We start from the raw sequence: 57,671 nt of genomic DNA, 5'->3' as shown, positions 1-57,671 counted from the left end.
CGTTGCGACGGAGGAAATTTTCGATGCGAGTCAGGCCTTCGTTGAGGAGCGCGGGGGCTTTGCTGATGTAGCCGTGGTCGCCGCCTTCGTGGGGGTAAAATTCGCAGGTATTGCCAGCAGCAAGCATGGCGTCGTGGAATTTCTGCGCACCGGCAAACGGCGCCGTCCGGTCGGCGGTGCCGTGAAAAAGAATGACAGGCGGGAGGCCGGAACGAACGTGGTCCACGGGGGAGAGTTCCTGCCAGCGGGCGCCGATCTTCTTGTTGCCGTAGCCGGCGCGGGAAGTGTCGATGACCGGGTTGAAGAGAACGAGCGCGTTGGCGGCGCAGGAGACGGAGGTGTCTTCGCCGGGTTCGTCGATGTCGGGGCCGGTGAAGAGCGTGGTGGCCGCGGTGAGGTGGCCGCCGGCGGAGCCTCCCGCCACGGCAATGCGATCGGGATCAATGCGGAGTTCGGCGGCATGGAGGCGGAGGTAGCGCATGGCGGAGCGCGCATCACGCACGCTGTCGAAAACAGTGTTTTCATCGGAGATAACGCCACCGTAAGCTTTCTTCTCGGCTTCACTTTGTTTCTCCATGTCCTTCCAGCCGGGGATGAGGCGATACTGGAGCGCAAAGGTAACGAGCCCCATGTCGGCAAACTTTTGGGCGAGTTGCACGACGCTTTTACGCAAGGGGCGTCCGTGGTCCCAGCCGCCGCCGTGGATGAAGAGGAGCGCGGGCCGGGCGCGGGTGGTGGCGGTGGAGGCCATCGTGGCCGCAGGTTCCCAAATGTAGAGATGCAGCGGCACGTCACCGGCCGTTTTGTAAACGACTTCGCGAGGAAGCGGCGTGACGGCGGAGGCCGCAGCGATGACGGGAGTGATCGTTGCAAAAAGAAGAAGGACGCGGGACCGGAGGCGAAGGTTCATGCAGGAATACAGTAGTAGAAAAACGGTGACGTCACGAACCGCGCGGGAGCACACTCCCGCGCGATCCCGAGACGCTGGTCAGTCCTGAAGCCAGGCTTCGACATTGGCGGCGGCAATGGAGCGGTCGGTGCCCTCGCTGGACCAACGGGCAACGAGAGGATAGAGCCAGTTGCGTTTCAGCGCGGAGGCGTCGGAGGGAGTGACGGTGAAGGTAATATCCGCAGCCTGTCCGGGAGCGAGTTCGCCGGTGGCGGCATCGGAAGGCGTCACCGTCCAGCCTTGCACGGCGGCGAGACGGAGGCGTCCGGCGGGAGCGGCGGCGGAGGTCGGATTTACGAGCCGGGTTTTGACCTGGAACGAGGCACCGGGACGCACGCGGGCGGCGTGGCCGTCGATGGCGCGGTCCGGAGTATCTATTTTCGGGATACTGATGAGCGGAGAATGGGTTTTGAGAAGATACAATATGCCGGCGGTTTCGATGGCGGGAAGTTTTACACGGTGGAGGTTTTGTGGTGCGCCGCCGGGGACAGGCCTGATTTCGACATAGCTCAGGCCGGCGTCTTCGGCGGAGCCCCAGAGGGCGCGGGTCCAAGGGCCGCCGGGAAGCGGAAGATCGAGTGTGGCGGAAGGGACGCGTTCGTCGGGATCGGCGGAGCCACGCACGGTGGCGACAACGGCGAGGTTGCCGAGCGAATCGGTGACGGGTTGCTCGACGCGAAGGATGGCGGCTTCGGCTGCGGTGATGCCGCGTGCAGTATAAGCGGGTGCGACTCCGGCGTCGCTCAGGAGGCCGGCCAGCCAGCGACTGACGGCGCCGCCGGGTTGCGGCGTGCCGGCATCTCCGGTGTCGGCGGTTTCATTGCCGTGCGAGGAGGTGAAAGTGGAGACTTCGACGGGGAGATTGACGTCCTCGCGGAGATCACCCGTCATGAAGGCGAGGTGAATGACCCGGCCTTTCCCGGCGGTGTTGGTGGTGACGAGGGGTCGGGCGTCGTCGGTGGCGAGGAGGGTTTTGGCTGTCGGGCTGGTGGTGCGGAGTTCGAGGCGACCGGTGGCACGCACACCGGTGAGCGGAGCCTGACGTTTGCCAAATGTGAAACGGGAGGAGGGAGTGTTGTCGTAACGACCGAGCGCTACGCCGAGGATGGGTTCGAGCTGGCGTTTTTCGCGGTGGAGTTCGTCGAAGTGACCGGGGCGTTCGTCGGCGAGGAGGACGCCGCCGTCGCGGACGTAGCGGGTGATGGCGTCAGCTTCGGAGGTGGCAAGGTGTTCGGCGCCGATGAGGACGAGGGCATTGTAGTTTTTTGACAGATACGCGGCGTCGAGCTTTGTCTCGGGGATGACGTCCACCCAGTAGCCCTGTTCGCGCAGCCAGCCATAAACCATGACGCGGTGATTCATGGGATAGGCCCATTTGGATACACGGCGGTCGGTGCGCTCGGCGAGAATGACGTCGCGGCGAGGAAGCAGCATGGCGATGCGAGGCATGTCCGGCGCGGGGCGGGCCGCAGTCCAGAGTGCCTCGGTGCGGTGAACCATGTGCGCCCAGCGGGCGGAATAAAACATTTTGGCGCGCGCAGTGCCGTCCGGCGCGAAATGCCCGAAGGTTGCATAGTCGCCTTTAGCACCTTCATAGCCGGTGGTAAAAAAGTTGGCGGCTTTGAGGCCGTTGGGAAGCACGCGCCAGAAAGTGGCTCCCCACTGATGACCGGGGCCGCTGTGGTTGTTGAGCTCGGGACACATGACACCGTGGTGCCCGTCGGAATTGAGTGCGTCGTCGAGGGGACGGATGATGTTGTAAATGTAGTTGGTTTCGTAAGCCTGGCGGTCTCCGGCTCCATATATGTTGACACCGATGTGGCCGCCACCAAAGGCGCGGGCACGTTCGCCAAAGAGGACTTGATCAAAGACTCTCGATCGTTTGACGAAGGGGTATTCGATGCTCTGTTGCGTGCTTTTATAGACAACCGGGCGGTGGTGCGGATCGTTTGTATGCAAGGCGTCCGCCATATCGGCGAGAAGCGAGGTGAAGGCTTCGCGATGGAAAGTGTGCCAGACGAGAAATTCGCCGGGGCGGGTGGCAAATTCGGCGGTTGTGGGCAGGGCGGAATCGCGAAGCTCGTCAAAGGAGCGGAATCGGGTGCCCCAAGTGTGATTGATGTCGTCGAGATCGCGGTAACGGGTTTTGAGCCACGCAATGTAGGCCTGGCGAGCTTCGGGAGCGTAATCGAGACGGCCTTCCCATTCGTTATCCATGCCCCAGAAAAGGGTCGGTTTGGCAACAGGCCCCTGTCCCCAAGAGGAGGTTGCGAGAGTTTTGGCGTAGTCGGTGAAGTAGGCGCGGGCAGTGTCGGTGAAGATGTTAATGAGGAGGTTTGAGGGAGCGGGTTTGCCGTCTTCCTGAACAAAGGGCGGAAAGTGGTAGGGGCCAATTTGACCGGGAGGGCGTGGCTTGCCGCGACGGAGAGCAAGGGCGGCGCGAGCTTGGGTGTAATAAAAATAGCCGTAACGTTCGTTGAGATTGTACTCGGGTTCGCCCGCATCACGGAAGGGCACTCCTTGTGCGAATTTGTTATTGTCGGGCTGCACTTGCCAGACGTTGAACCCGGAGTGGACAGTGAGGTGTGGTTGTCCGGCGGCACCTCCGCCTCTCAGGCCCATGCGAAAGTGGCCGGGCAGAGGAACACCATCAGAACCGATTTGCAGTGAATAAGCCGATACGTTGTCGAGCGGGTCAGCGGAGGCGGGCAACGCCGACAATATGGCAATACAGGCAGCGAGGCAAAAAGCAGCGCGAGCTGTTCGGGAGGAGGAGCGGGACATCATGGTTTGAAGAAAAAGGGTTCGCCTCCCTTGGCCCAGTTGATGCCACCGGAAGCGTAGTCGATGTGGGTGTCCGTTTTCGTTTCGTCGGAGTCGTAGTTGCCGCGCCGCGTGATGACAGCGCCGGAAACCATGAGGCAGTTCATTTTCCCGCGGTGGCGGTATTTGGGATGGAAGTATGATTCATTGGGGTAACCCGAATGGTCATCGCTACCGGCACCGACGCCTATCGATTCCCAGAGCAAAAGGGTTCGTGCCGGGTTGAGGATGGCGGAGAGCGGGACGGGAGGATATTTCACGGTCTTATCGACGTCCATGAAGGAATCCCGGTTCAGATAGCGATTGTACTGATACCCGCGACGATCTTCTTCGGTGCGATTCTCGCTGCCGGCAAAATACCACGCATATTCCGGAAACCGCGCCGCCAAACTCGGGCATGTGCCGGCACGCGCCGACATGATCCGACCAGGTTTGTTCGCAATGGCAGCCATGTATGGATTGAGCTGATCGAACCACCGAGGACTGCTACTGCCAGTGGGCAATATATCTCTGTTCTCAACAGCGAACATGTTGAACGCCACGCCGTACTGGCGGAGGACGGAGACGCAGGCGGCGGCGCGGGCAGATTCGCGGACCCGGCCGACCACGGGAATGATGATGCCGGCGAGAAGGCCGATGATGGCGATGACGACAAGGAGTTCGATCAGCGTGAAACCTCCTGCAAAGCGGCTTCTGGATAAGGCGGGGTGGTGCATGGCGGGGAAGATTCGGGAAATGTCCGGTTACGGTCGGAGAAAGACGACGACGAACACCGAACCGCACAAACGGATTGAACGCCAGCGACTGTTCTCTTTACGTAAAGTCCATGAAAAGCACCCCGATCCCTGCTTCCGGCTCCGCATCTGTTTCCCCGGGTTCCACCCCGTCCGGTTCGGGGGAATCGCCGTCAAAGCCCGTTCCGTTGCGCGTGATCGCGGAGAAGGCGAAGGTCACGCGCATGACGGTGTCGCTGGCGTTGCGCGGTCACCCTACGATCCCGCCGCAGACGCGCAAACGCATCGCGGGCATCGCGCAGAAACTGGGTTACCGGCCGGACCCGGAGATGTCGGCGCTGATGGCCCGGTTGCGCACCGTCGCGCGCACGCGCAGCGAATCTACCCTGGCAGTTGTAACCGATCCCGCGTGGGAACAATTTCCCACATATCGCGATTATTTCGACGGAGCCAAACGGCGGGCGGAGCAACTCGGCTACTTGCTGGCCGAATTCAGCCTCAACCGGAAGGACATGAGCGAAAAACGCCTGAGCCAGATCCTCTGGGCGCGCGGCATCGAAGGCGTGTTGATTTTTCCACTACTTTTCGACCCGGGAGAGTTCAGGCTGCAACTGGACTGGGAAAAATTCTCGGTGGCCACGATCGCGTTTTCCGTGGCGAAACCGGAAATCCACCGGAGCTCCTCGCACCACACCCAGGTGGTGCAGGAGGCATTCCGCCAGTTGCATGCGCTGGGTTATCGGCGGATCGGGCTGGCATTGCCGGCGCACCACGACGCGCGCACCGGGCACCATTGGCGGGCGGGGTTTTTGTGCGCGCAGCATCTGCTGGCGGACAAGGGAGCGCAACCCGTGCCTCCGCTGATCACGCCGCGCTGGGATTTCGAGACATTCGCCGCCTGGTTTCGCGAATATCATCCGGATGCCGTTCTGGGTATCGATCGTCCGGTGACGGACTGGATCGGACGTTGCGGCGCCCGGGTGCCGGACGATGTGGGTTACGCGAGTATCGATCTCACGGTGGCCGTTGGCAACAATGTCAGCGGCATGAACCAGAATTCGGTGGAAATCGGCGCGGCGGCGCTCGATTTGGTGGTGAGCGGCGTGCGCCAGCACGAACGAGGAGTCCCGAAGCACCCAAAGATCGTCATGATTGGAGGTTTTTGGCAGGCAGGCGGCACTACGCGCCGCAAGCGGCGGTAAGAGAATATGAAACGCGGATGCAACTGGCGGCCTGAAAACCGATGCCGCCGGCCTTGTCCGCCAGCCCGGCGACATCGAAACCATCGGCCATAGCCTCCGCTTCGCCTGTGGTAACCTGCAACGCATACGAAAAAGCCTCGTATTCGAAACAAAGTTCCGGTGTCGGGACACCCTCGGCCGCGCCGCGCACCCCGACAAACGATGTCGCTGCCGCGTGCGCCCAGCGGACAGACAGCATCAATGCCGCGCCCGACTGCAACGCAGCCAGCCAGCCGGTTTTTTCGAAGGTAACCGTGAGCACATCGGCGGTGCCGGCGAAAGCGACAGGGAAACGCACCGCCAACCTGCCAGTGCGGCTATTCGCCTCCGTCACCTCCGGCTCGCCGGTGAGCCGCAATTCGCACCCGTCGGCCAACCAGCGTCCCAGCGCACGGTCGTCCGCTGACGCCGACCACCCGAAACCGTCGAGCACCGGCAGCGTGTCGAACCGGGCCGCGTGCAGGTCGCAACGCGCCTCCAGATAACGTTCCGCATAACGTTCATCGAAAAGATGCAGGTCGCGCAGGTACAGCCGGTCACCTTCGACCAGCAGATTTATCCTGTAATGTCCTGAATGATACCAGACGGAGCGTCGTGTCCCGCCCAGTGTATCACGCAATGCCACGATCGCCTGCGGAGGCGTCCCGGTTACGTCCGCCGGAAATGTCCGTCGGAACCACCGCCCGGTGTCGCCCAGCGTTTCGAATTCCAGCCTCCCCTGCCCTGCCGCTGTCGCATCCCGCCGGCGCCCGAACTCCGCCACCTGCATCGCGTAGCCTTCCGCCATCACGGGCCAGCCGAAGCTGTTTTCCTGGCCGGCCTGCGCATGCGAAAAGGCCAGCGCCGGCGCGCAGGCAACGATGTCGAGAAACCGCCGCACCCACTCCGGGTTTTTACCGGCCTCCGCATAGATCGGTTCCATCGTGAGCACGCCCTGCCAGGAGGTGCCGAGGCCGGTATCGTACTGGTGGATCGGATCGGGACCGAGCAGCCGGAAAACCGGCGTGCCGATCTGTCCGGCCGGCGTTTGCGCGGGTGAAAGCGTATTGCGGCGCGACGGATAATAGCCGCCCGCGAACGGACCCCCCTGGAAGGTGTATCCATCCGTTCCGTACTGGTCGCGGCAGATGGCGAACGCCTCCACGCCGTGCTTTTCGGAAAGGCGGGCCAGCGTGCGGGCGTCGATATACCATGCCGCCACCGAACGCGGTCCGCGTTCGCTTCCGAAAATCTCGCGAAACGTCCGCACCGCCACATCGGCCAGCCGGTCGCGCTCCGCCGGCGTGTAGCCGACGGAAAACGCCGCCTGCACGTGATGATCCCAGTTCAGGCCGTCGGCGCCGCGGAACACCACGCCGGCGGCATCGCAGTGCATCCGGTTGATCTCGAACCAGAGCCCGACCTCGTGATTGTCGGGCAGATTCGCCTTCAGGAAATCGACATACGGACCGGCGACGAGCGCGTCGAATTGCAGCAGCCACGTACAGGGCAACCCGGCCTCGCGCAGGAGCTGCATCTGTCGCACGACCGGCTCCAGCAGATCGAGCGCCGGATCGCGCGGGTCGTCGTAGCGGATGAAGTTAACGATGTTGATGATGCGGCGCGGCGTCATGATTGAGGCGAAAGATGCCGCGTGCGGTATTCGGAGGCCGTGATACCGAAGTGGGCGCGGAACCGGCGCGCGAAGTAATTGGGGTCCGGCCAGCCCACATCCTCGGCGATGTCGGCGATCGGCATCGGGGTGCGCAGCAGCAGATGCGCCGCGCGCTTGGCCCGCGCCTGCGCGATGTATTGCATCGGTGATACGCCGAGCGCCGCCTGGAAAAGCCGGCCGAGATAGGACAGGTCGATGTTGAGCCGCCGCGCCAGTTCGGAGGCCGTCCAGGGTTCGGCGAGGTTTTCGTTCACCAGCGCCACGCTGCGCTTGACCGCCACGTGGACGACGCCGGAGGCCGCGGAAACATCCGCGCCGCGCCCGCTGCCGTTCCGGTCTTCGTCGCGAAGCGGTTCCATCCCCTGCGCAAGGCACGAAAGGATGAGGATGAGGTGTCCCAGGCGGTCGGGATTGGTTTCGGGATCTTCGCTTTCGCCGATGGCCACGAGCGCCTCGAAATGCGCGACGCAACGCGCCAGCGCAGGCGGGTCGAGGTGAATCGCCACGATGCCGTTGTGGTCCTGCGTGGAGGCGCGCCAGAGGAGCCGGTTGAGGCGCGGATTGTCGAGCGTCCAGAGCAGTTCGTGGTGGAGCAGGTCCTCGAGAAAACCGCACACGTAAGAATCCACGTCGTCGTTGTCGTGGTGGCGGTGCCACGCGCCCGGATGCAGGACAAAGGCGTCGCCTTCGCGAAACGGCCGGTCGCCGAGCGCGGATTCCTGCCAGCCGGTGCCGCCGGCGCAAAGCTGGATTTCGATGTAGTCGTGATCGTGGCGCGGCCCGCCGGCCCTCTCGTGCGGGAAATGATAGGCCGTGACCGGAATCTGGCGTTCGCGAAACCGCCGGCTCCAGCGCGTGTGGAAGTCGTCGAGATCATCGATGATTTTGAATTTGTACGATCCGGTCACGCCACGGAGTCCTGACGATTTCCGGGGAAAATGGAAGATGATGTCGAAATTGTCCTGGTTGAAAAACCGGGATTGTCCTAACGCAGGCAGACGAAGTTTTGCTACGGTTTGTAATGTCACAGCAATTCCGCCCCGCCTTGTTTTTCCCCGGCTACCGGCTGCTGGATGGCATACCAACTCAAACAAATTCGCCCATACCATGAAACAAACCGTTTTCCCTTCGCACAAGATTGTGCCGGCCTGTACCCTCGTGTCGGTTCTCGCCATCCTGGCGATTACCACCGCATCCGCAGCATTCTCTCCATTCTCGGACGATTTTTCAGGGACTGCGCTGAATACCGACAACTGGAATTCCAATGTCACCAGCACAGCGAGCGGCTCGATATCGGTCAGCGAAAGCAACCTGCTCGCTTCCGCAGGTGTGGCCAGCGGCAGCCAGCGTGCCACGATCATTTCCAGGCGCTCCGACTTTAATCCGTTCGAGCAGTCGCTGGCTCTTTCGTTTTCGGGTCTCTCGGTTGGCGGCACGCCGGGCACAGGAGCCAACGTATTCTATGCGATGATCGGAAATACCAGCGCTGCGGGCGATGGAACGGGAAACAGCTATTATCCCACCAAGTCGACCAGCGACGGCGCCGGTTATCTCGCCGTGCTCGTCACCCATCTCGACAGCGGTTGGCAGGTGTCCCTTCGCCGCTCGTCGGCTATTGTCGAGACCTTCGACATCACCGGCATTCCTGTCTCGCTTGAATGGACAGTGGACGCCACCGGCGACACTCCCTCCTGGTCGTTGACCCTCGGCGGTGATGCAAGGTTTTCAGATAATTCGGTCACAAAGACAGGCACGTATTCCAGCGTCACCGCGACCATGTTTACCACTGCGGGATCTTATCTCGCGCTTGGAGCTCTCAATCTCGGCAATGTCGATACGGGGACGAGCATCGGTCTCGGTTCGGTGGATGTCTCCGTAAAAGCCATTCCCGAGCCCGCCACGACAACCGCGCTGCTCGGTCTCGGATGCCTCGCGATTGTTCTGGGTTGCTGCCGCCGGCGTCGTCGTTAATCCCCCTTCCTCCTTGCCGCTTCGGGTAACAGATACTGCCTGTCGCCCGAAACGGCAGCCACCGGTTCCCCCCTTCCCGCTCCCGCCGGGTTCCCGATTTTCGCCCTTCAATTCCGCAATGAAAACGCCCCGTACTTCCGCCGCCTTCACCCTGATCGAACTGCTCACGGTCATCGCGATCATCGGCATCCTTGCCGCCATTATCATCCCCACCGTCGGCAAGGTCCGCGAAAGCGCGAAACGCTCGAAAAGCCTCAGCAATCTCCGGCAGATCGCCGTGGCGATAAATCTCCATGCCGGGGAAAACCGCGGAAAATATCCGCTTCAGGGCGGCGGCGCCGGATTCGACTCCCCGCTGTGGCCTGCCCGTCTGTTGCCTTACCTGTCGCCAAAGGTCGGCACCGGCAAAATCTATCACGACAGCACCACCGTCGATATGCAGAATCCCGTGCTGCTCGACCCGATGGTGGCCGACGGCAAACATCACTCGGCGTCCGACTACGGCGCCAACGCCAGTGTTATCCGCTCGGAAAATGACGGCGCCATCGATGCTTCCACCCTCGCCCAACCATCGCGCCTGGTTCTCGTCACCCCGACCGCTCCCAACGCCGATCTGACCAAGGCGACCTGGTATCTCGGAAGGGGATACGCCGGCGGCACGGCTTCCCAGTCACCCAGCGACCGGGGCAACCCCGGCACTATCATGTGCGGTTTTGCCGATGGCCATGTCGCCACGCTGAAGCTCGCCGACCTTGCCACCAACGAGGACAAGCGACAGTATTTCGTTCCCAATCCCTGACCCGTCGCCGCCCCATGTCCGTTTGCCTTTCCCGCATCGCGACCGTTCTGGCGATGCTCTTGCTGCTGCCTCCTCATCTTCATTCCCGCCCCGCGCCGTCCCCTTCTGCCGACGACCTCGCCCGAGAACAGGCCGCACAGCTCGATTTCACCCGGGCGCTCCGCACGCTGCGTGCCGCCGGACACCCTGACGAAGCCGGTCGCCCCAGCGGCGACACCACCGGCCCGGACAACGAGGCTCCCCTGCGCCGCCAGCTTGCCGTCGCCGCCGCCCTGCTGGGCGCGCAGCCGCGCACCGCATCCCATATCGGGGAGGCCCTTGCCATCGCCCGCGCGGTTTCTTCGGCCTCACCTTCCGCTTCCGGTCCCCTGTGCATCGCCGCCCGTTATCTCGAAGCCCGCATCCTGCAATCCCACCTCGAACCGCCCGATCCCGCCGGAGCCCGGGCGCTCTATGCCGATCTTCTCGCCACCGCTCCGGAAGCCCCGCTGGCCCAGCACGGCGGCGTGTGGCTCATCACGAGCCTCCTTTTCCAGCCGTTGCCCGCGCCGACCGCGGCCGCCTCCGCAACTCCGTCGATCTCGCGCGAGGCCCGCCTGGCCGAAGCGGAGGCGGTTCTCCCGCTCCTCACGCTGCCTGCCGCCGAACGCGATGCGCGCTACCTCATCGGCCGCGCGCGCCTCCGCTGGCGTCTCGATCCGCTGGCGGCCCGTCATCACCTCGAACGCGCCGCCGCCATCGGGTTCAGCCAGGTCCAGCGGCAAAATTCCCTGCTCGTCACCGTCGGCGAGCTCGCCTCCGAAACCGGTGATGCCGCCCTCGCCATCCGCTGTTATGAAACCTTCCTGCAATCCGCCTCGCGCGATACCCGCGCCTTCACCCTCCGCCAGCGGCTGGCCGCCCTGAAACAGGCCGGGGCTCCGAAAAAAGCCGAGGGCTGAGACCGGACCCTCCCGGTCGCCCCTCGCCTGCACCCGCGCCCGCCTTCAGCCCATCCGCCGTTCAGACTTTTCGTGAAACGCCTCGTTCCTCTCCTTGGCCTCGCCCTTCTGGTCGCCGCCTTCGCCACGGCGGCGCTCCGCATCGCCGCCCGCCATCGCGCCGCCGCCGATTCCGGCGTGCGTGTCCTGCGCATCGGCCACTGGCTGATCCACGCCGGCATGCCCGAGGCCTTTGCCGAAGCCATTGCCGACTACGAAAAGCTCCATCCCGGCGTGCGCATCGAACAAAATGCCGTCCCGATAAAAACCTGGTTTGCCTGGCAGCGCGCCCAGTGGACCGGCGGCACCACGCCCGACATCATGCAGCTCGGCAAAGGCACCGGCCTGCCCGAAGTCGGCCGTTACTACACCCCGCTCTCCCCGCACCTCGACGAACCCAACCCGTACAATACCGGCACCCCGCTCGAAGGCGTTCCCTGGCGCCAGACGTTTATCGACGGCCTCAACGGCTCTCTCAGCTACTTCCCCGCTCTCGGCGAAACCTGCGGCATCCCGCTCCAGGTCTCCACCTTTCGCCTCTACTATAACCGTGACCTTCTCCGGGCCGTCACCGGTTCCGACACCCCGCCGCGCACGCTCGACGGGTTTCTCGCTCTGGCCGCGCAGACCCGCGACTACAACCGGCGCCGCTCCACCGCGCTCGTGCCGCTTTCGGTCTGCGGCCCCTATGCCCAGGGCCTCTTCGACCTGCTCGATGCCAGCATGACGCAGTCCCTCATGGAGCGCAGTTCCCCCTCGCGCACCCTGCAAGTTGACGCAGTCGAGCTCGCCGAAAGCTGGCTCGCCGGCGACTGGTCGCTCGATTCCCCGGAAGTCCGCCGTTCCCTCGAACTCCAGGCGCGCCTCTTCGATCTCTGCCAGCCCGGTTTCCTCACCCTTCAGCGCGAGGATGCCCACTTCAACTTCGTCACCGGCCGCGCGCTCTTTCTCTACGCCGGGAGCTGGGACTACACCGGCGTCATGCAGGAAGCGGCTTTCGATGTCGGCATCGCCCGCTTTCCGCTGCCCGCCGCGGGCGAGGGGCACTGGGGCGAATATTCCCTCGGACCCGTTTCCGAAGCCACCTGGATGGAGGCGGTTTTCGGCATCGCCAACACCGCGCCCGACCCCGCCCTCGCCCTCGATTTCCTGCGCTTTCTCACCAGCCACCGGACGGCGGAAAAATTCGCGGCCACCAGCCGCCGCCTTTCCGCCGTGGTCGACGTTCCCGTCGCCCCTGAACTTTCCATCCTCCGGCCCGATCTCGACGGCAGTTTTTCCGGTCTTCCGCTCCGCATGGCCGGCCTGCCCGGGGCCAATGCACTGCTCCGTTTCCAGCAAAACCTGCATCTCCTCGGCGCAACAGGCGAGGAGCCCGCTCCCAACGCCGATGACTCCGCCTCGCGTCGCGTCGAACGCTTCACGCAAGCCGTCGCGCCCGCCTGGCCCGCCGCGCTCCATCGCGATCTCGACAACGCCCGACGCCGTTTCCTCACCAGCGTCCGCCTCGGCGATTCCCGTCTGCTCTTCGCGGCGCTCGATCCCGTGGCCGCACCCGGCGACGCGGCTCTCGCGTCCGTCCTCGAAAGCACCATCGATCTCGCCCTCTCTGGCGGTCTCATCGAGGAAGCGACACCCTCCTCGCCCTGACTTCACCTGCCATCGCCTTTTCATGAAACCAACCCGTCTCATTCTCTTTCTTGCAACTGCAACCGGCCTTATTGCTGCTTCCGCTCCCTCCGCCGACGTCACTCCATCCCCTGCGCGTATCGATGAAATTGCGACGCTTCTCCCCGCCGAACCCGGCTTCTGCGGCCCCCCGCGTCCGGATCGCGCCGCGTGGAAAGAATTCGCCACGCGCTTCGGCGGCCGGGTGATCCCGCCCGCGGACAAGGCCCGCCTCCAGCCTCCCCCGCTGCTCACCGACGAAGACCGGCTCGAATATTCCCGCACCGGCAAGCGCGGCGGCGACTACGCCAAAAACAGCGACCAGCGCCGCTATCGCCTGAAAATCTTCACCCTCGCCGAATGCGCCGTGGACGATGGCCGCTTTGTCCCCGCCATCACCGCCGAACTCGAGGCCATGCTGGCCGAAAAAACCTGGGTTGCGCCCGCCCACGACGGCAAGCTGCTCAACTATCGCGGCGAACTCGTCGACGTGGACCTGATGGCCGCCACCAATGCCGCCATGATCGGCACCTCCCTCGCACTCGTCGGCGACAAGCTTCCCGCCGACCTCGTCTCGCGAACCCGGGCCGAACTCCGCCGCCGCATCTTTGACCCCTACCTCAACCGCCTGCGCGATCCGGAAAACCGCCGGTGCTACTGGATCGCCGTCGACCACAACTGGAATGCCGTCTGCCACGCCGGTGTCGTCCTCGCCGCGCTCACCGCGCTGCCCGACCTGCGGCTGCGCGCCGAAATCGTGGCCGGTGCGGAAAAAAATCTTCCCCGGTACGTCCACGGATTTCCCGCCGACGGCTACTGCCTCGAAGGGCTCGGCTACTGGAATTACGGCTTCAGCCATTACGTAGCCCTCGCCGAAACCCTCCTTCGCCAGACGGCCGGCAAGGTCAACCTGTACGCCGATCCCCGAGTAAAGGAAATCGCCGCCTTTCCCGTCGATCTCGAAATGACGCCCGGGCTGTATCCCTATTTTGGCGACAGTCGCCTCGATGCCCAGCCGATGTGGTGGATCAACCGTCTCGCCAATCCGCGCCTCGGCCTTCCCCCGCCTGCGGCCGACAAGCTCGATCCGGCCGATCCCGGTCCCTTCCTCTACAGCGTCGGACTGACAGCCTTTCCGCTCCCGCCGAAGGATTCGACGGCCGCCTTCGCAAAACTCGAAATCGATCCGATTTCCACCGTGACGATGCAGCGCGGCGACCCGCTCCGCGGCTGGTTCTCCGATGCCGGCATCCTTGTTGCGCGCCCCGGCGACAACGATCCGGCCCGTCTCGCCGTCACGCTCAAGGGCGGCCGCGGCGGCGCCAATCACAGCCACGCCGACCTCGGCCAGTTTGTCGTCGCCCTCCACGGCCGCGCTCCGCTGCTCGATCCCGGTTCCGAAAATTACAACTCGAAGACCTTCACCAGCGCCCGGTTCACCATCCCCCGGATCGGCAGCTTCGGGCATGCCGTTCCGGTCGTTGCCGGCCAGTACCAGCTCGGCGGCAAACGCGCCACCACCCGCATCGTGCGCATCGACTTCACCCCTGACGTTGATACCTACGTGCTCGATCTTGCCGGCGCCTATGACGCTCCCGGCCTGACCAGACTCGAACGCGCCTTCACCTACACGCGCACCCGCGCGGGCCGGCTGGTCGTGGACGACACGGTGGAGTTTTCCTCTCCGCAAACCTTCGGCACCGCCCTGATCACGATGGGCACGATGAAACAGGAGTCAGCCGACACGCTTCTCTTCATCGACGGCCCGGCGCGTGTGCGGGTCAAAATCGAAAGCAGCGTCGGATCGTTCACCGTCACCAAGCAGCCGGTCGAAACCAACCGCCCGCCCGCCCCGACGCGTGTGGGCATCGATTTCGCCCAGCCGGTCACCCGGGCCTCGCTGCGCTGCACGATCACGCCCGTGGAGTGAGACGGTGAGAACGCATGTGATGGAGGGGCGGAGGTGTTATTGTACGGGCGCCAGCCCGACGTAACCCGTTTCCTCGATCAGGCGCTGGCCCTGCGGACCCAGGAACCAGTCGACCAGTTCCTGCACGTGCGGATTGGGCGCGGTTGCCGAAGGCACACTGCCTGTTGCGCCGTCCGCTCCGGCGGGACTCGCAGGTGATACCGTCACGGCAAAAACATCGACCGTGTACGGGTACTCGCCGGTGCGGATGGTGGCCGGCCCGGGTGCCACGCCATCGATCCGGAGCAGCCGGATCTGGCGGTCCGGACTCATCTGTGTCGCAAACACGCGGAATGAATAACCGATAGCCTCGCTCGTGTTGCGCCAGCTTGCCACGCGCCGGATGATCCCGCCCATCGCTTGCGCGAATTCTTCGCGCAACGGCTCGGGCAGCGGCTCCCCGCGCATGACCTTGTGCTCCATCGCCGTCTGGCTGCCCGAGCCCTTCGGACGCTGGAAAGGCACGATCTTTTTGCCACGCCCGCCCACCTCGCGCCAGTTGCGGATTTTTTTCGTGTAGATGGCGCGAATCTGGTCCGTGGAAAGCGTTTCAACCGGGTTGTCCTTGTGGACGAAAAACACAAATGCCTCCCGCCCGATCGGCGTAAGGTTGAAAACGAGTCCCTTTTCCCGGGCCGCGGCGATCTGTTCCGGCGACGGGTGCGCCGCGAAAATGAGGTCCGCCTTGCCCTCGATCAGCCGGGTGTAGGCACGAGGAGTCGTTGAGGCAACCACCCGCCCCTCGACCTCGTAATCCTTGAGGTTTTTGTAGATGGCCTGGGCGGCAGCCGCGTAAACCGGATACGCCGCCGTGGCTCCATCGAGCCGGGGATGGTTTTCCGTGATCGTCAGCGTCGGCTTCGCAACCTTGACGAGCCGGTTGCCTTCGCGATGAGGCCGGTAGTTTTCGATGTAAAACCGGTCGGGCATCCAGGCGTCTTCGGGACGTCCGCCGACGAGGCCCTCTGTCAGGACCTCCATGCGCCATACGATCGCCAGCAGGAACGCGACAGACACGATACCGGCCACGAATTGTCCGCGCAGGGCGGTGCGCGGAGCCCGCAAACGCCGGAAGCCCCATGCCATCCCCAGTCCGTAAGCGGCGTAAATCGCCAGGGGCGGCCCCAGAAACATCCAGGGCGACGGCACGGAAAACATCGTGACAACGATGGTCAGAATCGATGATGGCAGGTGAGCCAGGGTGAAAAGACTGACGAACGTTCCGAACACGGAACCCGATTCACCCGGCGGAAACATCAATGCGACCAGAGCGACGGGCAGCGTCCACAAGGATGCAACGATCACCGGCTGGTAGCGGACAAAAAAACGGTCCGGCATCACCCCCTCCCTGACGGGCCTGCCTCCATCAGCGGCAGCGGTTTCCGGAGCATCCTCTTTTTCCGGATACGAATGCAGAACCAGCGTCATTCCCGAACGCGCGCACAAAAAGAGAAACAGCAATCCCGCCACGCCGCCGAGCGCGGCGAGGCCGGCCGGGTGGCCATCCACAGCGATACCTGCGCCCAGGAACACGCCCACCAGCAGAACCTGGTACAGCAACGGCAAGAGCAAGAGCAACCTCAGCAGGGAACGACCAAGATACGGGGGTCTGGACATGGCACGAACAGACAAACAGCAACTTCCCGGCGCGACAACTGCAGAACGGATACGCCTGCGCCAGCCGTCTTTTCTGTCATTTCCGGTTTCTCCCCTCTCCGCGCTTGCCGTGGAGCCGCCGGCCGTCTTTTTTTTCCGGCGGTCCTGTTCAACCGGCTCGTCAACCTCTACCACACTGATGCCTGTCTGCCATTCCGGCCCGTGCGCCCCAAAGGTCCGTACGCGGTCTCTCGTCACACTTGTCCTGCTTGCTCTCGCCGCATTCGCGGTCCCCGCCCGCGCCGTCGAGGGAATCGTCGGCGGTTCCGCTATCGACATCAATGCCCTCATCGGGGCCGACACGTTTTACGATGCCGGCGTGACCGGCGCCAACGCCACCGTCGCCAACATCGAGAGCGGCCACTACGCGACCGATCATGCCGCCCTCGCCGACCAGTTGACGCGGGGAGGCGAGTTCTTCACCGGCACGGACTCCACCGGGCAGACCGACCTCCATGCCACGGCTGTTTCCCAGTTGATCGCCGGCAATGACTTCGGCGGCCACAATTCACGCGGGATCGCTTGGGGCGCCACGCTCTCCTCCGGCGCCATCGGTTATGACATCAATGAGGAGACCGGAGAGTTCGAGGTCAGCGAGGACAGTGTTTTCACGACCTACCGGTATTTTTTCGGGCGGGTCGATGTGATCAACAGCAGTTGGGGCGGAGACGCAGGCGGCTTCATCATGGATGGCACCGACGCGCTCGCCCGGGCCAACCCGCATACCACCTTCGTTGCCTCCGTCGGCAACGGGGGCGAATACGGGGCCAATACCGTCGGCGAACCGGCCCTCGGCTTCAACGTCATCTCCGTGGGCGCTCTCGACGCCGCAACCGGCTATACCTCGCGGGTCGATTTCAGCAGCTACGGGCCGTCCCCGTTCACGATCACCTATGCGGACGAAAGTGAAGTCACCTGGAATCGGGCCACCGTCCACATCGTCGCTCCCGGCGACGCCATCGGGGTCGCCTACACGGCGGCCGGCACAGACGGATACGCCCACGGCAGCGGCACCAGTTTCGCCGCGCCCCTCGTCGCCGGCGGCGTCGCCCTGATGGCGGATCTCAGCCGGCAAAAGGAAGCCGCGGACGCCCCCGCCGCGATCGGCGGCCAGTGGAAGCCGCAGCAGGGCAAGGACGCCGCGCAGGTCGCGCTGGATTCGCGCGACGCCCGCGTCATCAAGGCCGTGCTCCTCACTTCCGCCGACAAGCTCTCCGGCTGGAACAACGGGGCGAGCTACCAGACCGTGCAAAGCTTCGACGGCGACGGCAATCCGGTGACCCTGACCTACGTCTGGACCACGGTGCAGGCGCTCGACTACGAACTCGGCGCCGGCGCGCTCAACCTCGACCGGGCTTTCGAACAGTACACGAACCAGCAATGGCTGCTCGACACCATCGCCCCGGCGGCGATGGCGGTTTACGAGGTCGGCACCTGGGAGGCGGGCCTGTTTGTCGCGACGCTGGCCTGGTTTTCCGACTCCGTGATTGCCGACGACAACCTGACCACCGGCCTCGCCGCGCTGGCCGACCTCGATCTCGAGATCTGGTCGCTCGACGCCGAGGGCAACCTCGCGGAGTTGCTCGCCGGCTCTTATACCTGGCTCGACACGGTGGAACACATCAGCCTGCAACTGGTCGAGGCGACGTCGATCGGCCTGCGCGTGCTCCATCAGGGAGGCGTGCAATTGGTCGAGGACTACGACTGGCAACCCGAAACCTTCGCCCTCGCCTGGGGCTTGCAGGCCGTTCCCGAACCGGCCGCCTGGGCCATGCTGGCGGGTGGAGCCCTGCTGGCGGTTGCCCTCGTTGCGCGCCGCCGCCGCAAGTAAGGCGGACGTCGTGCCCCCCGGGAGCGGCGGCATTCCTGCCGCTGCGACGAGGCGCAACGCGCCTCGCCCCTCGCCGGCAGATGCGGCCCGCGTGCAGGAAGCTACGGATTTTCCCGACCGGGCGACGCTTCGCGTCGTCGCAGCGGCAGGAATGCCGCCGCTCCTGTCAAAACAGGTTTGTTGTTCGTCCCGTCATGACTACGGTGCGCGCGCATGAACCATCCCCTTTTTGTTATCCTGATGCTGGCCGTCGGCGGTTATGTGGCGTGGCTCTGGTGGTCCGACCGGAACCTGTGGCGGGCGGGCAAGGCCGATCCGCGGCGCTCCCTGCCGGGCGCGACCGATGCGCCGGCGCGCGCCACGATCATCGCCGTGGCCGGCGCGCTCGTCCTGCTCGGCGCCGAAACCGCCGGCGAGATCGCGCTCGGCATCAGCGGCGAACAATCGACCGTCACCGTCCTGTTCGGGCTTTATTCGCTCATGGCGGCGGTGATCGAGGAAGTGATTTTCCGCGGTTATATCGTCGTGGAAAAACGGGGACGCGCCTGGCTGATCGGCAGCATCCTCGTCGCCTCGGTGCTGTTCGCCGCCGGCCATCCGTTTTTATGGCAATGGGAGGAGGGACAACTGATCTGGAATTTCGGCCTCAAGGGGTGGTTCAGCACCGGAGTCGTTTTCGTGAGTTCGCTGTGGTTTTATTACGTGCGTTTCGCGAGCTGGAACCCGCACCGTTCGCTGCTCCCCTGCATGGCCGCGCACGGCGCGAAAAACCTCGGCGTCTTCGTCATCAAGCTCGCCCAGGGCTTCGTGTCGGGCGTCTGGTAGCCCGCGAACGCAGGCTCAGTTCGAGCGCCTGACAATCTCGGTCTGTATCGCGTTGCGGAGATTGATCGCCCAGTTCCGCGTCTTGCGGTGCAGGCCGGAGTCGGTGATCGAAACCTGGCCGTTGCCGTAAGTCACGGTGCAGGGATAGCCCTTGTAGCTGAGCTGAAGTCTGCCGGTTGCCCCGGACTCGAAGGTCCAGTTGTAGCGGAGGGCAGCGGCAGCGACCGCCTCCTTCATGACTTCATCGGAAATCGAGGCATCGTAAGCGAGGGCAAGCACGGAGGTCTTGTCCGCCGTGGCGCCGGAGCCGGCGGATGCGCCGCCGGTACTCGAGCAGGCGGCCAGGCCAAAGGCCGCAACGAGGAGGAGGAAGGCGAGCGCGGGAATGCGGATTGTCTGTTTCATGGTGATGGCGTGGCGGGTGCGGGTGGTCGGTATCTTGTGGCGCGGATCTATCGGTGCCGGCGGATGACCAGCGAGGTGTTCACGCCGCCGAAAGCGAAATTGTTGGAGATGATATGCTCGACGTCGAGGTGGCGGCCGGAACCGGTGACGTGGTCGAGCGGGGCGCAGGCCGGATCGGGGTTTTCCAGGTTGATGGTGGGAGCGAACCAGCCGTCGTGCGCCATTTCGAGAGTGAGCCAGGTCTCGAGCGCGCCGCAGGCTCCGAGCGTGTGGCCGAAGTAGCTCTTGAGCGAGGCCACGGGCGCGCGTTCGCCGAAGAGCGCATGCGTGGCGTGGCTCTCGGCGACATCGCCGCGATCGGTGGCGGTGCCGTGCGCGGAAATGAACCCGATGGCCTCCGGAGCGAGGCCGGACTGCATCATGGCAGAGTGGATGCAGGCCTGCATCGTGTCGCGGTTGGGCTGCGTGATGTGGGTGGCGTCGCAATTGGTGGCAAAGCCGAGCACTTCGCCGAGGATGACGGCGCCGCGCGCCAGGGCGTGTTCGTAGTCTTCCAGGATAAAGGTGGCGGCGCCTTCGCCGACGACAAGGCCGTCGCGGTCGCGGTCGAACGGGCGGGGGGTGGTTTCCGGGGCGTCGTTGCGCAGGCTCGTGGCGAAAACGGTGTCGAAGACGACGGCCTCGGAGACGCAGAGCTCCTCGGCCCCGCCCGCGATCATGACGGTCTGGTAGCCGTGGCGGATGGCTTCGGCGGCGTAGCCGATGGCCTGGCTGCCGGAGGTGCAGGCGCTGGAAGTCGGGATGAGGCGGCCGCGGATGCCGAAGAAGAGGCCCGTGTTGACGGCAGCGGTGTGGGGCATCATGCGGACGTAGGTCGTGGCCGTGATGGCACCGGTATCGTTTTCGTTGAGAAGGCGTCCGAAATCGCGGATGGGCGCGGTGCTGCCGGTGGAGGAGCCGTAGGCGATGCCGGCCTGGCCGCCGGTGAGGACGGGGTCGCCGACCAGGCCGGCGCGGACGAGGGCATGCCCGGTGGCCACGGTGGAAAGCTGCGCGACGCGGCCCATCGCGCGGGTTTGCACGCGGGTGTAGTGCGCGGGCAGGGTGAAATCGGGAATGGGGGCGGCGAGGCGCGTGTTGAGACCGGCCACATGATCCCAGTCGGGCATGTGGACGACAGCGTTCCGGCAGGCCTGGAGGCGGGGCTTGATGGCGGACCAGTCGTTGCCGAAGGCGGTGACGCCCGCCATGCCGGTGATGGCGACGCGGCGGAGGGTGGAGGCGGGGTGCGGGGCACTCACAGCATGCCTCCGTTGACCGAGATGACCTGGCGGGTGACGTAGGAGGACTCGTCGGAGGCGAGCCAGGCGACGAGGTTGGCGACTTCCCCGGGGGTGCCGATGCGGCGGAGCGGGACGGTTTTCAGGATTTCGTCGAGCATGCCGGGTTCGGGAGCGAGCATTCCGGTATCGACCAGGCCGGGGGCGACGCAATTGACCGTGATCTGGCGGCGGGCGAGTTCGACGGCGAGGGCTTTGGTCGCGCCGATGAGTCCGGCCTTGGCGGCGCTGTAGTTGACCTGGCCGCGGTTGCCGGCGAGGCCGGAGACGGAGGAGAGGGTGACGATGCGCCCGCCGCGGCGGGCGGCGATCATCGGGGCGATGCAGGGATGGAGGACGTTGTAGAAGCTGTCTAGGTCGGTGCGGAGGACGTCGTCCCAGTCCTCGGCGGAGAGGGTCGGGAAAGCGCCGTCGCGGGTGATGCCGGCATTGAGAATGACTCCGTAGGGAGGGCCGTGAGCGGCGATGTCCGCCTCGAGGGCGGCGGCGCAGGCGGCGCGGTCGCGGACGTCGAACGTGACCAGGCGGCCTTCCGGACCGGCGGCTCTCACGGCGTCCAGGGTGGCGCGCGCGCCGGCCTCGTCGCGGTGGTAGTGGACGACGATGGCGTGCCCGTCGCGCGCGAGGCGGGCGGCGATGGCGCGCCCGATCCCTTTGCTGGCTCCGGTGACGAGGAAGGTGCGGGAGGAGGGCGTCATGGCTGAGGAGAGCAGAGGGCGGCCAGAAGGGTGTCAAGTTGGGGCCAGGTGATCTGCCGCGTGGTGAGGGTGGCGCTGGCGACAGGCGCGCCGTCCCCGGCGATGGCGACCTCGAAGGTGCCGGTGGCGTCGTCCTGGAAGATCTTCCGGGCTTCGCAGCGGAGGCGCGCACCGGGAGGGATGGCGGTCCATGTAGTCGAAAAACCACGACAGCCGAGAATGAGGCCGGGCTGCGGAGGCCGGCCGGCGGCGCGGGCGTGCCAGCCGGCCCAGACGCCGACGGTCTGCGCCATGACTTCCAGCAGCAGCGGGACGGGAAAGGAGCCGTCGGGATTGGCGAAGGGAGCGAACGCGGCGTCAGGCGCCGTTTCGCAGGCGACCGTGTCGGACGCGACAGCGCGGAGGCGTTGCACGAGAAGCAGGGGAGGCTCGTGCGGAAGGTAGTCGGCGGCCGGAAGATCGAGGGAATCGGCGATGGCGGTCATTGGCGGAAGAGAGCGGGAGCGCGCCGCGCATCAGGCGGCGGCAAGGATGACGGCGGCGTTGTTGCCGCCGAAGGCGAAGGAGTTGGAGAGGATGGCTTTTTTCGCGAGGGGCTCGCCGGGGGCGGTGACGAGGCGCACGGGAGCGAGCGAGGGATCGCGGTCGGCGGAGGAGAGGCGCTGGTGCGGGAGCGTGGCGGCGGGATCGGTCAGGAGGAGGTGGCAGAGGGCGGCTTCGGTGGCGCCGCAGGCGCCGAGCGTGTGGCCGGTGAGGTGCTTGGTGGAGCTGCAGGGGATGCGGTCGCCGAAGAGGCGGGAGACGGCGGCGGCCTCCATGCTGTCGTTGAGCGGGGTGCCGGTGCCGTGGAGGTTGAGGTAGCCGAGCGTCTCGCCGGCGCGCGCGGCGTCGATGCCGGCGTCGCGGAGGGCGGCGCGCATGGCCGCTTCCGCTCCGGCTCCGTCGGGGCGGGGAGCGGACATGTGGTAGGCATCGGAAGATTCGCCGACGCCGAGCAGAGCGACGGGGACGGTTTCTCCGGCGGGCTCGCGGGCGAGGAGGAGGAGGGCGGCGGCTTCACCGATGGTAATGCCGTCGCGGCCGGCGGCAAACGGGCGGCAGCCGCCCGGGGAGAGCGACAGGGCTTGCAGGCTGTGAAATCCGTTGAGGGTGAGCTGGCAGAGGGTGTCGGCGCCGCCGGCAATGACCGCATCGACGAGGCCGGCGCGAAGAAGCCGGTGCGCACTGACGAGGGCGCGGGCGCTGGAAGAGCAGGCGGTGGAAAGGGTGTAGGCGGGCCCGGTGGTGGCGAGGCAGGCGGCGAGAAACCGCGCCGGATCGCCCGGCTCCTGCTGCGCGTAGTGATAGCCGGCGGGGAGACGGCCGTGCTCGCGGCGGTGGCGGAGCGCGAGTTCGCCTTCGTGAATGCCGCTGGTGCTGCTGCCGAGAATGATGGCGACGCGGGCGGGGCCGAAGCGGTCGAGAGCCGCATCGACCTGCGGGCGGATCTGCGCGAGGGCGGCAAGCAGGAGGCGGTTGTTGCGGGTATCGTGCCGGGCAAGCGAGGCCGGGACGGGGGGAAGGGGCGCGGTGACTTCCCCCACGCGGCAGGCGGTGCCGCCGGCGAGCCACCGGTCGTTCACGACCATGCCGGGGCTTTCGCCGCAGGCGAGCGAGCGGCGGATGGCGGCGGGAGTGACGCCGAGCGAATTGATGAGTCCTGTTGCCCGGATGCAGGTCATGGCGCGGTGTCGTCGGCGAGCGTGGTGATCCCGATACGGTAATCGAAGGCGTGCTGGCGAATGACGGCGGGCTCGCCGCGCGCGGCGCCGGATGCGGGCTGGTAGTGAATCTCCATGACCACCTCTCCCCGCGGGTCGCGCAGGGTGCGGAGGACGGGAGCGTCATCGGCAAGCGTCCAGCCGGCGGGAAGACGGGACTGCCAGGCGTCGAGCGGCCACCAGGCGAGCATGATGTCGGCGAGGACCTGCGCGGCGGGGGGAAGTTCGCCGGTCGCGGCGAGTTGTTCGGCGTCGATGCGGCCATCCCGGTACGTGAGGAGGAAAAGACGGACGCCAAGCGGGGAGAGGCCGGCGAAGGTGATTTTCTCCCCGTCGGCATCGAGAACGGTGTGGAGGGTCCAGGTGCGGCCGCGGGCCGTGGCGCGAAGGAGTTGTTCGCGGTGTAGCGGAGCAAGCGGCGCGGCGAGCGCGGGCGGGGGAAGCGTGACCCGCGTGCGGGGGTCGAGGTTGGCGACGGGAGCCGAGGGCGACGCGACGGCGGACGCCGGGCGGGTGGCGCAGCCGGTCTGGAAAAGCAGCGGCAGGAGGAGGGCCAGCAGCGGCAGGGTGGCAAGAAACGGATGCGGGTGGCGCGTCATGAGGGAGTCCGCGAGGAAGCGTCGTTTGTCGCCGGGCGGGCGAGCGGGGCAAGAAGAAAGGCGGCGCCGATGCCGCCGGCGAGGACGAGGCCGAAAGTCGAGATGGCAGGCGTGGAGCTGAGGGCGAGCGCGCCGAATCCGATGATCGTGGTGAGGGTCGCCATCAGCACCGAGAGCATGGCCGTCTCCGGGATGCAGGCCGGATTGGAAAAAAACAGCGTGCAGTCCACGCCGATGCCGACGACCAGGATCAGGGCAAACATGCAAAAGAGGTTGAAGGGATGCCCGCTCAGGGCGAGCAGGGCGAGCCCGACGCCCATGGAAATCGTCAGGGGGACGAGGCAACGGAGGCCCTGCCGGAATCCGAACCGGGCGACGAAGACGACCGCGATCACACCGATGGCGACGGCCAGCAACCGGCCGAGGTGACTGCGAAACACGGCGAACACATGGCTGACTTCGGCGCGGCGGTTGTGCCAGGACACGCCCTCGAAGCGGGCGGCGATCCCGTCGGGGGCAAAGCCGGCGGCGGCTCCGGCGACGGGAACGAGCGCGGCCGTGGCGCCGTCGTCGAAATCGAACCACAACATGCTCCAGCCATCGCTGGCCGGGCCGGCGAGCCACCCGGCGGGCGTCAGCGGCGAAAAGGGCGGAACCGGGCTCTCGCCGTCGCCGCGCATGTCGGCCGGCTCCAGCCCCGCGTCGCGCAGGCGCTGCAGGATCGCGGGAGCGGCGGCGGCGAGTTTTTCCCGCGTGGCGCGCTGGCGGGCGAGCGACGGAAGCTGCTCCGTGAGGAGGCGCGCGCCGCGAATCCGTCCTTCACGCTGTTCCTGCCGGAGAACCGGTTCGAGCGCCTCCATGCGCCGGAGGGTTTCCTCGGCGGTGCGACCGCGCACGACAAACCACGACGAGTCGGCATCCTCGCCGGTGAGCGCAGCGATGCGTTTTTCGTTTTCGCGGAAGGCGGGCGGAAAACCCTGAAGCCGGGCAACGTCGTCATCGACGCGGGTCGCAAGGAGCCCGGCCAGGGCGACGAGCGCGAGGACCAGCGGCAAACCGACGCGCATGCGGCGATCCGTTTGCCAGAGCCGCAACCAGACGGCGATGGCGGCGTGCAGGGCGGCGTTTTTCCGGTGCGGGCGGATTTTTTTCGAGAGCAGCGGGAACCAGCAAACCACCGTGGCGAAGGCGCAGCAGAGGCCGAGGATCGCGCACACCGCGAGTTGGCGGAATCCGGGAAAGGGAGCGACGAACAGCACCAGGTAGGCGGCGGAACTGGTGACGACCGCGAGGGCAAGCACCGGCAGGAGGCGGCGCAGGCTGGCCAGCGGGCTCTCCTCCCCGCCGTGGCGCATGCGTTCGACGAGGTAGTGGACGGCATAATCCTCCGAGATGCCGATGATGCTCGTGGCCAGCACGAGCGTGATGACATGGACGGAGCCGAAGATCAGAAGCACCCCGGCCAGCCCGGCGGCCAGGCCGATGCCGGTGGAGAGGAGCGTGAGCAGCATGGGGCGCAGGGAGCGGAAAAGCAGAAAGGAGACGGCGATGATGCCGAGCGTGGAGATGCCGCCGATCAGGGCGATTTCCCCCTGCGCCTGCCGCGAGGCGTAGTCGCTGTAAAATACGGCTCCGCGCCGGAGGATTTCCGCGCCCGGCCAGCGCTGGAGAAATTCCTGTTCGAGCAGGGCGAGGCGGTCGCAAAGCGCATGGACGCTTTTCACGTCGAACGAGGAACCGTGCAGGCTGGCGCGAATCATCCGCCAGGAACGGCCGTCCGGGTCGTCGCAGGTGAGCCAGCCGCGATCGAGGCGGAATGCGGACGCCCGGGAGACGGCCGCCATCCGGTTGCTGCGAACGAGGAGGAGCGGGTCGCCCGCCAGTTCCCGGGAGCCGACTCCGGCGAGCGGCGAATACACCTGTGAAAGCACCCACGAGGCCCAGGCGTCGGGCCCCTGGTCGAGACGGTGGAGCGACTGCGCGTCGAGCACCTGGGCGCGATACCGGTGCAGGAAGCGGCCCCACGCCTCCTGGTGATCTTCGGAGACCGGACCGGCAACGTCCTGCAATCCGGGGATGGCGGCCAGTTGCCCGAGCCACCAGCGGGCCGGCGCGTCGTCGGAATCCTCGCCGGCGGCGGCAGGCGGGGGAGCGGCGACGAACCAGAGGAGTTGTTGCTCGATGCGCCGGGCGCAGGCTTCGTTGATCTCCGCATCCCTGTCCTCGCCGGCGGAAGAAAGAAGCGAGAGGATGTTGGTGTCCACCCGGGCGCGGGGGACAAGCCACGCGAGCAGGGCGACGGTCAGGATGCAGACGACAAGCCAGCCGAGGGCGAGGACGGGCTGCAGGCGACGGAGCGTGATGCTGGCGAACCTCGTTTTCACGGGACGGGCGGCGACGCGGGAGGCGTCACCTGATAGTTGAGGAAACGCAGGGAAGTGACGTCGCCTTGCCGGTCCTCGATCAGGATGGTTTCGATACGCCCGGTACCCGTCAGGGTGATACGGAGGAAGATCTTCCGGAGGAGGTCGTCGCGCGGATCGAGCCGGAGAGTCCAGTGCGCCGCGGTGCCGGAAATCGCAAGGTCGAAGCTCCGGGCGAGAGCGGCATGGTCGGCGGCAAGGAGCGCGGAGAGGAGCCGGTTGAACCGGAAGAGGCCGGGGTTGTCCCGTTCGGTAATGATTTCGGGTGGCTGACCGTCGAGTGTGATTTCGATGCGTCCGGGAGAGAGCCGCACGGTCTGGCCAAAGGGCCTGGCCTGCCGCCACACGAGGTCGCCGCCGGAGGAGAGTTCCAGAGAACCGGAGGAACGCAGGGGACGCGCCATGCCGCTGATCGTGCGGGTCTGCTCGAAGTCGCACCGGAGAACGCCGTTGACGGCAAGCCGGGCCTGCAATGCCTCGGGCGCGAGCGGCGCGTCCTCGCAGGCGCCGTCCGGAATGCCCGACAGGCACAGGCCGATGGCGGCGAGCAACGCCGCGCCACGGCGGGGGCAAGCGTGAAAGCGACAGTAAAAACGGAAGCGTCGGCGGAAAGTCATGGTGGCGAAAGGCGGAGCCCGGAAACGGGCGGGGGCGTCAGGAAGGACACGGAGTTTTCGGCGGCGGGACGGGCGGACGCGAGCCGGAGGTTTGCCAGAAGTCGTAAAAGTTGAACCAGTCGAGAGGAGCGTTGGCGGCGTGGTGTTCGATGCGGGCCGCGAGGCGGCGGGCGTGGCCGGCGAGAGCGGCGGCGCGGGTGGCGCGCGGAAGCCGGAGCGGATGGGCGAAGGGCTCGACGTGGATGCGCAGGCGGCCGTTTTCCCTGAGGGCAAACATGAGGAAAACGGGGCATTCGAGAACGGAGGCCAGCACGAACGGGCCTTCGGGAAAGGGAGCCGGGGCGCCGAGAAAGTCGGCGGTGACCGTGCGACCGGGGTTGAGGACGGCGGTGCGGTCGGCGGCGATGGCGACCCATTCGCCGGCGTCGATTTTCTCCTTCAGGCGGATGGCGGTGGCGGGCGAGAGCCCGGCGGCGGAAACGAGGTTGAGATGGGCATCCGGCGCGATCTCGCGGAGGAGCCGGTTGAAGCGAGCCGCATGGTCGGTAAAGACGATGGCGTTGATCGTCTTGCCGGCGCGGGCGCCGAGAGCCCGGCAGAGCTCGGCATTGCCGAGATGGGTGACGAACACGAGAACGCCGGGCGCGGCGCGGTCGCGGAGGAAGGGAGCGAGGCAGCGGTCGTCGGCGATTTCGACGTCGGCGGCGCGGATGTCGCCGCTCCAGGCAGCGAGTTTTTCGAGGAGAGCTTCGCCGAAGCGATAAAAATGCCGGTAACTGTTGAGCCCGCGCGGAAGGCTTCGCCCGGTGGCGCGGCCGTAGTCCCGCAGGCGGCGGAGCCAGGCGCGGGAAGCGCGGCGCTGGCGGCGGCCCGTGAGCCAGAAAACCGCCGCGACCGGGTGCAGGAGAAGAGCAAACGCCCGGTAACCGACCAGCCGATACACGGCGAACATGAGGCGCATGCCGGCGAGCCCGCGGCGTTCGTCGATACGCGACCAGTGCGGGTCGGCGGCGGGTTCCGCCGTCGCGGGCGCGGAGCGGAGACGGCGGAGCAGGAAGCCGGGAGCACGCGGGATCATGCCGAGGACGAGGCGGGTGTGCAGCCAGGATATGCGGAGATTGTCGCGCAGAAGCCGGAAGTGGGAAATGCCGCCGGGCGGATAGGTGACGCGCACGGGCAGAAAGATCACGGGCACGCCTTTCCAGAAAAGGCGGACCATGATATCGATGTCGAAATCCATGCGACGGCCGATCCTGGGAGCGGGCAGCCGGAAAAAACGGGCGGCGCGGGAGCGGCGCCTGTCGATGAGCGCCAGCGTGGCGGCGACCGGATACACCCGCAGGCCGCACATGCTGTCCCGGATTTGCAGGGAGAGGGTTTCGATCCGGACCCAGGCATGGGTAATATGCCGGGCGATACGGCGCGAGCGGGGGATGCTCCCGTCGTAAACGGGCCGCCCGGAAACGAGGGCGCGGGGGTTCGCGCGGGCGGCCTCGACAAACGCCGGGAGGACCGCCGGATCGTGCTGGCCGTCGGCGTCGATCTGGATGGCGTGCGAAAAACCCCGGCGAAGCGCCTCGCGGAGGGCGGTCGCGGTGGCGGCGCCCTTGCCCCGGTTTTCCGGATGCGCGAGAAGGACGCAGGAAAGCGGCGAGGAAGCGGCGAGCGCGCGCAACGTCCCGGCGGTGGCGGCGTCGCTGCCGTCGTCAACGACGATGACGGGCAACGCCAGCGGAGCGAGGTGCGCGAGGAGCGCGGGCACGGTGCCGCCGTGGTTGTAGCAGGGGATGATGACGCAGGGGCTGAAGGCCGGGACGGGCGGAGTCATGGCGTGCCGGATGGCCGGAGCGGGCGAGGCGGCGGGAGCAGGACAAGCCGCCCGGAGGCCGCGGTGACGGGGCCGCCGGGAGCGATGGCGGCGACGGTGAATTCGAGACGGTGGTCCCCGGCACTCCAGAGAAGGCGGAGGCGGACGAGATCGCCGGGGACGAGCGGACGGCGGAATTTTATCGTATCTATATTCAGGATACGATCTCCGGTTCCGAAGGCGCGCGCGGCATGTTCCAGAATCCAGTGAAGCTGCGCGACGCCCGGGAGAATCCGGCGGCGGGCGAAGTGTCCGCGAAACCAGAGGAGATCCGGGCGCAGCCGTATTTCGACAACGGTTTCGCGGTCGGTCGCGCTCACGACGACCGGGGACGGAGAATCCGCCGCCGGGGAGGCGGATAGCGGGCGGGAGCCGAAGAGCGCCTGAAGGCGGGCGGTGATGCGCTTGCCCAGGGAGTTGACCGGGATGGCGTCGGTCACGAGCAACTGGCGCGGAAGCGCGACCGGTTCGAGCCAGTTCCGGAGCTGGCGGCGCAGGTCGAGGAGGAAACGGCCGTGGCCGTCGCGTTCGTACTGCCGGCGACCCGCATCGCTCAGCACCACGATGGCGCCGACAATGGCGCGATTGGGCGCGGACAGGGGAACGGCGGCCGCATCGGCGACGGTTTCCAGCATGAGGAGACGCTGTTCGACTTCGGGCAGCGAGACGCGTTTTTCCTCGATCTTGATGATGCGGTCCATGCGGCCGAGGAGCTCGAAGCTGCCGTCGCCCGCCGGGGCGAGGCGTATCCGGTCATCGGTGACGAGGGTTTCGTTTTCGGGCAGGAAGGGAGAACGCAGGGAAAGGCGGCCGTCGGCAGGGTCGCAGCAGATGCGGACGCCGGGCAGCGGCTTCCAGAAGCGGTCTTCACCGGCGGGAGCGGTGTCGCGCCAGGCGATGGCTCCGGCTTCGGTGCTGCCGTAGATTTCGAACGGATGGCAACCGAGCGCGCGGTGGCAGAGCCCGGCGTCGGCCGGAGCGAGAAAACCTCCGGCGGAGAGAACGTGGCGGCAGCCGGGAAGCTCGTCCGCCGCGCGGGCGAGCGCGGGGTCGAGGCGCTTGAGAAAGGCGGGGCTGGTCACGAGCGCGAACGGCCGGGGCGTGGCGGCGAGGAGTTGTTCGTGGTACTCGATGATGTCGGCATTGAAGGGAACGCCAAGGGTGAGCGGGAGGAGCATCCGGAACTGGAAACCGTAGAGATGCTGGTGCGAGGTAGTGCCGGCGATGTGCGCGCCGCGCAGGACCGCGCCCCGGCGAGCAGCGTGAATGTCGTTTTCGCGCTGGAGAGCGGAAAGCGTTTTGTGGACGGCCTTGGGATGGCCGGTGGAGCCGGAGGTGTGGAAAATGACGCCTCCCTTCTCCGGAGCCGCACATGAGCCGCGAACAGGCGGCAGGGACGGAAGCGCAGGGGCGGCAGTCGCGTGAGACGGCGCCGGAGCGGGAGCAGATGTCACCGGAAAATCGATACGGGGGAAATCGGGATGCCGGAAGGGGAGATCGGTGAGGAGGGCGTCGAAGGTGTCGCGTTGCTCCTCGAGAAGATTTTCCAGGGTGTGGCCGGGGACGACGACCGTCTTCCGCGCATGGAGCGCGGCAAGAAAGGCCGCGGCGAAGTGGTATGTGCTGGCGAAGCAGAGCGCCCAGCGGATTTCGGGCCGGGCGGCGAGAGCGGCGGCGACACGGGCCGCGTCGGCGCGCAGGTCGGCCAGCGTGAACAGGCGGAAACCGGCCGGCGGGTCACCGGAAGAGAAACGCCAGGCGACGGGAATCGCTCCGTCCCGCGCAGGCGAAAGGATGTCGGCAAAGTCGAGGCAGGGCGGAGCGGCGGCCGGAGCAACGTCAGCGGGATGGTTGGCGATGTCAGGCTTCATGCGGCGACGGAGGGCGCGGCCATGCGAAGCCTGCGCCGGAGCTTCCGGCGGACGAGCCACTCGCAGCCCGCGAGCAGGCCGACGAGGGCGTAGCTGATGGCTCCGTTGTAGAGCGTCCAGAGGCGGAGGTCGCCGGAGAGGCAGGTGCCGAGCGCGACGAGGGCGTTGACGAAAAAGAAAACGCACCAGATGCGGGTGACGTTGCGCGTGTAGACAACCGCCGCCGGAGGCAGCACGGGGTCGGCGAGGCGGGCGACGCGCTCCGCGAAGCTGGGCGGACGGAGAAGCGTCCAGCCGAAGAGGCCGAGCAACACGAGGCTGGCGGCGACCGGATACCAGAGGAGCCAGCCGGATTGTTTCAGCGTCCAGGAGAGCAGTGCGAGCAGGCCGCCGGCCAGCGCAAGGAGAGCGGCAACCGGGAAAAACACCGGGGCTTTCGGGCGCGACCGGAGCAGGCGCAGGACAAACATGGCGAGCAGGAGCGGCGCCAGCGTGCCGACGCCCCAGGCATTCAGGCCGGCGTAGACGGCAACCGGATACAGGATCAGCGCCAGGGCGGTAAGGATGTCGAGCGGGCGGCGCACACCGGGTCAGGGCTGCCGGCGGGCGGCGCCGGCTTCCGCCGGAGGAGGAGCGACAGTCTCCGGGCCGTTGACCAGAGCGTGGATGGCGTCAACGATGTCGGCGACGGTGCGGACAGCCTTGAAGTCCTCGGGCCTGATTTTCTTGCCGGTGGAGCGCTGGAGGTGGACGACGAGATCGACGGCGTCGATCGAATCCAGCCCGAGATCCTGGTAAATGCGGGATTCGGGCGTGACGGTGGCCGGGTCGATGTCGAAGAGCTTGCGGAGGTGCTCCTTGAGCCCGGAAAGAATCTGGTCTTTTTGCATGTGATACGCGAGGTGTGGCGGAGGGAGGGGGTGAAGCACGGGCGTCAGACACGGCTGGCGGCGATGAAGTCGGCGAGGCTGGCGACGGAGGCGAAGTGCCGGCGGGTGTCCGCATTGTCGGCGGAGAGGACGATGCCGTAGCGGCCCTTGATGGCGAGACCGAGTTCGAGCGCGTCGATGGAATCGAGCCCGAGTCCTTCGTTGAAAAGGGGGGCGTCGGTCCGGATGTCGTCCACGGCAAGCCCTTCAAGATTCAGGGTCTCGATGATAAGGGTTTTGATCTCGTCGTGGAGGGGATTCATCGGCTGATGGTACTAGTATCCGGCGCCGGAGGGAGCAAGCGCGGTCTGGAGGCGGTCGTTGAGGAGGCGGACGGCGCGCGAGGGAGGCAGGTTGTTTTCGAGAAACGGGGCGATGTCGATCTTTTCGCGGATGACGATGCGGAACAGGGGACGGACGGGCGCGGTTCGCCACCATTTCTGCTGGCGGGTGAGGATGGGGGGCGTGCAGGTGATGTGCACGACACGCAGGGGCACGCCGCTGCGGATGGCGATGTTGGCGGCGCCGCGCCGGAGCCGGAGCGGCTGGCCGGGAGTGCTGCGCGTGCCTTCGGGGAAAACGACGATGCGCCCTCCTGCGGCGAGGCGCGCGCGGCAGGCTTCGAGGAGTTGCTCCGGGTCGTGGTTGGGAATGTAGCCGGCGGCGCGGACGATGTGCCGGGTGAAGGGATTTCGCAGGAGGGCTTCCTTGACGATGCAGTCGCAGCAGGGCACGAGCGAGGCGAGGAACACGTAGTCGAGAAGGCTGGGATGATTGGCGACAATGAGACAGCCGTCATCCGCAGCGAGGCGGCCGGCGTTCTCGATGCGGTAGTCGATGACCCTGGCCGAACGTATAAACCGGATAAAAAGCCGAAAGCTGGCCGCGATGCTGCGCCGGGTGAGCTCATGCCGCCGGGACCGGGTAACCCCGGCAGAGGAACGCAGGAAAAAAGCACGGACGTGCAGCAGGAAGCAGATGCAGGGAATCCAGAGACAGGCGATCACCAGGCCGCCGGCCCCGAAGATCATGAACGAGATGACGGTCGCGACGATGCGCCAGGCCTCTGCCGCCCTGTTCAGGATGCGACGCAGTTCCATAGCCAGTCACGGTGGTCGCCGCCGAGGGTGAACCTGTTCCTGCGAGCGAGATAATGACGGAGAAACCTCACGCTTTGCGGCCAGGGAGAGGCGGCGCCGGCTGCGTCCGGAGCCGGATTCGCGGCAGGGAGGGACGTCACGCGGCAGTCGTTGCCGGGCCGGAGAAGGAGGGCCACCGCGCAGGCTTCGAAGCCGGGCGCCGGCGGGAGGGTTCCGGACGTGTCGCCCGGTTGCGCCCGATAAAATTCGGGCAACCGCCCCTCGAAATCGAGGAGCAGCACGGACTGCATCCCGGCCTCGAAAAAGGCCGCGACCTCGAAAAGCGCCTGCTGGAAGGAGTCGATGCCGGCGGCCACCGACGTGGCGGGCAGGGCGGCGCCGGCCGTGATGGTCAGGAGGCCGGCCGCGGTGTTGTGGACGGACATCGCGAAATCGGTGGGCGAGATTTCGGAACCGTCCGCCAGGTTGCGGATGATTTGCAGGGTGCGTTCGAGCTCGCCGTGACGGCTGGAGAAAACGAGGGCGTCAACAGGAGGCGCGCCGGGGATCGCCGCGCGGGTTTCCATGAGCGCGAGCGCCGCCTCCACGGCCAGGCGCGTGCCCGGGCTCATGCGACGGGCGGCCATCATGGGGATGTGCGGCGTCTTCGGCAAAGGCGGGCCGCCCTCCCCGGCGACGTCCGGCGCGGGGATATCCTGCGCGGAGGACGCGGCCCACTCCATCCATGCCTCGCGGGTCGCCCGACCGGGAGCGAGCGCGTTCCAGTCGACAAGGCTGAAAGCGATTTCCGCCGACGGACCGGCGCCCGATGCCGGGCGACTGGCAGTGAAGATGGAAGCGGACATGGAGGGAAGTAACGAGACGGAAAGCGCCGGCAAAATAGTTGGCAAGCGGCAACGTGCCGGTTGCCGGCGAGAAGCAGTAAGCGATGGGGTAAACGATTATCGACGATCAGCCAGCCGGCCGCGTGGCCGGCAAGGACGAGACAACATCCACCGAATAGCGCAGTTCGCGCAGCGGTCGCACGATGCGAATGCACTCGGCATAGACCGGATGCGCCTTCCAGGCGGCGAGCGCGGCCTGATCGGCAAACTCGGCGTAAACGACCGCATCGATCTCATCGGAAAGCGGGTCGATTCTGGTGTTTTCGAGCACCTCGAAAACGCCCGCATGCGGTATCTCGCCAAGGCGCCTGAGCCCGGCAAGCATCGCGTCGGTATCCCCCGGGTTCCGGGCGCTGAAAAAAACAATGTGGCGAATCATTTCCTGTGTAATCCGATATCGTCCAGACCAGAGGAATGTTTGAAACAATGCGATCCGGTTTGATCTGGCGCGATCCGCCCGCTCGCCCCGGCGCCCCCGTTCACCGCCCGGGGTATCTGAGCACGGCCTCGGTTCGCGAGTGGACCGGGAGCCTGGCGTGGAGGTTGCGGATATGGACACGGACGGTCTGTTCGCTGATTCCGGGCCGGTCGCCGGCCTGCTTGCCGACAAGCCCGCGGGCGAGATGGCCGGGCACATCGTGCTCTCGCAGTGTGAGCGCGGCGAGTTCGGCCGAGGCCCCGTAATCGAAGAATGGCAGAGTAAACAGCAGGGTCGTCAACCGGGCGACCCAGGCGATGCCGACCGGTCTTTCCCGGGTTGCCGCTGCCCGGGCAAAAGCCGATCTCCAGGTCCGGAATACCGGCTCCGGGGGTGTAACCGGAAGTGATGGAAGCCGGATTGGCGGCTTCGCCGTCAGCGGGCGGGACGCCCGCGGCACACGGACGGGAAGCCCGTTATCTGTTCAGCCGGCCCGCGCCGGCCGGAAGGCCGGATCAGAGGTGAATGCGGAACGTGATCGAGGTGGAAAGACCCGGGCGGTGATAGACCACGTCGTTGCCGGCAAAGCCCACGTCGATGGGATCGTAGAGGTCGTCGTTGAGCAGGTTGTTGACGTTGACCTGCACGTCCCAGCGTTTGGAGCCGCGGTAGAAAACGTAGCCGTTGACCTGGACCTGATTGGGAATGTGCAGGGTCCCCTGGGCGTTGGCGTTCATGCGGCTCTGGAACTGGGGGCCGATGCCGAAACCGAAATGGTTGTCGAATTCGTATTGCACGAACAGGTTGGCCATGACCGAAGGGACGCCCGGAGCCTCGATGAACCCTTTGGGGGAAACATACGTGGCGTAGTTCGGGCTGCCCACGCCGGTGCCCGGCTGCCCGTCCACGATGATGTCGGGAGCGTAGCCGTCGCGGTAATCGCCCGTCTGCTGATAGAAGCCGCTGCCGTACTGCCGGGCGTCCTGCCAGGTGAGGTTGGCGTTGACGGTGAGTTTCCGGTTGGGCTGGTAGACGGCTTCGAGCTCGAGGCCGTAATCGCGTATCTTGGCGGCCGGGCCGACCAGCTGCGGGCGCATGCGGGTCTGCTTGAAGACGGCGGCGGAGAGATAGAGCGTGTTGTTGAACAGCGAGGTCTTGTAGCCGGCTTCGTAGAGCACGCTCTCCGCCTGGAGGGAATCGGAGAGCCGCTCGTCGCCCGCGGACCCGTCGACGCCGCCGAAGTTGGCCGAACCGGTGATGGCGTTGACCTGGTTGTAGGTGACGTAAACGGAGGAGTTGGGCGTGAGCTTGTAGATGAGGCTCGCGAAATACGATATGTTGTCCTCATCGCCGGAGGACCGGTAGTAGGCGCCGTCGGTGGAAGGAATGACCTTGGGCGAATTGGCGGCGGCCCAGATATGATCGAGGCGGATTCCGAGGACCGACGACAGTTCGTCGGTGTAACGGGTGTCCTGCTGGTAGAAGACGGCCAGGTCGCGGATGATGCTGTCCTGGGTGCCGTTGCCCGCCCAGGGGTTGTAGCCGAATTTCTCATGCCCGGGCACCGGTGTGCCGCCGCCGGTCGGCGGGGTGAAAGGATACGCCCAGGTGTCGGGGTCCTGCGTCAGATCGTAGTAGAAGAAGGGCTCCTGGCTGAAGTCCTGGAAGGAAACCAGGCGTTCATAACGAAACTCGACGCCGGTAATCGCCTTGTTCTCCGTGCCGAAGAGCGTGAACCCGGGGGTATGCCACTCGGTGCGGTTGCTGAACGAATAGTCGGTGGGCACGTATTCCGTGTAACCGTAACCGGATACTTTCTCGGAGGTGCGGTCCTCGTAATAGGACCGGTTGACGAGCTTCGAGTCGTCGCCGAGATCGGCCGTGGCGATGAGCTGGGTCTGGAAGCGTCTCGACTCGTTGTAGTCGTCGGGAGAAACCAGAGCCTGCCAGGGGTGGAGCTTGACGGTGTGCGCATTGGCGCCCTCGAGCACGCCGAACCACGGACCGCCGGTGACGGGACCCGCGATGTAGTTGCCGTTGTCGATGAGGTCCTGGGTCACGCGGTTCATGCCGGCGATCTCGTTGAAGTCGTTTTTGTAGTACTGGCCCCACCAGTCGATTGTCAGCCGGTCGGTGGGTTTCCAGGTGAGGGCGGCGTAGATGTCCTGCGTCTCGTTGTCCGTGTTCAGGTAATAACCGTCGCCGTAACGGCTCAGGTAGCTGACGCGGTAGGCGAGCTTGTCGCCGAGCGGGCCGCCGGTATCGAGCTGAACCTCGGGATTGAAGTAGGAGCGGCCGCTGGTCCAGTACCCCAGCGTGGTCGTGAGGGTGGTGTGCTGCGCATCGAAATACGGCGCCTTGCTGACGAGGTTCACGTAACCGCCGGGACCCTGCCCTTGCGGTCCGTAGACAGCGGAGCCGGGGCCCTTGATGATGTCCATCGCCTCGACGCCGTTGAAACTGGGCAGCACGCTGTTGCGGCTGTATTTGATGCGCTGGCCGTTGATGTAGAGTTCGCCGAGGTCGCCGCGGATCTGCGGGGTGGCAGGCACGCCGTACTGGGCCGAAGAATAGACGCCGGGCGAGAACTGCCCGAAATCCATGGCATTGGTCACGCGGCGCTCATCCATCCAGGCCTTGTTCACGGAGCTGACGGAACGGGGCGTGTCGATGATGTTGCGATCGTCGCCGAGCACGCTGCCGATCGGCCGGACCGTCGGCAGGATCTGCTCGTCGAGCGGGACGTCGTTGACCTCGAATTTCTCCATTTCGATGACATCGGCGGAAGCCGGCCGGCCGGCCGGAGCCGCCGTGTCGGGAGGAGGGCCCTGATCGACAGGCACGGTCTGGCCGGAAGGAGCGGTCTCGTCGGAAGGGGCGCCTTGGGCAACGGCCAAAACAGCCGTGAGAGGGAAAAGCATGAGGAGCGTGTATGTGTCTGTTGTTCTGGTCATGATTGCGGGAAATTACAGGGAGCATCGGGTGTGCCACGGGGTCCGGGACTATTGTACTTAAGAAAGCACTACTGGTGCCGGAAACGGAGTTCCGCCTGCGTGAGATCAGCCGGTCCCGCTTCCTCGATGACGGAGTTGGTAAGCGTTCCGATTTTTTCGATTTCCACGCTGACGGTGTCGCCCGGCTTGAGATAGACGGGCGGATCGAACGAGTGCCCGACGCCTCCGGGCGTGCCGGTGAGGATGAGTGTTCCGGGGAGCAGGGTCTTGCTGGCGCTCAGGAATGCGATGAGCGACGGCACGTCGAAAAACATGTCGCGGGTGCTGGCGCTCTGGCGAAGCGTGCCGTTGACATACGTGCGGAGGGTGAGCGCCGAAGGATCGGGCAGCTCGTCGGCCGTGACCAGCACCGGGCCGAAGGGGCAGAAGGTGTCGAAGCTCTTGCCCTGGCAAAACTGGCCGCCGCCCAGCTCGAACTGCCAGTCGCGCGCGGAGATGTCGTTGGCGATGGTGTAGCCGAGCACGTAATCGAGCGCGCATTCGCGCGAAACGTTCTTGGCCGTGCGGCCGATGACCACGGCGAGTTCGCCCTCATAGTCCACCGCGCCGCTGGCCAGGGTGACGGGCAATTCGATGGGCTGGCCGGGATCCTGCACACAGGAGGCGCTCTTGATGAAGAGCAGCGGCCAGGCCAGGGGAGGGCGCCCCAGTTCACTGGCGTATTGAGGATAGTTCAGGCCGATCCCGTAAATCGTGGAAGGCTCGACCGGGGCCAGCAGGCGGCCGGGCACGACTTCGGTGCCGGTGACACGCAAGTCGCCCTTTTTCGGATCGCCGGCCAGGGCCAGGGCGCGGCCATCGGGCAGGAGCGATGCGTAAGCAGGCCCTTCAGCGGTAAGATGACGGATGATTTTCATGTGATGAACCTGAAGTGATGAATCTGGCTGAGGAGCCCCCGGCCTCGTCTCTCCGGAGGGGGAGGCGGGGGGGGGGAAGGCTACCCGAAAATAGCTGCGAAGGCGGTATGGGTCAGGGAGAACGCAAGGCGGCGGCGTGAGCAGTCAGGCGCCGGACATAGCCGGCCGTGATCGCGTCGAGCCAGCGGGCGCCCTTCTCCGCCGTGGCTGCGGTGGCGTCACCCATGACACCGAGCGGCGCGATGTCCTGCGAGGCCCAGGCGTAAGTGGCGGGCGCGGCTTCGGGACGCAGCCGGCCGGGATCTTCCAGGCGCGCCGGATAATGGCAGGGCGCGGCCTCCGGCCGGCAGTACTGCGGCGCCAGCGCGTAGAGCAGCGACGACTCGACCTCGGCGGCGTGAAATCCGTATGCGGCTTCCTGGGCACTGATGTCAGGCCGGACGCCCGAGGTCAGGAAGCCGGCTTTCATGCCTTCGTATCCGGCTTCAATCTCGCGCAGCGTGCAGGTGAGCACGGCGGTGTTGCCGCCATGCGTGTTGAGCACCAGCAGCGAACGGAAACCCCACGCGTGGAGCTGGCGGGCGATGGCCAGGACCTGGAGTCGTAATGTATCCCTGGATACGATCAGGGTGCCAGGAAAGCCGGTGTGCTCGTTGCTCTTGCCGACGGTCACAGGCGGGCCCGCCAAGGCCGGGATGGAATCGGGCAACGCGGCAAAAATCCGGGTCAGCCACGCCTGGCCGAGAAACGAATCCACCGCCACGGGCAGGTGCGGCCCGTGTTGTTCGATCGCGCCGACGGCCACGATCACCGGCACGAGCGCCTTGTCGGAAAGGGTGCGGATTTTGTCGAGCGTCCAGCCCGGCAGGTAGCGGTGGCGATACGAGGGAAAGGCAAGGGCGGAGTTCATCGGGATCAGGCGGTCATCGGGCGGATTGCGCCGTTGGCGGGCAGGGGCGGGCGGGCGGCGATTTCCCGCAGCAGCTCGACGAGCGAATCCGCGGCGGCTTCCAGGACGGGGCCGCCGCCGGCGGGATCGTGCAGTTCCTGCCAGAGGGCGAGGAGCCGCGTCGTCTCGCTCCGTCGCCAGGGGGCGAGGTCGAGGCCGAGGGCGCTCAGGTTGATACAGAACATCTGCCAGCCGTGATCGATGCGCAGATCGCGGGCGGCGGCGTCGATCAGTTCCTCGTTCCAGGGGCTGGCATTGTAGAGGACGATGCGCCGGAATCCCGCCGCAGCCACGCCGGAGCACCCTTCGGCCAGCGCCGCATGGGCGAGCGGCGGGTCGACGGGAAAGGCGCAGGACGCGGAAGGGCCGAGCACGAAACGCAGGGGCGGCAGGACCAGCAGCCGGCCTTCCGGCAGCGCCGGTCGCGCGGCCGCCGCGCGCAGGATGCCGAGCGAAAGGGTTTCTTCGGCATCGAGCGGCCAGCCCAATTCCCAGTCGGCCATGCCGGTCACCGGCAGCACCACCGTCACCGAGCCGGGGTCCGGCCAGCGGGCAAAATCCGTCCACGGATGCCAGGGCCAGAAAGTCGCGTCATCGGCGATACATAATGACGGAAACGGACCGGCGGATTGGTTGATGGGCATGAGCTTGCTTTTGCAGGTCTGATGCCAACACCGCCCGGGCCCGCTGGTGCTTTTGGCGTCAAAACGGATGTCTCCCGCCGGCCAGGCCAACTGGCAGCCAACCTGCTCAATTCGACCCCTATGTCCGTCATCCCTGACTCTCTTCCCTCCCGACTGGCCGACCTCGTCGGCGAATCCGGCGTGATCCGCGGAGGCACGTTGCTGGAAACGCTTTCCCGGGATTTTTACTGGTATTCTCCGGTCCTGAAACGCCAGCTTGACGACAAGCGGGCCGACCTCGTGGTGCGCCCCGGCTCCATGGACGAATTGCGCGGCGTGCTCTCCGCCTGCTTCGCCGCCCGCGTGCCGGTCGTGCCCCGGGGTGGAGGCACCGGCAACTACGGCCAGTGCGTGCCCCTGTACGGCGGCGTGGTCGTCGATCTTTCGCGCCTCGACCGTATCCTGGAAATCACCACCGACGGTGTCCTGCGTTGCGAGCCCGGCGCGCGCCTCGGCGTGATCGAGCCGGAAGCCCGCAAGCACGGCTGGGAACTGCGCTGCCTGCCGTCCACCTGGGTCAAGAGCAGCCTGGGCGGATTTTTTTGCGGCGGCTCCGGCGGGGTCGGTTCCGTCACGTGGGGCGGCATCGCGTCTCCGGGCAACGTCAAGTCCGTCACCCTCATGACCTGCGAAGCCGGGCCCCGGCTCATCCGCCTCGAGGAGGCCGACTGCACCCGGGCGCTCCACACGTACGGAACCACCGGCTTTATGGTGGAGATCGAGATGCGGCTCGCCCCCAGGGTCGCCTGGGAGCAACTGGCCTTCGCCGGCGACGACTGGGACCGGCTCATCGACTGGACCGACGGCGTCGGCCGCGATGCCTCCGTGCGCAAGCGTCTCGTCACGATGTTCGAATCGCCGGTGCCTTCTTTTTTCAAGCCGCTGGGCAAATATTACCGGCCGGGCGAGCATGGCACGTTCCTGCTCGTCGAAAATACGCAGGCCGATGCCGTGGCGGCCGCCGCGCAGGCCGCCGGCATCCGGCTGGCGCACCGCATCCCGCTGGCCGATCCGCCCAAGCCTCCCTATTTCACCGACTACACGTGGAACCACACCACGCTCTGGGCGATGAAGGCCGATCCGGCGATCACGTATTTGCAATGTGGTTACGGGGATGAATTCCGCACCCGCATCAAGACGCTGCGTGAACGTTTCCCGGGAGAGATTCTCCAGCATCTCGAATGGGTGGCTTCGGGGGTCAGGTATATCGACGGCGACCCGCAGCGTATCACGGGGGACAACATTCGCGTGAGCGGCATCCCCCTCATCCGTTTTTCCACCGAAGAACGCCTGCGCGAGATCATCGACTGTTGCGCCGAAATCGGCGTCTTCGTGGCCAATCCGCACACCTTCAAACTCGAGGAAGGCGGCCGCCATCCCGACCTCGAGGCCAAGCGCGAACTCAAGGCCGAAGCCGATCCCGCCGGGCTGCTCAATCCCGGCAAGATGGCCTCGTACGCCAACAACCCGTTTGTCGAGCCGGCCGCCTGAGCGCGCAGCATCCGTCCATGATCACCCTTCCCGAGAATGCGGTTTCCGGCGTGAGTTTCGAGGGGGGCGCCCTCGCCCGCATGCGCGACGGCGTCCGCCTCGTCGCCGACATTTACCGTCCCGCGCCGACCCCGGCTGCGCCCGGCCCCTGGCCCGTGCTCCTGATGCGCCAGCCCTACGGCCGCGACATCGCCTCGACCGTGGTTTACGCGCATCCCGTCTGGTTCGCCCGGCGCGGATTCATGGTCGTGGTGCAGGACGTGCGCGGCCGCGGCGACAGCGAGGGCGAGTTTTACGCCTTTCGCCACGAAAGCGAGGACGGGTACGACACCGTCCTCTGGGCCGCCGGCCTGCCCGGTTCCAACGGCCGCGTGGGCATGTACGGCTTTTCCTACCAGGCCTCCACGCAACTGCTGGCCGCACTCGCGCGCCCCGCCCCGCTCAGGGCGCTCGCGCCGCACATGACGGCGTTCGACCTGTATTCGGGCTGGTTCTACCGCGACGGCCTGCTCCAGCTCTCCACCACCGTCGGCTGGGCTGGCCAGATGCTGCGCGAGGACTCCCGCCGCCTGCACTCCCCCGCCGAACCGGCGCTCGATGAAAACTGGCTCGCCTCCGGCCGCCTCTCCCACCACCTGCCCGTGCGCGACGCCCCTGCGCTGACGCATCCCGGCCTGCCATCCTACGGCGGCGACTGGCTGCGGCATCCGGCCTACGACGATTACTGGCGGGAATTCGACCTGCTGCGACGCGTCGGCGATCTCGGCCTGCCCATGTTTCACCTGAGCGGCTGGTACGATTTTTACCTGCGCGGCTCGGTCGACGGCTACCGGGCCATGGCGGCGAGTCACCCGCACCAGTTCCTGCTGGCCTCTCCCTGGGTGCATATCCCGTGGGGGCCGGCGGTCGGCGGCGCCCATTTCGGGCCGGCGGCCGAGCCCGTCGTGGACGAGCTGATGGCCGCCTGGTTTCACCACTGGCTCGACCACGAAAAGCCATCCGGCCCGCCCCCGCTCGCGGGTTGCCGTTATTTCCTGCTCGGCGAAAACGCCTGGCGCGACGCGCCCTCGTGGCCTCCGCCGGGATCCGGTCCGCAATCCTGGTTTCTGGCGGGAGGGGGGCGGGCCAATTCCCGTTTCGGCGACGGACGGCTCTCGACCGACGGGCCGTCCGGCCCCGACGACCTGTTCACCTACGATCCCGAGGTGCCCGTGCTCGCGCCCGGCGGCAACGTCAACGGCCACGCGACCTTCGGCCCGCACGACCTTTCCGCCCAGCAGCAGGGCAACAACCTGCTCGTCTACACCTCGCCTCCGCTGGCCGCGGACCTGGTGGTGGCGGGCGATCCGGTCTGCACGCTGCACGTGCAGTCGAGCGCTGCGGAAACCGCGTTCGTCGCGCGCCTGTCGCGGGTATTGCCCGACGGCAAGGCGATCTTCCTCACGCTGGGCGCGGCCCGCGTCCGCGCCCGCGACGGCGCCGAGGTGCGCATCGCGCTCGATCCCGTGGCGGTGCGCTTCGCGGCCGGCGAACGCATCCGGCTCGACGTCGCCAGCTCCGCCTTCCCGCTGCTCATCCGCCATCCCGACACACTCACCGATCCCGCTTCCGTAAGCCGGGCGGGCGACTTCGTCCGCGCCCTGCAAATTACAAGACATGATTCCGACCATCCTTCACGCCTCGAACTCCCGACACTCCCGGCCTGAGCCTTTCGTAGCCATGACCGACACGCGCCCCCAGCCTCCGCTCGTCCGCTTCGACCGTATCGTAAAACGCTTCGGCAAGGGCCCTGCCGTGATCGACGGCATCGACCTCACCGCCCGGCGCGGCGATTTCGTTTCCCTGATCGGCCCCAGCGGTTGCGGCAAGTCCACCGTGCTCAAACTGATGTCCGGCCTGCTTCCGCTGTCCGAAGGCGAGATCATCATCGACGGCATGACTCCCGTGAACGCCCGCAGCGAACTTTTTTATGTGTTCCAGGAGCCGACCCTGCTTCCCTGGCTCACGGTGCAGTCCAACGTCGAGATGCCGCTCAAGATCCTCGGCCGTCCCGCCCACGAGCGCGCCGCCGCCGCGGGCAAGGCCCTCGCCCAGGTCGGCCTGACCGAACGCGCGGCCTTCTATCCCTTGCAACTCTCGGGCGGACAGAAGATGCGTGTATCCATTGCCCGGGCACTTTCCGTCTCGCCCACACTGCTGCTGATGGACGAGCCCTTCGGCGCTCTCGACGAGATGTCGCGCGACCACCTCAACGAGGAACTGCTGGCCATCCGCGAGCAGCACTCGTGGACGGTTTTTTTCGTCACCCATTCGGTGGCCGAGGCGGTGTTTCTCTCCAACCGCATCGTCGTGCTCGCCGCCAATCCCGGACGCGTCCACACCGAGGTCGCGATCGACCTGCCCTATCCCCGCACCGAGGAAACCCGTTCCTCTGCCCGCTACCAGCAACTCGTCGCCGAGGTTTCCCGCCTGCTCCGCTCGGTCGAACGCCTCAGGCACGTCTCCTGAACCTTGTCCTCCATGAGCAAATACAAGCTCGATTCCTTCCTCCCCGCCCTCTCCGCCGCCGGCATCATCGGCGCGTGGTACCTCGTCCGGGTGGTCATGCCCGTGGAGCAGCATTTCCTCCTCCCGGCGCCGCACCAGGTCCTGCAGGCCTTCGCCGACAAAGGCCCCGCCCTCTGGAGCGCCGTGCTCAACACCGGCAAAGGCGCCGTCATCGGCTTCGCGTCGGCGGTGGCGCTGAGCTTCGTCATCGCGCTTTTCCTGTCCCTCTCCGCGCGCATCCGCGCCAGTTTTTATCCCATGCTCATGGTGCTGCAGATGACGCCCATCATCGTGCTGGCGCCCATCCTCATCCTCTGGGTGGGGCCGGGGCTCAAGTGCGTCGCCATCATCACGTTCCTCATCTGTTTTTTCCCGATGGTGGTCAACACCACCCAGGGGCTCGTCTCGACGGACCGGAATCTGGTCGATTTTTTCACCATGTGCTCGGCCAGCCGCAGACAGGAAATCTTCTGGCTGCGCGTGCCGTCGGCGCTCCCGTACTTTTTCACCGGCCTGCGCATCGCGGCCACGCTCGCTCCCATCGGCGCGATCGTCGGGGATCTCTACGCCGGCAACGCCGCCGGCGGCCAGGGGGGGCTGGGGTTTCTCACCATCGTTTACAGTTCGCAATTCCAGATGGGCGCGCTCTTCGCCACCGCCATCGTGAGCTGCCTGCTCGGCTTTGTCTTCGTGAGCATCGTGCTCAGCCTGAGCTGGCTGACGCTGCACAAGTGGCACGACAGCTATCGCAAGGAAAGTTAGGGCATTGTCCAAGAATTGGGAGAACGCCTGTGGGAGTCAGGTAACATGAGCGAGACTGAGGAAGACGTGGTATCAAGGCGATGTCCTGCCAGAGTTATTAACGCTACGCCGGAGAGAGGGGAGCGGCGGGGAAAGTGGCCACGAAACCAGAACAGGCTGGATTGTAGTCCAATATCAATGACGGTTTCGTTTTCTCCTGAAGGAAGCGCGGGGAACAGAGGGCGGCGAAAAGCGGCGCGAGGCATTTACCCGGCGAGATGGGGGTGCTGCTCAAAACGGAGGCAGCCAGCCAGTTGCACCGCATCTATTCGAGGGGTTGCCGGGACTGGTCCCAAATTGTGAGATTAGTCAGATCACGAGGTTCGGATTTGATAAAAAGGGAGGCAAGGAGGGCAATGGCGAGAGCCAAGAGATTGCCGATGATCGAGACGTAGTAGGCAGGAATCTTGATGGCAACGGGATCGGGGATGCGACCGGCATTGCTGAGCATGACCCAGAGCATGAGGGCGAGGGCGGAGAGCACGCCGATCCAGATGGCGACGGAGCCAACGCAGCGGGTGAACATGCCGGCGATGAAAATGGAGGGAATGCCGATAGTGATGATGACACCGGCGGCCAGCAGGAAATCGGTGAGAGTGATGACGTCGAGGCTGTGGATAAGAAGTGCTCCGATGATCATGAAGAGGGAGACGATGAGGGAGAGGCTTTTGCCGAGGACCAATCGTGTACGATCGGAAGCGGAGGGGTGGATGTATTTCTTGTAGATGTCGTCGATAGCGACCATACTGGAAACGTTGATGCAGGCGCTGAGGGTGGACATAGCCGCCGCGAAGGCGGCAGCGATGACCACACCGCCGATACCCACCGGCAGGTGGTGCATGATGAAGTAGGGCAGGATACGCTCGGCCTTCTCTTCTCCGATGAGGATGGCCGAGGGTAGCGGCGCGGGGTGATAAAGGAAGTAGACGAACAGACAGATGCCGAGGAACTGGAAGAGAGCCCAGACCGGGATGCAGCCGAAGCCGAGGATGAACATGGATTTGCGGGCATCTTCGGCAGACCTAGACGAACACCAACGCTGGACGGTGGACTGGTCGAACTGGAGGTTGAGGTACTGCATCAGCCCGACAAAGAAGATCATCAGGACGCTTTTTTCGCTAAAGCCGCCGAACCAAGAGGTGGGGACAAGCGTTCGGGTGCTCTGATCGAAGTCGTAGAAGGAGAATTTGTGGTGAGTGATGCCGTCGGTGAAGACGTTGACGATGCCTCCAGGGATATTGAGGAGGGCGACGGTGATGCAAGCAAAGGCGCCGACCAGAAGGACGACAGCCTGGATGACGTCGGTCCAGATGACGGCACTCAGTCCGCCTTTCACTGTATAAATAGCGGTGACACCAACAACGAGAAGGAGGGCATTGGTGAAGCCCCAGCCAGTGATCTCGCCGACGAGGAGCGAGAGCAGGTAAGCGATCATGCTGGTGCGCAGGAGCTGGGTGACGATAAAGACGACGGAGGCGTAGGCGGAGATGGAGCTGCCAAAGCGCAACGCGAGGTATTGGTAGGCGGAGGTGATGGTGCCGCGGCGAAAGAAGGGGACCAGCAGCCAAGCTGCCAGCAAGGTCACGATGGGAAAGGTAAACGCAGGGATGAACCGGAACCAGGCCGTCTTGAAGGCATCGGCGGGCATGGCCATGAAGGTGACCGAACTGATGACCGAGCCGATGAAGCTGATACCGATGACCAGCCCGGAGAAAGACTTGCCTGCCAGGAAGTATTGCTCGGTAGATTTGTTTTTCCTCCCGACATAGAGCCCGATGGCGATCTGGCTCACAAAATAAAGCATCAGGACAAGGGCGTCGATCAGACCGAGTTTCATACAAGAAGATAGGGAGTCAGAAGGCTGGTAAGCAGGAGAAAAGAGGAGGGACGTCAGCGGATTTCCGGGGGACGTTGCTGATACAGCCTGTCAATTTGCTCATTGGTCAGTGCTTCCAGATAAAGGCGGGGACGCACCAGGATGCCATCGGCCAGCCGCCTTTGTTCGAAGTGTCCGAGACTGAGCACTTGAAGCCAGTCATGCACGGGAGGATTCACCCGGGTGCGTCCGGCAATCTCTCCATTGACGTAGAAAACGCCGCCAGTCGCCGATCGGGTGTAGGCCAGGAAATGCCAAGTGCCGGGAGTGGCGTGAGGGTAATTACCCTCCAGCCTTCGCCATTGCCCATGATTGAGCTCGTAGGCCTGGAAGCAGCCCGAATCGATGCGCAGGACAAGCTGCTGGTAATTGGATTGCCGGTCGACGGGATGAAAATTGACCAGCGTGACGGGATGATCGCCGCCGAAGCCGGTCTTGTCCAGAGATGGAGAGGGATTGAGGCGAACCCACAGAGTGATGCTGCAGGCTGGGCCAATCGGTTTGGGCAGCGTGATGGGGGCCAGCGCCCGTTGTGTGGTCATCGTGAGTCGGTCTATCTGCCCGTTCGAGATCGTCACAAAGGGAGCAGGTGGGACCGGCAGCGGAACGGGTTGTGTGATTTGAGCCTGCAGGAAGGTTATTCCGGAAACAGCCATTAACCCGAGATAAACAACGGTGGACTTTATATTCATGGCGGGAGATCATTCTTTCAGTTTCCAAGGGGCCTCTGTCGCCGTGCCTCTGGTGGCCATCGTCTTGTCCATGGAAGCCACCGAACCGTCGAAGAAAACGACATTGGCCCGACCGCGGTGTCGGTAAACCAAGGCACCACCGAGGTAATGGTTCGGGTCGAGCCCTTCCTTGGGCCAGTCGCCTGCCTGCTGTCTGCGAATGATCCAGTCCTGGGCATCGCCAAAGGCAATCGTTCGGGAGGGATTCTCGATGTCGGAGATGGACAGGGTCGGCCGGCTTCCTTTGTCGCCATACCCCATCGCGATACCTGTCCCGTTATAACCATAAGAGAAGGAGGCGAGCGCATCGGAACTGGAGCCCGTGGAGCCCGGGAACGCAAGGTCCCGGGGAGAGGCCGGGCACAGAGAGGATTCCGGCCATTCGGGACCGCCGTGTTTTACCTCAAAGTTTATTCCATAGTATGCCAAAAACAGGGAATTGCGATGCCACTCAGCTCTCTGACCGGGGCCGCCGACTTCCTCCGAGTTGCTGAAATAAGGAGCATATTTCCCCTGAAAGTCCGTGGCATACGCAATGTTGGCCAGTTGAAGGGAGCGCAGACTGGTTTTGCAGCGAGCGGCATAGGTACTGGATCGTGCCTGCCCCAAGGTAGCGAACACGAGGGCGGCCAGAATACCGATGATCGCAATCACGCAAAGCAGTTCGATAAGCGTGAAGGCACGCAGAGAAAAGGCGGATGGAGGGTGTTTGGTGATATTGTTCATGGGGGTGCTGTTGAATTTTCCGGAGGATGCAGAGACAGACTCAATCCCAAGAGAGGTCCTTGCGGGCGTAATAGTAGATGCACCCGCCTTGATCGCCGACAAGGAGGTTGGGGCCTCCGGGGGCGCCCAGGGCGGTCGCATAGGGAGTGCAAATATGGGAATCCTGATAAATGACGCGGCCTTGGAATTTCAGCGGCTTGGGAAACGCGTAGACCGGTTTCTCGTCGGTGCCGACATTCTTGAGGAAGAGCACGACCGCGTCCTTGTGGCTGAGAGCGCGGGGGAAGCCGGTTTGGGGGTTGGGCACGGAGCTCCAGCGGTGGGTGCCGATGAGCAGATCCAGGCGCCCGTCGAGATCCCAGTCCACAAGTTGCAGCTTGAGGCGGCCGGTGCCGCCTGCCTGCTGGTAGCCGGCGTTGATCGGGGAGCCGTTGTCGAGCAGGAGCTTGCCGGCGTCCACGAGATTGCGAGGATCGAGCTGCCAGTAGAGGTGGAGCTCATTTTGGGTGTCGAGGATCACATAGGCCACGCGATCGCCGATGCGGGCCACCGCCGGCTGCACGCGCCAAGTCCCGTGCACGTCGATGCCTTCCGAATAAAGACGCCGGGCCCGGCCAAGCCGCGGCTCTTGCGGAGTGCCTCGGTTGAAATAGACTTCATGGCGGGAGAGGGCGCTGCTCATCACGATGTCCAGAAGGCCGTCTCCGTCCCAGTCGAAGACACGCGGGCTGGTGTATCCCCAGCGTTGTTCGATGGGGCCTTGCACGGCGACGTAGCCTTGCTGGATGTGGATGGGTTCGCCATCCTCTTCGATTTCCACGCCGTTGGCGAATGCCGGGTTTCGGCTGTCGCCCAGATTCTTGAAGAACAGCACCCGGCCCTCCGAGTTGCCCGAAACGATGTCAAGCGCGCCGTCGCCATCCCAGTCGGCCACGTTGATGACCGGAAGCGATCCGGAGTAGAGCAGGGCGTTCTCTTGCAGGACGGGGACAGACCGAGCATAGATCGGGGCGCCGGAGGCTGCTTTGCGACCGGTGTAGCGGAGATAACTCAGGCTGCCTTCGCCTCCGATGATCAGGTCGGAGGCGAAGCCATCGGAGGACGGGTAGGCCAAGGGAGGCGCATTGAAAACAGGAGTGCGCAAGGCGATACCGTCCGGTGTGACGGCCAGCACGGATGGCGCCAGGGAAAGCGAGGCCGGATCGGTATTCCTGTAGACGTGGATGTTTCCATACACGGTGCCGCCGACGAGCGCGGTGCTTTCGGGGGTGTCCTCTTCGAAAGTGGCGAAGGTGAGCCCGCCAAAGAAGAAGCGGACTTCGTAGGGAGCGTCGAAAAGTTTCCGGGCAGGCTCCGCTGCCGGGGCCTCATGCGAGGCCAAACTCGTCTGGTAAAGGGCTTGGGCGGGCTGGCCACCGCGTGAGATAAAGGCTCCATCGTAAGGCCGGTAGTCGGGGCTGCGCCAGTCGATCTTGTCCGCAGGGTGCTGGCTTTCGCCGTTGCCAACGGCAAGGACGATGTCCACCCGGCCATTGTCCCATGCATGTACAGCGATTGCGCCGGGGGCGCGCGGGAGTCCGGTCAACTCCAGAGGCGGTGCCGTCGGTTCAAAACCGAGCGTCTGTGGATTCAAGACCGTACGATGGATTTTTCCATTGATGATCCAGAATGCCCGTATGGGCCCGCCCTTTTCCTGCCAGAAGGCATTGGCCGGGGTCATCTTGCCCGTGCCAGGCGTGGGAATGCGGAGCGGATCGGCAAAGACGGGGGCTCCCGAAGGATCTTCCCCCGAGTAGCGCAGAAAATACAGCCCCGGATTGCGGCTCCAGTTTCCCGCTGACACGAGGATGTCGGGCCGGGCGCCGCCGGAAAGACGCACGGCGGCGCAGGGCTGATGGGAGAGCCCGAGGCTTAACGGCCCGCGCCGGTCGGGGGTGCCGACGGGAAGCGGCTCTCCGCTAACCAGCGGTATCGAGGCCGGCGTGCCGGCTGACAAGGCCGGACAGGCGACGGAAACCAGCAACAGAGCCCTTCCTGAAAGCGCCAAGGCAAAACGGATGATGGGATATATCATTGAGAGAAAAGCATGTGGAGAAACAGGAGTGAGCCATGTTCGCATTCTCTTCGGCAGTGGCATGAGGAACGGGTGCCTTCCAGAAAGGCGCAGCCAAAAAAAATATTGCCGGAGAATGTGTGGGAACGCGGCAGGGGCGACTGGTGTGGGTAGATCATTTCTTCCGCTGGCAGCTCCTCCGAGATGCATCGGACCGGAACAGGACGAAGCCTCCGGAGAAGCTGGCGGCAATGAGTGCCCAAACGGAGAGCTCCGGCACCGCCTGAATGGCAATGTCGTTGCCTCCGAAAAAGGAGGCTGAGTCCAGGTCGGCCTGATAGGTGATTCGCCAACCCTGTCCGTTCCAGAAAAAGAGGCTCCCTTCGTTAAGCGAGGTGGCAACCACCCCGTTCAGGCTGGTGAATACTCCGGAAACTGCATCGGTGCCGTCGTTGATCACCAGCCAGAAAATATCGCCGGCCATCGGAGCATCCAGGCCCGCGAACACGGTGAGATTCAGGTTGGCTCCATTGGCGATGGAGACCGTGCCGGTGACGTTGACCCGGTCGCTGATCGCGACTCCGGCACTGCGCCCCAGTTCGATGTCCAGGATGCTGGTCGCACCAAGGGAGAGGCTTCCGGTTGAAAGTGTGCCTATACTGTTGCCGGGAGCCAGCCAGCCGCTCACGTTGACAGCCCCACCGAGGGTGCCGATGCCGCCGAGAGTGTTGCCCGAATTGACGGTGATGTTACCGGTGGCGGCGGAAAAATCGCCATTTACGATCAGGGTACCACCTTCGACCGTGGTCGTACCCGCGTAGGACCCCGTCCCGTTCAGAACGAGCGTGCCGGCAAACCGCTTCATCAATCCGCCCGTGCCGGAAACGTCGCCATTCACGGTGAATGTCCTGCCTGCATTGAGCCCGATCCGTGCCAGCGTGCCGTTAAGTTCAATATTCCGGTCCGTGGTCAGGCTCGCCGTCAGTTCCAACTGAGCCCAAGCCGAACCGTTGTTGAAGACAATGTCCCCTCCGTTGCCGAGATTGCCGTCGCTGGAGATAGAAAGCGTCCCCGCCTCGATACTGGTATCCCCCGTATAGCTGTTCTCTCCCGTGAGGTTAAGTTTTCCGCCACCGCGTTTGACCAAGTCGCCGGTGCCGGCGATGTCCCCCGCATAAATGAACTCGTCGGAACGGTTGAAAACCAGGATGCCATTGTTCGTCACATCGCCCATGATGCTGCCCGTGATGCCGCCTGTGCCGACTTGCAGCGTGCTACCGCTGCCGATGCTGGTGCCTCCGGTGTAGTTGTTGTCGGCGGACAGGATCACCGTGCCACCGTTGTGCGTCAGACCGGTTTGGCTGGCCCCATCGCCGATGACACTCGAAAATGTCACGTCCCCACTGGCCACCGTGATGGTTTTCAGTCCGGCGGCCGAGGCCGTGATACCCCCGGCAACTGTTACCAAGCCGGTGGTATCGTTGGTTATGGTCAGATTGTCGGCAAGCAGAAGCGGGATATTGAACGTGGTGCCGACGTTTCCGGCATTGCCCTTGGCAATCTTGATTTTGGCACCGCTCCCTCCGTTATCGAATGTCAGGGAAGTGGTGGTTTGGCTGGCGACACCAAAGGTGTAATAGAGAGAGCCGCCGTCATTTCGGTTGTATTCGACATCCAGTACGCCCAAGGTGACCGAACTTGGCATCGAGAATGTACGCCCCCCCCCCGTTTGGGCTGTATGGATGGTGGCCTTGGCTCCGGTGCCGCCAGGGACGACGCCGCCCTCCCAACGCCCGGTAGCATCCCAAGACGGATCGGCATGGTTAGGTGTGATATAAACGCCATCGGCTGCGTGGAGTGCCGCGCTGAAAACAAGATAGGCAAAAAGCGTGATGGAAATGAACGAGGCAACCAGAGAGCGGTCGGCCAAGCAGCATAGACGAGACAAAGGTGTTTTCATAATAGGGCCTGAGGTTCGGGCTTCAAAATATCAAATCCTCTCTGGAAAATCGTCGCCAAAAATGATCTAAAACATACTATTTTTGATATCCCTTCGATCCTTGCATGAGACGACGCATCCGTATCCAGATCATTTGCGACACCAGCATCACCCACTTCCGGAACATTATTCTGGGGGCCAGGCATTATGCGTTCACGCACACGCATATCCTGCTCGACGACAGGTGGCTGCTTCAGGACCAGAGCGGACTGCGATCGATGGTGGAGGAGGAAGGCATCCACGGCATCATCGCGCAGGTGCGGGACCGGCGGTTTGAGCAGAGGCTCCTCGAACTGGATATCCCGGTGGTTACGGTTACCAACAGCCTGCCTAATCCGCGACTCTCCATGGCCAAGCAGGACGATGTGGCGATCGGCCGTGTGGCGGCCGACCATCTGCTGGGCCGCCACTGTACCGCCTACGCCTGCTGGGGACAGACACAGGCGCCGTATTCGCGAGACAACCTGCTGGGGTTTCGTTCACGCCTGAGGGAACACGGTCTGGATTGTGTCATCGGCGAGAGCCCGAGCGTGCTGAAGGAGTCGGGGCTGGCTCTCATCCGGCGCATGCAAACGTGGCTGCGGGAACTTCCCCGGCCGCTGGGAGTCTTCGCCGTGCTTGATACATACGGCCTGCATCTGATGAAGGCCGCGCGCCGTCTCGGCTGGCAGATACCAGGGGACATGGCAGTGCTGGGCGTGGGTGATGACGAGTTCTGGACGGATTTCGAGGTCACCCCGCTGTCAAGCATCAAGCTCCCGTCGCGACAGACTGGATACGAGTCGGCCCGGCTTCTGGACGACTTGTGCTGCGGACGTATCCGGCGCCCGTATACCCGGCTACTAAGCGATGCCGTTTATGAGATGGCCCCGCGCAAATCGACGGATATCGTGTTTGTGAAGGACCCGGTGGTGGTAAAGGCCGTGGGTTACATCCGCGAGCATGCGCTCGAGGACATTTACGTCGGCGACGTAATGAAGGCGGCCGGGGTATCCCGGCCCGCCCTCCAGAAGCGTTTCAAGGCAGCCATCGGTTGCTCCATACTGAAGGAGATCCAGCGGGAACGGATCGCCCGTGTGAAGCTGCTCCTGCGGACGACGGACATGAAATTGCCGGCAATCGCCGAGGCCTGCCGTTTTCTCAGCCTTCCCCGGTTGCACAGTCTGTTTCGGAAATTCACGGGACAAACGCCAGGGCAGTACAGGAACATATTCCGCCGAATGGCGCTTGGTTAACTCTCACCGGTTATTCCGGCATTCATGACAGGAAAGTCAGGGAATCGGGAAGCCGGTCACCGGCTGGCGGAAAGACCGCGCGGCTTCAGGGCGCGGCGGTCGTTCCATAAGCGAAACCGGCGCCGGCAAAACCGACATACACTTTGCCGAAGACATCCTTGTCGCCATCCATGGCATCCACCCAATCGGTGATGCCCAGGGGCCAGTCGCCGATCTTGTCCCAGGTCTGCCCTTCGTCGGTGGAGCGATAAATGCCGTGCTGCCCATCCTGGATGCCCGCCACGAACAGGGTCGGATAACCCTCCGGCGTCCGCGCCTTGCCGAGGCCGATGTTGAGGGCTTGCCGGAGCCCGGCAATCGCGGTCCAGGTGACGCCGCCGTCGGTCGAGCGCCACAGGCCGCCGCCGGCGCCGTCCGCAAACCAGAGATGCCCGGCGTGTCCGGGGGTGGATTTCAGGGTGAGGTTCCACCGGTCCGGGACCGGGTTGCCGACCTGGGCGAAATTCGCGCCGCCGTCGGTCGAGCGAAAGAGCCCGTCCTGCGGGGTGTAGAGATAAAACGTGTCGGGCAGGACACGGTCCGCGCAGAGGGGTTTCAGCGACGCGTGGTGCGCGTGATGGCCCGTGACGGTCGCGCCGCCGAGCGAGGAGCGCGTCCAGGTCGCGCCGCGATCCGCGGTGTAGTACGGCAGGGCTCCGCGTGTGGGGGACCAGACGATTTTGTCCGGACTGTTGGCGGAAACGGCAATGACACCGTATTCCAGATCGCCGGGCGCGGCGCCGTTTTCCAGGGCGGCAAACCGGGTCCATGTCCGGCCTCCGTCCGTCGAGTAGCCGCTGGAATTGGGCTGCGGCACATGATCGAGGTGACTGCGGAAAACGGCGGCGATAAACTTCGGGTTGGCCGGGCACCAGTCGAGCGCCCAGGCGGACATGAAACCGGGGTGGGACTTTTGGGCGGTGTAAGCATCGGGATCGGTGAAATAAAAGGCGCCGAGGTCCCACATGGCAGCGACGGGCCGGCCGCCGGGCGGCGCGATCACGTCGTTGCCGCACGCTTCCTCGATGCCTTCGCTGGCGGAGTGCCACTCGATGTCGGGAGTGGCCGCCGATGGAATCGCGGCCCGCCAGACGCCGAAGCCTTCGGCAAACCAGAGCCGGCCGGGCTTGGGAGCAAAGGGATCGAAGGCGAGTTCGCCCACGCTGAGAAAGTAGTTGGTCTGCCGCTCCTGCCAGTGGATTTTTGAGCTTTTGAGGCGAAAACCGTGCCGGCTCCAGGTGGCTCCCTGATCGTTGGAGACAAAACAACGTCCGCCATGGATCATGGCGACCACCTGATTGGCGTCAGCCGGGTTTACCGCCACCGCCCACCAGGATTTGCTGCCTCCTTCCGGAGGCGGAGGCGTGATGTCGGTCCAGACCCCGGCGGGTGAATATTTCCAGACGGAGCCGGCCACGCCGTTCAGGTCGTCGTAAACGACATACCAGGTGCGGTCGGACCCGATGGCCGCATCGCGCGGCTTGCCCGCGTTGCCCGGACCGCTGTCGGAGATCCGGGTCCAGGTGCGGCCGGCGTCGGAGGTTTTGTAGACGCCGCCTTCCATGACGGTGACGTAGAGCACGCCGGTTTTCCCCCGGGTGACGCCGGAGGCCGGATCGAAGACGACCGTGTTGACGCCGTGTCCGGGCGTGCCGGGCGGGATGGCTTCCACCCGGGTCCACGTGTCGCCGCCGTCCTGCGTGGTCCACAGGCCGTGGTCGAGGGAACCGAAGTAAACCACGTCGCTGTTGGCGGGGTCCACGGCCAGGCGTTCGCCTTCCTGCCGGCCCTCGCCGTTGGGCTCCATCTTGACCTTGTGCCGGAGGAAATCGGTGGCGGTCCAGGTGTCGCCCCGGCTGGTGCTCTTGTAGATCTGTCCGTCGGCCCCGCCGTAGGGTTTGGCGGCAAAGGCCATGTACGCGATGCGGGGGTCGGAAGGCGCGCCCACCAGGCTGTCCACGCCGCCGTAGTTCCCGTACGACAGCACACCCGCGGGCAGGCTGGAGGGGGTGACCACCTGTTTCCACGAGGAGGTGTCCGCATGCCACCGATACGCGCCCGACACGTCGGTGCGCACATAGACGAGGTCTTTTTCCGTCGGGCTGATGTCCAGGCCTGTCACCCACCCCCCGCCGCCGATTTTCATGGGTTTCCACGCATAGGAAGCGGACAGATCCGCTCCGTGAACGTGAGCGGGTAGCAGCCAGAAGAGTACGGCCAGAACAACGGGCAGGCGGCGATCGAGGGTCGGGGGGAGCATGGTGATCAAGTCATGCTGGCGGTCGCGGGCCTTGTCGATTCAACTGCACCGGACGCATCCTCGTGCGCATCGGTGCCGGAATCCTGCTTCTCCACGATCAGCCGGCGATTTCCGGCTCGTCGTCGCGCATCGATACGAAGATCAGGATCAGGCCGAAGACCATGAACATGCGGCCAGCCGCTTCCTGTCCGTTCCACGTGCGGCTTTGCCACATCAGGAACCACTCCGCGCCGACGGTGATGAACGCCGTGAACCACTGGAGCAGCGTCAGCGTGAGGCCGCAGATCGCCAGCGTCTTGGCGCGCTGGAATTCGGCGGCCGGCGCATGCCGCTTCGTCCAGAGTTTCCATGCCCCGAGCGCGCAGAGCACGCCCGCAGTGATCTCCCATGCGATGATCGACCAGTAAAAGGCATGGTGCAGCCAGTACGAACGGTCCTCCGGCGTCGGGTCCGGCAAGGCGCGCCAGAGCTGCGCGTCGCCGGAAAACACCGTATCCATGCTGAGCACGTGCCGCACGAACTCGTAGTTGGAGATGTAGTCGAAAACCGCGTTGTTCAGAACGACGATCAGGAAAAACAGGGCGGACGCGCCCAGCAATGCGACCTTGGCGAGACGGGATGCGATCATGGTGAAGGAAGGATGGAGCCGGTACAGCAGGTAACCGGCCGGGCCGGGCGGCGCTACCGGGATTTTTCACGCCTCTCCGGGATTTTGGATCTCACACCGGTGTCTCCGGTGTTCCTGATCTTGCACATGGCGGGCTGCCCGACGCCGGGCCCGCCCGGCCGCATTCGCCGGCAACCGGCGTTGCCGCGCGCCCGGGCTGCGCCGCCCGGTGGAGCCTCTCGTCTCCCGGCTCCCCGTCCCGTTCTCTTGTGTGAACCACAGAGGTCTTGTTTCCCGCCGGCCGCCGTCGCCACACTCCTGCTCCCTCTCACCTGCACCGTTCACCCATGCGCCCGTCCTTTACCGCCCCGTCTGCCACCTCCGCCTTCATCCTCACTCCTCCCGACGAGGGGCAGGACTCGCCCGCTGCCGCCCTGTCCTCGCCCCGGTCCCGCCTTCCGCAAGACTGCCGCATCGTCGCGCTGCTCTCCCCCTTCGAACTCGCCCATTTTTTCCCCGAGGGACTGCCGGCCTCCATCCCGGGGTCGCCGGCGCCCGCCATCACGCGGCACGAGATCCCGGAGGCGGCCGCCGGGTGGGATCGTTTCCTCGACCGCGTCCGTCCGGACATCCTCCTCGCCGGCTGGGACATGCCGCCGCTGCCTCCCTTCGCGTCGAGCCGTTCCGGGCACCGCCTCCGCTACCTCTGCTACCTCACCGGCACCGTGCGCAAGAAGGTTCCCCGCTGCTGGCTGGAAAACGGGCTGCTCCTCACCAACTGGGGCGGCTCCGTCAGCCACGTCGTGGCCGAATCCGCGCTCATGATGATCCTGTGCGCCCTCCGCTGCGTGACCGCCAACCAGGAAAACCTGCATCACCGGGGCGGCTGGAAACTCCCCGGCCGCCCGGAGCAGAGCCTCTTCGGCCGGACCGTCGGCCTGCACGGCTTCGGCCGGGTCGCCCAGGCCCTCGCCCGCCTGCTCCAGCCCTTCGGCGTCACGCTCCGGACCTATGCGCCCGGCACGCCGGAGTCCGTGACCTCAGCCTTCCGCGTGCACGTGTGCGACTCGCTCGAAACCCTGTTCGCCACCTCCTCCGTGCTGGTCGAGGCCGCGCCCCTCAATCCCCACACCCTCGGCATCGTCGACCGCCGGCTGCTCGCCTTGCTCCCCGAAGGCGCCGCCTTCATCAACGTGGGCCGCGGTCCGGTCGTCGTGGAAAGCGACCTGCTGGAAGCCGCCGTCACCCGCCGGCTCCGCATCGCGCTCGACGTCTTCGACACCGAGCCGCTTCCCCCCGACTCCCCCTGGCGCGCACACCCGGAAATCCTGCTCATGCCCCATCAGGCCGGCCCGACCCTCGACCGCTGTCGCGACGCCGGCGCCTTCGCCCTGAAACAAATCGGCGCCTGCCTCCAGGGCCGCCAGCCCGAGGCCATCGTCACCCCGCGCATCTGGGACGAATCCACGTAGCCGCCCGCGGGCGCCCGGGGCTCCTCCGGCATTTGAGGCATCGCCCCCCTCCCTCCCTACGCCCTCTCCCGCGGGCGGGCCGACAACGTTGTTCCCTCCATCCAGATGCCGTCGATCAGGATGCGCTGGGGCGCTTCCGGCACGCCGCGCTCCCCCCGCTGGATCATCGCCACCACCAGGTCCACCGCCGTCTCGCCGATCCGCAGGGAGTTTTCATACACGCCGGACAACGTCTCGTGCCGCGACGTGAAGAACGGACTGACCACCCCGATGTCCTCCGGCACGCGCAACCCCAGCTCGCGGATGCGGTCCACGATCCG

At 65.3% G+C, this 57,671-nt stretch carries 49 protein-coding genes (2 of these 49 only partly in view); 14 read left to right on the top strand and 35 right to left on the bottom strand.

Features of this window, described 5'->3' with window-relative positions:
- From OPIT5_11205 to OPIT5_11195, 3 genes are all read right to left on the bottom strand, one after another.
- A protein-coding gene (locus tag OPIT5_11205; GenBank protein AHF90682.1) for a lipase crosses the window boundary here: on the bottom strand, window positions 1–910 show its 5' portion. The gene continues 47 nt to the left of window position 1, outside the view; 910 of the gene's 957 nt are visible here — the first part of the coding sequence; it begins with the start codon at window positions 908–910; its stop codon lies off the left edge, out of view.
- Between the two features lie 78 nt (window positions 911–988).
- Window positions 989–3,736, bottom strand: a complete 2,748-nt coding sequence (locus OPIT5_11200; GenBank protein AHF90681.1) for a glycoside hydrolase family 42 — start codon at window positions 3,734–3,736, stop codon at window positions 989–991.
- Window positions 3,733–4,488, bottom strand: coding sequence for an N-terminal cleavage protein (locus OPIT5_11195; GenBank protein AHF90680.1), 756 nt, complete (start codon window positions 4,486–4,488; stop codon window positions 3,733–3,735). The genes OPIT5_11200 and OPIT5_11195 overlap by 4 nt, the downstream gene beginning before the upstream one ends.
- Before the next feature lie 110 nt (window positions 4,489–4,598).
- Here OPIT5_11195 and OPIT5_11190 point away from each other — a divergent pair, with 110 nt between their 5' ends.
- A complete protein-coding gene (locus tag OPIT5_11190) occupies window positions 4,599–5,708 on the top strand; it encodes a LacI family transcriptional regulator (protein ID AHF90679.1) in 1,110 nt (369 codons plus the stop codon).
- On the opposite strand, the gene OPIT5_11185 is transcribed toward OPIT5_11190, so the two are convergent.
- Together OPIT5_11185 and OPIT5_11180 are read right to left on the bottom strand one after the other, a co-directional pair.
- Window positions 5,686–7,359: a hypothetical protein gene (locus OPIT5_11185; GenBank protein ID AHF90678.1), complete on the bottom strand. Its 1,674-nt coding sequence runs from the start codon at window positions 7,357–7,359 to the stop codon at window positions 5,686–5,688. The genes OPIT5_11190 and OPIT5_11185 overlap by 23 nt on opposite strands.
- On the bottom strand, window positions 7,356–8,309 hold the full coding sequence (locus OPIT5_11180; GenBank protein AHF90677.1) for an AraC family transcriptional regulator: 954 nt from the start codon (window positions 8,307–8,309) through the stop codon (window positions 7,356–7,358). The genes OPIT5_11185 and OPIT5_11180 overlap by 4 nt, the downstream gene beginning before the upstream one ends.
- Before the next feature lie 199 nt (window positions 8,310–8,508).
- Between OPIT5_11180 and OPIT5_11175 the strand changes: the two genes are divergently transcribed.
- The 5 genes from OPIT5_11175 (at window position 8,509) to OPIT5_11155 (ending at window position 14,749) form a co-directional block, all read left to right on the top strand.
- On the top strand, window positions 8,509–9,372 hold the full coding sequence (locus OPIT5_11175) for an anchor protein (protein ID AHF90676.1): 864 nt from the start codon (window positions 8,509–8,511) through the stop codon (window positions 9,370–9,372).
- 118 nt (window positions 9,373–9,490) lie between these two features.
- Complete coding sequence (locus OPIT5_11170; GenBank protein AHF90675.1) at window positions 9,491–10,171, top strand: N-terminal cleavage protein; 681 nt, start codon at window positions 9,491–9,493, stop codon at window positions 10,169–10,171.
- A gap of 14 nt (window positions 10,172–10,185) precedes the next feature.
- Window positions 10,186–11,112: a hypothetical protein gene (locus tag OPIT5_11165; protein ID AHF90674.1), complete on the top strand. Its 927-nt coding sequence runs from the start codon at window positions 10,186–10,188 to the stop codon at window positions 11,110–11,112.
- A 72-nt stretch (window positions 11,113–11,184) separates the two neighbouring features.
- On the top strand, window positions 11,185–12,801 hold the full coding sequence (locus OPIT5_11160) for a sugar ABC transporter substrate-binding protein (GenBank protein AHF90673.1): 1,617 nt from the start codon (window positions 11,185–11,187) through the stop codon (window positions 12,799–12,801).
- 22 nt (window positions 12,802–12,823) lie between these two features.
- The gene (locus OPIT5_11155) at window positions 12,824–14,749 is read left to right on the top strand and encodes a heparinase (GenBank protein AHF90672.1); all 1,926 of its coding nucleotides are present in this window, start codon (window positions 12,824–12,826) and stop codon (window positions 14,747–14,749) included.
- Between the two features lie 36 nt (window positions 14,750–14,785).
- Here OPIT5_11155 and OPIT5_11150 read toward each other — a convergent pair whose 3' ends face one another.
- Window positions 14,786–16,405: a phosphate ABC transporter substrate-binding protein gene (locus OPIT5_11150; GenBank protein ID AHF90671.1), complete on the bottom strand. Its 1,620-nt coding sequence runs from the start codon at window positions 16,403–16,405 to the stop codon at window positions 14,786–14,788.
- A 178-nt stretch (window positions 16,406–16,583) separates the two neighbouring features.
- Here OPIT5_11150 and OPIT5_11145 point away from each other — a divergent pair, with 178 nt between their 5' ends.
- Window positions 16,584–18,275: a glycosyltransferase family 1 gene (locus OPIT5_11145; GenBank protein AHF90670.1), complete on the top strand. Its 1,692-nt coding sequence runs from the start codon at window positions 16,584–16,586 to the stop codon at window positions 18,273–18,275.
- Window positions 18,276–18,488: 213 nt separating this feature from the next.
- Window positions 18,489–19,100: an abortive infection protein gene (locus OPIT5_11140; GenBank protein AHF90669.1), complete on the top strand. Its 612-nt coding sequence runs from the start codon at window positions 18,489–18,491 to the stop codon at window positions 19,098–19,100.
- 15 nt (window positions 19,101–19,115) lie between these two features.
- Here OPIT5_11140 and OPIT5_11135 read toward each other — a convergent pair whose 3' ends face one another.
- The 21 genes from OPIT5_11135 to OPIT5_11035 form a co-directional block, all read right to left on the bottom strand.
- The gene (locus OPIT5_11135) at window positions 19,116–19,505 is read right to left on the bottom strand and encodes a hypothetical protein (GenBank protein AHF90668.1); all 390 of its coding nucleotides are present in this window, start codon (window positions 19,503–19,505) and stop codon (window positions 19,116–19,118) included.
- A gap of 47 nt (window positions 19,506–19,552) precedes the next feature.
- On the bottom strand, window positions 19,553–20,998 hold the full coding sequence (locus OPIT5_11130; GenBank protein AHF90667.1) for a 3-oxoacyl-ACP synthase: 1,446 nt from the start codon (window positions 20,996–20,998) through the stop codon (window positions 19,553–19,555).
- Complete coding sequence (locus tag OPIT5_11125) at window positions 20,803–21,543, bottom strand: 3-ketoacyl-ACP reductase (protein ID AHF90666.1); 741 nt, start codon at window positions 21,541–21,543, stop codon at window positions 20,803–20,805. Before OPIT5_11125 ends, OPIT5_11130 begins: the two co-directional genes overlap by 196 nt.
- The gene (locus OPIT5_11120) at window positions 21,540–22,028 is read right to left on the bottom strand and encodes a 3-hydroxy-fatty acyl-ACP dehydratase (GenBank protein AHF90665.1); all 489 of its coding nucleotides are present in this window, start codon (window positions 22,026–22,028) and stop codon (window positions 21,540–21,542) included. The genes OPIT5_11125 and OPIT5_11120 overlap by 4 nt, the downstream gene beginning before the upstream one ends.
- Window positions 22,029–22,058: 30 nt before the next feature.
- Entirely contained in the window at window positions 22,059–23,264 is a 1,206-nt protein-coding gene (locus tag OPIT5_11115) for a 3-oxoacyl-ACP synthase (protein ID AHF90664.1), read from the bottom strand.
- Window positions 23,261–23,902 carry a hypothetical protein gene (locus tag OPIT5_11110; protein ID AHF90663.1) on the bottom strand — a complete coding sequence of 214 codons (642 nt, stop codon included), beginning with the start codon at window positions 23,900–23,902 and terminating at the stop codon, window positions 23,261–23,263. Before OPIT5_11110 ends, OPIT5_11115 begins: the two co-directional genes overlap by 4 nt.
- Window positions 23,899–26,286, bottom strand: a complete 2,388-nt coding sequence (locus OPIT5_11105; protein AHF90662.1) for a membrane protein — start codon at window positions 26,284–26,286, stop codon at window positions 23,899–23,901. The genes OPIT5_11110 and OPIT5_11105 overlap by 4 nt, the downstream gene beginning before the upstream one ends.
- Complete coding sequence (locus tag OPIT5_11100; protein AHF90661.1) at window positions 26,283–26,876, bottom strand: membrane protein; 594 nt, start codon at window positions 26,874–26,876, stop codon at window positions 26,283–26,285. The genes OPIT5_11105 and OPIT5_11100 overlap by 4 nt, the downstream gene beginning before the upstream one ends.
- Window positions 26,877–26,979: 103 nt before the next feature.
- Window positions 26,980–28,770 (bottom strand): acyltransferase, encoded by a 1,791-nt coding sequence (locus tag OPIT5_11095; protein ID AHF90660.1) that lies wholly within the window; start codon window positions 28,768–28,770, stop codon window positions 26,980–26,982.
- Complete coding sequence (locus tag OPIT5_11090) at window positions 28,767–30,680, bottom strand: acyl-CoA synthetase (GenBank protein ID AHF90659.1); 1,914 nt, start codon at window positions 30,678–30,680, stop codon at window positions 28,767–28,769. The genes OPIT5_11095 and OPIT5_11090 overlap by 4 nt, the downstream gene beginning before the upstream one ends.
- Entirely contained in the window at window positions 30,677–31,264 is a 588-nt protein-coding gene (locus OPIT5_11085) for a DNA gyrase subunit B (GenBank protein ID AHF90658.1), read from the bottom strand. Before OPIT5_11085 ends, OPIT5_11090 begins: the two co-directional genes overlap by 4 nt.
- Before the next feature lie 6 nt (window positions 31,265–31,270).
- Window positions 31,271–31,570 (bottom strand): acyl carrier protein, encoded by a 300-nt coding sequence (locus tag OPIT5_11080; protein ID AHF90657.1) that lies wholly within the window; start codon window positions 31,568–31,570, stop codon window positions 31,271–31,273.
- 44 nt (window positions 31,571–31,614) lie between these two features.
- A complete protein-coding gene (locus OPIT5_11075; GenBank protein ID AHF90656.1) occupies window positions 31,615–31,872 on the bottom strand; it encodes an acyl carrier protein in 258 nt (85 codons plus the stop codon).
- Between the two features lie 12 nt (window positions 31,873–31,884).
- Window positions 31,885–32,709: a glycerol acyltransferase gene (locus tag OPIT5_11070; protein AHF90655.1), complete on the bottom strand. Its 825-nt coding sequence runs from the start codon at window positions 32,707–32,709 to the stop codon at window positions 31,885–31,887.
- Window positions 32,688–33,494 carry a hypothetical protein gene (locus OPIT5_11065; GenBank protein ID AHF90654.1) on the bottom strand — a complete coding sequence of 269 codons (807 nt, stop codon included), beginning with the start codon at window positions 33,492–33,494 and terminating at the stop codon, window positions 32,688–32,690. The genes OPIT5_11070 and OPIT5_11065 overlap by 22 nt, the downstream gene beginning before the upstream one ends.
- Before the next feature lie 166 nt (window positions 33,495–33,660).
- Entirely contained in the window at window positions 33,661–33,972 is a 312-nt protein-coding gene (locus OPIT5_11060) for a stress responsive protein (protein ID AHF90653.1), read from the bottom strand.
- 100 nt (window positions 33,973–34,072) lie between these two features.
- On the bottom strand, window positions 34,073–34,312 hold the full coding sequence (locus tag OPIT5_11055) for a hypothetical protein (GenBank protein ID AHF94305.1): 240 nt from the start codon (window positions 34,310–34,312) through the stop codon (window positions 34,073–34,075).
- Between the two features lie 214 nt (window positions 34,313–34,526).
- The gene (locus OPIT5_11050; protein ID AHF90652.1) at window positions 34,527–36,965 is read right to left on the bottom strand and encodes a TonB-denpendent receptor; all 2,439 of its coding nucleotides are present in this window, start codon (window positions 36,963–36,965) and stop codon (window positions 34,527–34,529) included.
- A gap of 68 nt (window positions 36,966–37,033) precedes the next feature.
- The gene (locus tag OPIT5_11045; GenBank protein ID AHF90651.1) at window positions 37,034–37,882 is read right to left on the bottom strand and encodes a 5-carboxymethyl-2-hydroxymuconate isomerase; all 849 of its coding nucleotides are present in this window, start codon (window positions 37,880–37,882) and stop codon (window positions 37,034–37,036) included.
- 112 nt (window positions 37,883–37,994) lie between these two features.
- Window positions 37,995–38,792 (bottom strand): creatininase, encoded by a 798-nt coding sequence (locus OPIT5_11040; protein AHF90650.1) that lies wholly within the window; start codon window positions 38,790–38,792, stop codon window positions 37,995–37,997.
- 5 nt (window positions 38,793–38,797) lie between these two features.
- The gene (locus OPIT5_11035; protein ID AHF90649.1) at window positions 38,798–39,475 is read right to left on the bottom strand and encodes a hypothetical protein; all 678 of its coding nucleotides are present in this window, start codon (window positions 39,473–39,475) and stop codon (window positions 38,798–38,800) included.
- A 120-nt stretch (window positions 39,476–39,595) separates the two neighbouring features.
- Here OPIT5_11035 and OPIT5_11030 point away from each other — a divergent pair, with 120 nt between their 5' ends.
- The 4 genes from OPIT5_11030 to OPIT5_11015 are packed head-to-tail and all read left to right on the top strand — an operon-like array spanning window position 39,596 to window position 44,314.
- The gene (locus OPIT5_11030) at window positions 39,596–41,005 is read left to right on the top strand and encodes an FAD-linked oxidase (GenBank protein ID AHF90648.1); all 1,410 of its coding nucleotides are present in this window, start codon (window positions 39,596–39,598) and stop codon (window positions 41,003–41,005) included.
- 17 nt (window positions 41,006–41,022) lie between these two features.
- Window positions 41,023–42,711, top strand: coding sequence for a Peptidase S15 (locus OPIT5_11025; protein ID AHF90647.1), 1,689 nt, complete (start codon window positions 41,023–41,025; stop codon window positions 42,709–42,711).
- Between the two features lie 13 nt (window positions 42,712–42,724).
- A complete protein-coding gene (locus OPIT5_11020; GenBank protein ID AHF90646.1) occupies window positions 42,725–43,513 on the top strand; it encodes an ABC transporter in 789 nt (262 codons plus the stop codon).
- 12 nt (window positions 43,514–43,525) lie between these two features.
- Window positions 43,526–44,314: an ABC transporter permease gene (locus tag OPIT5_11015; GenBank protein ID AHF90645.1), complete on the top strand. Its 789-nt coding sequence runs from the start codon at window positions 43,526–43,528 to the stop codon at window positions 44,312–44,314.
- A 304-nt stretch (window positions 44,315–44,618) separates the two neighbouring features.
- On the opposite strand, the gene OPIT5_11010 is transcribed toward OPIT5_11015, so the two are convergent.
- The 5 genes from OPIT5_11010 to OPIT5_10990 all read right to left on the bottom strand — a co-directional run bounded on the left by OPIT5_11010 (window position 44,619) and on the right by OPIT5_10990 (window position 51,426).
- A complete protein-coding gene (locus OPIT5_11010) occupies window positions 44,619–46,190 on the bottom strand; it encodes a sodium solute transporter family protein (GenBank protein ID AHF90644.1) in 1,572 nt (523 codons plus the stop codon).
- Window positions 46,191–46,243: 53 nt separating this feature from the next.
- On the bottom strand, window positions 46,244–46,771 hold the full coding sequence (locus OPIT5_11005; protein ID AHF94304.1) for a hypothetical protein: 528 nt from the start codon (window positions 46,769–46,771) through the stop codon (window positions 46,244–46,246).
- Between the two features lie 159 nt (window positions 46,772–46,930).
- Window positions 46,931–47,686 carry a hypothetical protein gene (locus OPIT5_11000; protein AHF90643.1) on the bottom strand — a complete coding sequence of 252 codons (756 nt, stop codon included), beginning with the start codon at window positions 47,684–47,686 and terminating at the stop codon, window positions 46,931–46,933.
- A 40-nt stretch (window positions 47,687–47,726) separates the two neighbouring features.
- Complete coding sequence (locus OPIT5_10995) at window positions 47,727–49,760, bottom strand: hypothetical protein (GenBank protein ID AHF94303.1); 2,034 nt, start codon at window positions 49,758–49,760, stop codon at window positions 47,727–47,729.
- A 154-nt stretch (window positions 49,761–49,914) separates the two neighbouring features.
- Entirely contained in the window at window positions 49,915–51,426 is a 1,512-nt protein-coding gene (locus OPIT5_10990; protein AHF94302.1) for a hypothetical protein, read from the bottom strand.
- A 395-nt stretch (window positions 51,427–51,821) separates the two neighbouring features.
- Between OPIT5_10990 and OPIT5_10985 the strand changes: the two genes are divergently transcribed.
- A complete protein-coding gene (locus tag OPIT5_10985) occupies window positions 51,822–52,973 on the top strand; it encodes an AraC family transcriptional regulator (GenBank protein AHF90642.1) in 1,152 nt (383 codons plus the stop codon).
- 85 nt (window positions 52,974–53,058) lie between these two features.
- Here the strand turns inward: OPIT5_10985 and OPIT5_10980 are convergent, their stop codons facing one another.
- Both OPIT5_10980 and OPIT5_10975 read right to left on the bottom strand, forming a co-directional pair.
- Window positions 53,059–55,272: a sialidase gene (locus OPIT5_10980; GenBank protein AHF90641.1), complete on the bottom strand. Its 2,214-nt coding sequence runs from the start codon at window positions 55,270–55,272 to the stop codon at window positions 53,059–53,061.
- 97 nt (window positions 55,273–55,369) lie between these two features.
- Window positions 55,370–55,900: a membrane protein gene (locus OPIT5_10975; protein ID AHF90640.1), complete on the bottom strand. Its 531-nt coding sequence runs from the start codon at window positions 55,898–55,900 to the stop codon at window positions 55,370–55,372.
- A 326-nt stretch (window positions 55,901–56,226) separates the two neighbouring features.
- On the opposite strand from OPIT5_10975, the gene OPIT5_10970 reads away from it, so the two are divergent.
- Window positions 56,227–57,351: a phosphoglycerate dehydrogenase gene (locus OPIT5_10970; protein AHF90639.1), complete on the top strand. Its 1,125-nt coding sequence runs from the start codon at window positions 56,227–56,229 to the stop codon at window positions 57,349–57,351.
- 56 nt (window positions 57,352–57,407) lie between these two features.
- Here OPIT5_10970 and OPIT5_10965 read toward each other — a convergent pair whose 3' ends face one another.
- A protein-coding gene (locus OPIT5_10965; protein AHF90638.1) for a LacI family transcriptional regulator crosses the window boundary here: on the bottom strand, window positions 57,408–57,671 show its 3' end. 807 nt of this gene lie beyond the right edge of the window; 264 of the gene's 1,071 nt are visible here — the last part of the coding sequence; its start codon lies off the right edge, out of view; the stop codon is at window positions 57,408–57,410.

The sequence above is a fragment of the Opitutaceae bacterium TAV5 genome (genome assembly GCA_000242935.3).
In the GTDB taxonomy this organism is placed as follows: Bacteria; Verrucomicrobiota; Verrucomicrobiia; order Opitutales; family Opitutaceae; genus Geminisphaera.
The sequence above is the reverse complement of the archived record's forward strand: the minus strand, read 5'-3'. Positions and strand labels throughout refer to the sequence as shown.

Bases quoted from the DNA above. Each gene is read 5' to 3' on its own strand.
- OPIT5_11020 (AHF90646.1), top strand. From the start codon at position 42,725: ATGACCGACACGCGCCCCCAGCCTCCGCTCGTCCGCTTCGACCGTATC.
- OPIT5_11000 (AHF90643.1), bottom strand. From the start codon at position 47,686: ATGAACAATATCACCAAACACCCTCCATCCGCCTTTTCTCTGCGTGCC.
- OPIT5_11075 (AHF90656.1), bottom strand. From the start codon at position 31,872: ATGAATCCCCTCCACGACGAGATCAAAACCCTTATCATCGAGACCCTG.
- OPIT5_11015 (AHF90645.1), top strand. From the start codon at position 43,526: ATGAGCAAATACAAGCTCGATTCCTTCCTCCCCGCCCTCTCCGCCGCC.
- OPIT5_11080 (AHF90657.1), bottom strand. From the start codon at position 31,570: ATGCAAAAAGACCAGATTCTTTCCGGGCTCAAGGAGCACCTCCGCAAG.
- OPIT5_10995 (AHF94303.1), bottom strand. From the start codon at position 49,760: ATGATATATCCCATCATCCGTTTTGCCTTGGCGCTTTCAGGAAGGGCT.
- OPIT5_11145 (AHF90670.1), top strand. From the start codon at position 16,584: ATGCCTGTCTGCCATTCCGGCCCGTGCGCCCCAAAGGTCCGTACGCGG.
- OPIT5_11040 (AHF90650.1), bottom strand. From the start codon at position 38,792: ATGAACTCCGCCCTTGCCTTTCCCTCGTATCGCCACCGCTACCTGCCG.
- OPIT5_11175 (AHF90676.1), top strand. From the start codon at position 8,509: ATGAAACAAACCGTTTTCCCTTCGCACAAGATTGTGCCGGCCTGTACC.
- OPIT5_11195 (AHF90680.1), bottom strand. From the start codon at position 4,488: ATGCACCACCCCGCCTTATCCAGAAGCCGCTTTGCAGGAGGTTTCACG.
- OPIT5_11060 (AHF90653.1), bottom strand. From the start codon at position 33,972: ATGATTCGCCACATTGTTTTTTTCAGCGCCCGGAACCCGGGGGATACC.
- OPIT5_11070 (AHF90655.1), bottom strand. From the start codon at position 32,709: ATGGAACTGCGTCGCATCCTGAACAGGGCGGCAGAGGCCTGGCGCATC.
- OPIT5_11095 (AHF90660.1), bottom strand. From the start codon at position 28,770: ATGACTCCGCCCGTCCCGGCCTTCAGCCCCTGCGTCATCATCCCCTGC.
- OPIT5_11125 (AHF90666.1), bottom strand. From the start codon at position 21,543: ATGACGCCCTCCTCCCGCACCTTCCTCGTCACCGGAGCCAGCAAAGGG.
- OPIT5_11150 (AHF90671.1), bottom strand. From the start codon at position 16,405: ATGTCCAGACCCCCGTATCTTGGTCGTTCCCTGCTGAGGTTGCTCTTG.
- OPIT5_11170 (AHF90675.1), top strand. From the start codon at position 9,491: ATGAAAACGCCCCGTACTTCCGCCGCCTTCACCCTGATCGAACTGCTC.
- OPIT5_11110 (AHF90663.1), bottom strand. From the start codon at position 23,902: ATGACGCGCCACCCGCATCCGTTTCTTGCCACCCTGCCGCTGCTGGCC.
- OPIT5_10980 (AHF90641.1), bottom strand. From the start codon at position 55,272: ATGCTCCCCCCGACCCTCGATCGCCGCCTGCCCGTTGTTCTGGCCGTA.
- OPIT5_11190 (AHF90679.1), top strand. From the start codon at position 4,599: ATGAAAAGCACCCCGATCCCTGCTTCCGGCTCCGCATCTGTTTCCCCG.
- OPIT5_11025 (AHF90647.1), top strand. From the start codon at position 41,023: ATGATCACCCTTCCCGAGAATGCGGTTTCCGGCGTGAGTTTCGAGGGG.
- OPIT5_11030 (AHF90648.1), top strand. From the start codon at position 39,596: ATGTCCGTCATCCCTGACTCTCTTCCCTCCCGACTGGCCGACCTCGTC.
- OPIT5_11185 (AHF90678.1), bottom strand. From the start codon at position 7,359: ATGACGCCGCGCCGCATCATCAACATCGTTAACTTCATCCGCTACGAC.
- OPIT5_11045 (AHF90651.1), bottom strand. From the start codon at position 37,882: ATGAAAATCATCCGTCATCTTACCGCTGAAGGGCCTGCTTACGCATCG.
- OPIT5_11120 (AHF90665.1), bottom strand. From the start codon at position 22,028: ATGACCGCCATCGCCGATTCCCTCGATCTTCCGGCCGCCGACTACCTT.
- OPIT5_11115 (AHF90664.1), bottom strand. From the start codon at position 23,264: ATGACCTGCATCCGGGCAACAGGACTCATCAATTCGCTCGGCGTCACT.
- OPIT5_11010 (AHF90644.1), bottom strand. From the start codon at position 46,190: ATGAAACTCGGTCTGATCGACGCCCTTGTCCTGATGCTTTATTTTGTG.
- OPIT5_11135 (AHF90668.1), bottom strand. From the start codon at position 19,505: ATGAAACAGACAATCCGCATTCCCGCGCTCGCCTTCCTCCTCCTCGTT.
- OPIT5_11155 (AHF90672.1), top strand. From the start codon at position 12,824: ATGAAACCAACCCGTCTCATTCTCTTTCTTGCAACTGCAACCGGCCTT.
- OPIT5_11035 (AHF90649.1), bottom strand. From the start codon at position 39,475: ATGCCCATCAACCAATCCGCCGGTCCGTTTCCGTCATTATGTATCGCC.
- OPIT5_11050 (AHF90652.1), bottom strand. From the start codon at position 36,965: ATGACCAGAACAACAGACACATACACGCTCCTCATGCTTTTCCCTCTC.
- OPIT5_11005 (AHF94304.1), bottom strand. From the start codon at position 46,771: ATGACCACACAACGGGCGCTGGCCCCCATCACGCTGCCCAAACCGATT.
- OPIT5_10975 (AHF90640.1), bottom strand. From the start codon at position 55,900: ATGATCGCATCCCGTCTCGCCAAGGTCGCATTGCTGGGCGCGTCCGCC.
- OPIT5_11200 (AHF90681.1), bottom strand. From the start codon at position 3,736: ATGATGTCCCGCTCCTCCTCCCGAACAGCTCGCGCTGCTTTTTGCCTC.
- OPIT5_11165 (AHF90674.1), top strand. From the start codon at position 10,186: ATGTCCGTTTGCCTTTCCCGCATCGCGACCGTTCTGGCGATGCTCTTG.
- OPIT5_11140 (AHF90669.1), top strand. From the start codon at position 18,489: ATGAACCATCCCCTTTTTGTTATCCTGATGCTGGCCGTCGGCGGTTAT.
- OPIT5_10970 (AHF90639.1), top strand. From the start codon at position 56,227: ATGCGCCCGTCCTTTACCGCCCCGTCTGCCACCTCCGCCTTCATCCTC.
- OPIT5_11090 (AHF90659.1), bottom strand. From the start codon at position 30,680: ATGAAGCCTGACATCGCCAACCATCCCGCTGACGTTGCTCCGGCCGCC.